The sequence below is a fragment of the Photorhabdus temperata genome, from assembly GCF_025384845.1.
In the GTDB taxonomy this organism is placed as follows: Bacteria; Pseudomonadota; Gammaproteobacteria; order Enterobacterales; family Enterobacteriaceae; genus Photorhabdus; species Photorhabdus temperata.
Map to the genome: position 1 here is coordinate 57,672 of NZ_JAJAFX010000013.1, position 45,531 is coordinate 103,202.

Here is a 45,531-nt window from a genome sequence, read left to right on the forward strand (position 1 = left end):
ACGATTACGATTGGAGCATTGCTGAACCGAGTTCAATGCGCTCGCTGATACAACTTGCCGGACGTATTCAACGCCATCGGCAAAAAGAGCCAAAGATACCCAATCTGCATATTCTGGCGAAAAACTATAAGGCACTTAAAGCGACTAATTTAGAACATCCGGTTTATTGTCGGCCAGGATTTGAGTCGAAAGATTACCTCCTTGCCAGTCATGATTTAGGCGAGTTATTAGAACATGACCAATATGAGCTAATCAGTGCATTACCAAGAATAAAGAAACGCGATAATGCTGGAGAGTGTTCACCTTTTAAAAATTTGGTTGATCTTGAGCATCGACGTTTGTGGGAAGAGCTTCAAGGTGATCCTAATGATGAATATCGTTATTGTGCTGCTTTCTGGTGGCGTGAACAGGCTTCATGGTGTGCGGAATTACAGCGTCATAAGCCGTTTCGTCAGTCTGAGCCCGATGAGTTGCATTATCTATGGCTTGAAGAAGAGGGTGAAAAAGCGAAGTTTATGGCTCTGGACAGCGGCCCGGCAGGAATAAAAGCAAATGGGGCTTTTGATTATATATCGGAATTATCGTTTGCGCCGGGTGTAAGTATCTGGATTGAACTTGATACTGAGACGATTTATCAGCATTTGGCTGATATTTATGAGATAGAGTTAAAGGATGTTAGTTTACGTTTTGGTGAGATCCGTCTTAGGGAAAAAGATGATGGGGAAGCATGGTGTTATCATCCGTTTTTAGGGGTGTTTAGCGAAATTGGCTGAACAATATGCGGTGTTTTTAAAATCTGGTAAATAAGGATAAGTGTATTATGAAAAAAACAGGTAAAAACTTTAATCATCAAAGGTAAAAACCGTGATTAAGGTTTTTTTAAAACGAGTAAAAAATTCGGTGTTATATTGACGTTGGCAGAGAAAATGTTAGTCAGGAACAATGGGTTTTAAATCGATTAACCAAGTGGCAAAGTTAATCTAATAACAAAAATATGAGATTATATTAAAATATTTAATAGGGATAATCGCATAGTGAAAAAATATCGTTTAGCCGTATTAAAAACGATTAAAGCAATGGGCTTTGCTTTTAATTCCATTGGTATATCTTTTACCCTCGCTGGTTTTAAACCTGAGAATCAAATACCGGGAAAAGAGAAAACCTGAGTATCAGTTTAATAAGAATGGAAAAGTTTAAATACGAGTCAGGAAACGGAAAAACGATTAGATTAAAAAACTGCTCAATAGAAACCCTTCGTTTTTGGCGATTGTAAGCACCTTTTTATCGGTGATTAACTCAGATATCCATTAAATAAGAGTAAAGAAATAGATCTCCATTAATACCAGATTTTAAAAAAAAACGACGTGACTGAAAACAGCTTATTTTATGTCATGTTTAATTCATTTATCGGCGATGTTATCCTACATTTGTTTATACTTGTTTGACCATTTAAAATCGGGAATATAAAGGAACTGATGCTTTTATATAAAAGACGGATTTAACTTAAGAAAGAAGTTGTTCAGATAGATAGTAAATTGCGTTTAATCGAAGTTCATTAAACATTAAAAGAGAATTGAAAAGAAATCGGCACGAAGAAAAATATTATCTAAACAAGTTAATATTAAAGTTTTTTCTCGCCGTTATTTTACGAAACAAGCCATAAAAATAATGTAATAAAAAAATAATAAAATGGTTAATTTGGCAGGATTTAGACCCGGAAAAAACGGGGTGATTATCTGAAAAAACATAAAGGAGTCTCTTTATATCATCAGGTTATTTATCGGCTGATTTATGAAGAGAAAATAGAGGGTGATGACTTGTTAAAACCGCTCTCGACTGTCAGTAAAACAGCGTCGTTATACTGACGTTGGCATAGAAAGCATCAGTCAGGAAAAACGAGTTTTAAATCGATTAACCAGGTAGCAAAGTTAACCCAATAGAAAAAATATAAGATTATATTAAAACATTTAATGGGGTTAACTGCATAGTGAAAAAAACAATCGTGAATCGTGAATCGTGTTTATCCGTATTAAGAGCGATTAAAACAATGGGTTTTGATTTTAATCCCATTGGCATATTTTTTGCCCTCTCTGGTTTTAAACCTAAAAATTAAATAATTGGAAAAGAGAAAACATGAGTATCAGTTTAATGAGAATGGGAAATTTTAAATACGAATAAGGATAAATAAAAATATGAGTAGTTTGATCAGACAATCTATTTTCCCGAAGGAACCGGTTTCAATAACGTTTTCAACTGACAATAAACTTTTTCATAAACCAGTTAAATAATCGATTATAAGAAAGTTTTCAAATGAATGAGTTAACGGAATACAACACCTTAAATACGCCAGATTAAACTTGCTTTTATGCTATTTTAATCAGTCTGGTTTACGAAATGTGGTCTGATATTATAATCAATTTATATCGTTACTTTTCAAACCATTTTCGCGATCTTTTAATGCTTAAATACTCATTCAACTCTCTTTTTAAATGGGTTTTTCAGTAACTTGACAATCAAATGTTGGGACTAAACACCTAAAACCCAATTTGGTGATATGCTGTTAAGTACGATACAACGTAGTTATCCAGCAACGGAGAAATATCAAATGACCACTAAAATTGACACTGAAATTCGTAGGGTAACTCCAGCCGGACATAATATATTTTCTGAATTAGGTTTTACTGAACAAGAGGCTCAACAACTTCATGTAACCTCTTTACGAGAAATAGAAAACACACTGCAAATCAAAGAATGGTTAATGAATGAAACAAACTGAAGTCGCAACGGTGTTGCACATTTCTCGACCAAAAGTATCTGATGTTGTGAAAAAAATGGTAAGTAAATTCACCATTAACGTATTGGTTAATATGTTAACCCGTATAAAGGAAACCTGTTCAGATTACGGTGGGTTAAGACCCACACATAAGGTCATTAGAGAAATTCAAAACAAGAGGCGCTTAGAATGGGTGCCTCTTGGCATTTCAAAATTCTATTCATTGGTGCTTTGATATTTAATTACACCTGTTTTTATGTGTTTTATGTGTTTTTGATCTATAAAAAGATTAAAAATCATTGATTTCTGGTGCCTCACATGTATATAAGATAAAGAAAGATCACTTTGATTTTGTTTTATGAGTACATTGATGATGTACCAAAATTTTTTTGCGCTAAATTTAGCAAGCACTAAGATAATCATTTTGATAAGGTAGGTAAAAGCCTATGAATGAAAATGGATTAAGTCGATTTATTGTCGATTATATTGAAAGTCGTAAGCAATTAAAGCTGGAGGCCTTTGATAAAGAGGCGAAAAAGAAACTGGCAAAGCTAAACTCTTCTGAAGATATAGTGCTTGTTCAGCAGGAGTTCGCTAAGCAACGTAAAGAGTTGGAAAAATGCTATACAGTCGGAAATTGGCTAGATGATGCCGCTAGCCGGGCAAGTCAGATCCGCTTGGCAACACATGTTCTGAAATTTACCCATACTGATGCAAGGGGTAGTAGTATTCTGGCAGTACAGTCAAAATCAAATGCAATAGGAGATATTCAATATCTTTCCACTGCTACCTTACATAAACCCGCAATTGATGCCGCAGGAAATGCAGCAGCCTTGGATCTCGCAAAATTACTGTTAACAGAATATCAGGAAGGCGATTCACTGTTGGCGAATATGAGTCGAGGAGATTATTCAGTATTGGCTGAGTTGGCGGAAAACGAACAGCAGCTTGAATTATGGATCAGTGGATTCCAACAAGTTTTATCGGATAAACAACTTTCTTCGCATAGGCTGGCAAAGCAGCTCTATTTCCCTGTTAGTCACGATGAATATCATTTATTAAGCCCGCTCTTTTCTTCATCGTTGGCGCACTCCATGCGTCAACGTATTATTGAGGCCCGCTTTGGTGAATTATCTAAAGAAATTAACAAAGCGAAAAAGGAAGAATACTGGTGCGCTGAAACTAAAATTATTTATCCCAATACCGCAATACAAAGTTTCGGTAGCACTAAGCCACAAATTACTTCTTATCTTAACAATGTGCGAGGTGGGCGTGTTTGGCTTCTGTCTTGTTCTGCACCTAACTGGCTAAGCATTATCAAACCTCCTATGGAGTACCGATCTATTTTTGATCGGCGTAGTGAGTTTGTCTCATTAGCTCGTGAAACTATCGGAAAGATGCGGCAATATTTATTCGTTGTTCAAGATATCGAGAATAATAGAAAAATCAGAAAACTCCGTCAGGAATTTGTCGATCAAATTATTGATATTTTATTTAACTATGTCGCAGGGATACAAAATCTGTTTGAGCTTAAGGGTTGGAGTGCCAATGATGATTGCGAGTTAAAACGTGCTCAACAGCTTTGGCTTGATCCTTATCGTTGCCAACTGGATAAAGAATTCCGATTTGAACGCGAAGGTGGTGACTGGAAAAAGGAGATAGCCGCAGATTTTAGTTACTGGCTGAACCAGAGTTTAAAGCATGAGCGATTAGAAATGGAATTATCTGAGCGTCGTGAGTGGGCCTCTGTGTTTAAAAAACGGTTACGTGAATTTGAAGATGAATTGCCGGAGGTTATGCCATGAGCTATCTGATCGTGTTGCGTCATATTAAAGTGGAAAATGCGAATGCGATTGTAGGTTTAACCTATGGTTTTCCAGCAATCACTCATTTTCTTGGATTTACTCATGTACTTTCACGCAAACTACAACAAAGTCATGACTTAAAATTGGAAAATTGTGGTGTAATCTGCCATAACTACCAACTGCATGCTTATCAGTCTGATCCGATTAGGGATAAAGTATTTGCATTAACCCGCAATCCGTTAACTAGAGCAGAAAAAACGGAGACGATTAATGAAGAAGGCCGTATGCATATGACGGTTTCTTTATTAATTGAATGCCTTGGCGAAATTGAAAATGGTGACGAAGGATCTAGGAATTTAGAAAAACATTTATGGGAGATCTGCCAAACTCAGAGGCTGGCAGGTGGTACAATCACTGAAATTGCTAAAGTAGATGTTATTGCTTTTCCGCAGCGAGAACAGGAAACCCGTAAATTAATGCGTCGCCTGTTGCCGGGGTTTGTTTTGTTGGATCGTTCAGAATTATTAGCCAATCACTACGATGCATTAAAGCAAAGCAACCCACAGGCAGAAATGATTGATGCCTGGCTTGATTTTACTGCCATCAAAATGCGGGCTATTCCTATTCAGGAGGATAAACAACCTGAAGTTGGCGACCCGGCATCTTGGGAATATGTTCCCAAACCCGGTTCTGGATATTTAGTCCCTTTGATGACAGGCTATCAAGCTATATCGCCGTTATATCCCGCAGGGAAAGTAGAAAAAACCCGTGATCCTAATACGCCATTTTGTTTTGTTGAAGCAATCTATGGGGTAGGTGAGTGGAGAAGCCCACACCGTATTAATGATATTCGCCAGTTACTTTGGTGTCATCATTACCAAGAGGGTGTTTACCGATGCTGTAATCAGCAGTCTGTTATCCATCAATCTAAACCCAATAAAGAAGTAAGAATCGACTGATTAATTTAAAAAAGGATATTCATATGTCTAAATCAACCATTAAAACGGCTTCTGTACTGGCGTTTGAACGTAAACTTTCTAATTCTGATGCGATAATGTTTGCTGGAAATTGGGAGCAGAACGGTGGCGAGTGGAAGCCTATTGTTATTCAAGAAAAAGCTGTTCGAGGGACGATTTCCAACCGCCTGAAAAACGCTTTAACCAGCGACCCGGCTAAACTGGATGCGGAAATTCAAAAAGCAAACCTGCAACGCGTTGATGTTGCTGCATTGCCTTTTGATGCCGATACGTTGAAAGTGAGCTTCACATTACGGGTTTTAGGAAATCTTTCAACGCCATCGGTATGTAACGATCAGGATTATCAGGCTGAACTGGCAAACGTGATTAACGGCTATATTGCTGAACACGGTTTTAAAACACTTGCTGCCCGTTATGCAGAAAATCTGGCTAATGGACGGTTTTTGTGGCGTAACCGGGTTGGTGCAGAAGAAATTAAGGTTCGTGTGAAGGGTAAAAGTGGTGAATGGTGGACCTTTAACAGCGAAGATTTTAGTTTACGTGAATTCGGTAAAGTAGAAGGTAACTTGGCTAAACTTGCTGCCGAAATTGAGGAAGGGTTGGCGGGTAGTGGATCAACATTCTTTAACGTTGAAGCGTTTGTTCGTTTGGGCTGTGGTCAGGAAGTTTTCCCTTCTCAAGAGTTAGTTCTCGACAGCAACAGTAAAAAAAGCAAAGTGTTGTATCAAGTCAACGAGATCGCTGCGTTGCACTCACAGAAAGTAGGTAATGCGCTTCGCACTATTGATACTTGGTATCCTGATGCATCTGAGTTGGCTCTTGGTCCCATAGCTGTTGAGCCCTATGGTTCAGTAACCAGCCGGGGTAAAGCTTATCGTCAGCCTAAAGTAAAAATGGATTTCTATACTCTGCTGGATAACTGGGTTGTCAAAGGAAAAGCACCAGAAGTAGAGCAACAACACTACGTTATGGCGATTCTGATTCGTGGTGGTGTTTTTGGTGAAAAAGGTGAATAAGGGGATACGATGGATTATTACCTTGAAATCCGCGTCCTTCCTGATCTTGAGTTCAGCCCGCAAACGCTTATGGATGCGCTGTTTGCTAAGCTGCATCGAGCCTTGGGGCAGGCGGGCAATGGGCGGATTGGTGTCAGCTTTCCGCGTGCGGGAAAAACGTTGGGGAACACGTTGAGGATTCACGGCTCAAGCGAAGCGTTGCAGGATTTACAGGCGCTACCTTGGTTAAAAGGGCTCAGGGATTATACGGAGGTGACCGATAGCCTGCCAGTACCTCAAGACACTCAATATCGTTGTGTTAGCCGGGTACAGGTTAAAAGTAACGTAGAGCGGCTTCGCCGTCGTTCGATCAAAAAGAGGTGGTTAACTGAGGAACAAGCTCGGCAATGCATCCCAATAAGCAAAGAGCAACGTACTGATTTACCGTTTCTGAGCCTTAAGAGTTTGTCATCAGGGCAAAGCTTTCCATTGTTTTTCGAACAGGGACCAATAGAAGACAGACCAACACTAGGAGCTTTTAGTTCTTATGGATTAAGTGCATCAGCTACCATCCCCTGGTTTTGACCCTTTTTTAGCGGTTAATTATAACCTTTTGATTTATTTAAGAGATTAGCCGCTGCTTCTAAAAAGGGTTTTTCCGCTTTTTTTAACTATGCTCTTTAATAATCAGTAGGTTAAAGCTAGTATTTAACAGTGCACTGCCGTACAGGCAGCTTAGAAATTTATGCCGCGTTGCATGTGGAAGGCGTGCAAGTTCACTGCCGTACAGGCAGCTTAGAAATATCCCATCAATCCATGAAGTCAGGTTATTAGTTCACTGCCGCACAGGCAGCTTAGAAATGCTGGGTTAGATCTATACCCACAACTTTTATCGTTTCCGTGATGCTGCTCCCCGAGAACGTAGTTAGTTCGCATTAATTTGGTACATTATTATTCGTCGGGGAAGGATGTTCATTACATCACTACAATTTCCGGTGTTAAATAGTTAAAAGTAAGGCTGACAGATACAAACCGATACCAAAAGAGACATGTGCGACAAGGCTACGTAGTCTTGCTACATGAGGTTTAGGTGTCTTCGAGGCTGCAAATCCGAAACCGAAACAGGGTTGCATAATAAAGAAGGGGGCAACTGTTGAAATCGCGCCCATTATAATCGCGGCCAAAAGGGTCGGTGAGTCTGTCCAGCTTATTCCCATAATGACAATAAACAACCAGGTAAAAATAATCCCAATCAGGTAATGTGCTGTCCAGCCAAGTATCTGTTCGCCAATAATAGGAGGAGATTGTGTGATAGTGTTATGACTTATTCTCCCTTTAGACAGATGTCCAATCCAGCGACCAACCAGACAGTAGTTGAGGGAGGGTATTTTGAAAAAAACCTTCTGGAAAAGAGCCCAAAGGTCCATGAATAATGTTGCGCCAATTCCAATAAAAATAGTACGATATATCAATTCAAATTCGCTATCCATTTGATTTTTATCCTTAAATTTAAATAAGCATAGATAACATGATAAAACCAAAATCGCTTCTGTACCTCTGTCTGGTGAGACTTAACTCGAAGCACTTGTCGAAGTCTGATAATATTAAATTCAATTATTATATTTAATGATGAGGTAATGTAAATATCATGTCAAACCAAAACGCGCAAGGTGAGATTTTTTCGGAGCTTGCGGAGGTGGCCCGCTCATTGGGTAACCCCCACCGGCTAATGTTGCTTGAGCACATTGCTCAAGGAGAACGCCCGGTAGAGCGTTTGGCTGAACTGACAGGATTGAGTATTGCTAACACTTCTCAACATCTACAACATCTAAAGCGTACGAATTTTGTTCAGACGCGAAGAGATGGAAAGAGAGTATTTTACCGTTTGGGTAATGGGCCAGTGGAAAACTTGTTGGCGGCTATCCGACAATTAGTTGAATATAATCATAATGAAATGCGTAAATTTGTCGTTGACGCACTGAGTCAGCGTGAGCGTTTGGAGTCTATTTCTCGTGAAGAATTGCTCATCCGGCTTTCTGAGGGAAGGGTTACGCTGCTTGATGTACGTCCGATGGAAGAGTTTGTTTTAGGCCATCTTCCTGGTGCAATCAATATCCCGATGGATGAACTTGAGCACCGCTTATCAGAATTGCCTAAAGATCAAGATATTGTTGCCTATTGTCGAGGTCCCTACTGCGCACTTTCTGTTGGCGCGGTTTCAGCACTACAGTCGAAAGGATTTACTGCCAGAAGGTTAGAGGACGGATTTCCAGATTGGAAAGCGGCTGGCTTGCAGATAGAAACAAAAGAATAAACGGTGATTGCCCCAGATAAATACTAAATGCAGAGCGAGTAGCCTGTACAACTTGAGTTGAACAGGCTTGTGCTTTCATTATTGTCAATTAATAGAGCGACGATATACGATAATGGCTCCCAGTGCGGTTAGCAGGTAAACAATACCAGCGACAGCAAAAGCCCATGCATAACCGTCTACCACATCTTGCTGTGTTGAAGCTACAGACATAAGGATTGCAAGGCCTAATGTCGGGCCTAGCTCCATTGATGTATTCATCACACCACCTGCTAAACCAGCTTGGTGCAACGGTACGTTACTTGTGGATAAAACGGCACAGCCAGAAAAAACAAGAGAAGCCCCGGCAGGTAATATTAGCAAACCGGGTAATAGGCCAAATGCATAGGAAACGCTGTGATCAAGTGTTGCAAGCATGGCTAAACCAACAGTGCCAAGCAGTAAACCGGCAGTCATTACACGCAATGCACCAAATCTGTTCACCAAAGGACCCGCTGCACGGTTAAGTGTCAACAATGCAAGGGTGTAGGGTATGAACGCAGCAGAGGTCTCGAACGTTGACCAGCCCCTGATTTGTTGTAGATAAAGTGACAGTAAAAAAGTAATTAACCCCATTCCTGCTGCCGCAAGAAGCATGCCGACTAGACCGACCAATCTTTCAGGATTTAAAATAAATCCTGGTGGTAAAAGTGGATGCATTACGTATTTTTCCACGAAGAAGAATACGATGATGGCTAGTCCGCCAACAATCAGTGGTGCCATGACAAGTAATGAACTCCACGGATGTTCAATACTCATAATTAATCCATAGCTCCCTATGGAAATACCTAATGTAGCCAGTATGGCTCCAATGAGATCTAGGCCGGGACGAGTCTCCTGTATTACGAACTTGCTGGCAGGGATAAGTTTATGGACAAGTATTACCCCTAAAAAAGCGACTACAATCGGTACAATGAACATCCATCGCCACGATAGCCATGTTGTGACGATTCCTGATGCCAAAAAGCCTACTGCGCCTCCTAGAACAGATACGCCACCCCAGGTAGCCATTGCTTTGCCAAATGTAGCCGGTTCAGTAAATAATTTTTTAAGCAGTGCCAAAGACGCTGGCGCGGTCATTGCCGCACCTATGCCCTGCAAAAATCGGGTTAATACCAATATTTCATAAGAGGGTGAAAATGCGCCCAGTAAAGACGACAATCCAAAGAGAATCAGACCGAAGGAAAACATTTTTTGGCCGCTATATCTATCGGTAAGTCGTCCGCCAAATAAAAGTAACCCACTGAATGGTAAGCCATATGCGGCGTTAATCAAAACCAAATCAGCTTGATTGAGACTAAATTCGGTTGCAATTTGTGGTAACGGAACACCGACCATAACAATGGTAAAGATCAACGTTGCTTGAATTATTGCCAAAATGGCAAAAGCAATGGATGTTTTTGGTGATGATACTGAATCTTTGCAAGAGATTACGTCATCGCGGTTAACAACTTGGGCAATTGCGACATTAAGGGTTTGTTCAGAAGTATCGTTCATACAATGCCTAATCATTCAATTTAATAATTAAATGATTAGGCATTGAAAGAATGATTATGTCAAGAAATTAAATGCAACTTATCTTTCAGTCTTTTCAGGTTAATGGTTTCTCATGGAAACATTGGCATCAGTAACTTTCCTTAGACTGCTGTCTGCTATTAGGAGAGTAAGTTCGGTACAACAACACGGAAAGTTACAAGTTTAAATGGTTATAATTTAAAATTATCTTGATAATTAACTATTCGTTTTCGAGATTATAAGTGTTACATTTTATTATTGAGTAAGTAAGATAGCTTACCTATACACGATAAGTAATATTTACTGTATGGATTTTTATTTACAAAATATAACCTTTGTCTCCCGAATGAAATAGTTCTTGTAAAGTCATGGCATAATATATGGCTAAGTTATGGATTTGATAAAATATTTTTTAGGTGACGTATGCAGGTTATACTTGAAGTGGCAAAAAGAGTTGGATTAAATACTTTACCAACAAATAAATATGATCTTGAAGGCATTAATTGGATATCTGAAGTACAGCTGTCACGGCAAGCTATAATGATTAATGCCATATTGAATGGTAAACTACCTGTAGATGAGAGGTTAACTGAGAGTTTAGGTTCACTAAATAACGCCGAGTCATTTTCACTTACTGATATTCAGTATGCATATTTAATTGGTCGTAATCCAGGAATTGTGTTGGGTGGTATTGCAACTAATTACTATTTGGAGATGGAGGTTTTTAAACCTGATCTTGAAAGGCTGAATATTGCTCTAAACAATACTATAAAACTCCATCCGATGTTACGAGCAACTTTAGCGGAAGGTGGCAGACAGAAAATTCTATCAGAGTTACCATTTTACTCAATTAACACGACTGATTGCAGTGACTGGGAAATAAAGGAAAAGGAAAAATTCCTTATAGATACTCGTTATAATATGCAGTCAGAATTGAGAGAATTGGACAAGGCTCCGCCTTTCGATATCCGTGCGACATATATTGATAAATGTACTCTAAGGCTACATTTGTCATTTGAGTTGATGTTTTTAGATTTCCATAGTGTACAGATTGTATTGAGAGACTGGTGGAGATATTATCAATCACCGGTAAGCTATAAATTTTTGCCTGAATTTGGTTTTGAGGATTATATAGAGGTTGAAAGACTATTAGATCAAAAACCTCAGGGGTTGAGAGACAGAGGTTTTTGGCATGATAAAATTGAAAATATGCCTCCATTTCCTGAATTACCACTTAACAAATCACCAGAATTAATTTCAACACACAAAATTAAAAAGTTAACTCGCGAAATATCAACAGAGGTAATTAATAAACTGAGAATGATTGTAGGTGAGAAAGGCATTATGCTAGAAACTCTTTTTCTCGGTGCTTATATTGAAATATTAAGACAATGGTCAAAACGTCAGGATTTTACTCTGACACTGACTCAACATTCACGTCGTGCTCATTTTGATAAAGTAGAGAACGTTGTCGGTAATTTCCTCCAGTCTAGCTTATTCTCTGTAACTAGTTCAGTTAGAAGTAATTTCACTGAACGGTTGATTGAATTACAGACAGAGCTATTACTTAATCGCTGTCATTCATGTTTCAATGGTATACGAGTGTTACGTGAAATGACCCGGCGTGCAGGTAATGGGCGTCCTTTTTCAATGCCGATTGTGTTCAGTAATACATTAAATGCAGATCTCCGTGATATCGTTACGGATTATAGTTGGGATGGTACAGCAAAGCACATTTACAACAGTACCCAAACGCCTCAAGTTTGGTTAGAAAATCAAATTGTCCGAGTTAATGATATCATTACAATTAATTGGAATTACGTCGATGAGCTGTTCCCTAATAACATGCTGGATAATATGCTGGATGCATGTATACATCTTATTGAGGAATGTGCCTATAATCCAGAAATCTGGGATATGACTGGAATCGTGGTGAATTTACCCGAAGCCGACCTTGCTGAACGAGAAAGAGCGAATGATACGGCAGTCGAACTTAATCCCTGTTTATTGCATGAGATGATCCTGAATGCTGCACAGCAGTATCCAGATAAAGTAGCAATTGTCCAGGGCGATAGACAGCTCCGTTTTGGTGAGTTAGTCGCAAAAGCACAGCTGATTGCACACCATATCAGAAATAAAACCAACATTGCTCCCGGTGACATTGTTGCCATTTCATTCCCGCAAGGTTCAGAACTGATAGTCGGTATTCTTGGCGCACTGATTGCCGGGGCAGCCTATGTTTCAATTGATCCGGCTCTGCCTCTACAACGCAGGAATCGTTTACTGGAAAGATGCATGTGTAAGGCCGTTGTGACTTCTATCGCAATATTTTCTGATGTCGATGAATTTGGCTCTCTATCACGGATCAATATCGATAATGAAACCTCGGAAGGTTTTGTCAAAGTAGAACAGGTCTTATTGCAAAAGTTGGATGATTTGGCATATGTCATCTTTACTTCAGGTTCTACTGGAGAGCCGAAGGGAGTCATGATTACGCATAGAAACGCATCAAATACTATTTTGGATATTAATCGGCGTTTTAATGTAAATGAAACAGATGTCGTTTTCTCTGTCGCACCGGCGGGATTCGATCTTTCGGTTTATGATTACTTTGGTGTGCTTGGGACGGGAGGTTGCCTAGTTTTCAATGCCAATGAAGTATCTAATGATCCAAAGATCTGGGCTGAAGAAATCGTAAGAAATGAGGTTACGATCTGGAACAGTGTTCCGGCTCCAGTCAAAGCATTGGTGGAGTGTTCCGGTGATTTCTTAGCAGCAACAAAGTTAAGACTTGTTTTAATGAGCGGCGACTGGATACCAGTAGATTTGCCCAATCAAATTAAGACGTTGATTCCAGAGGTCGAAGTCATTAGTTTAGGTGGTGCAACGGAAGGTTCTATCTGGTCAATCTTTTACCCAATAAAAGAAGTGAGTTCCTTATGGAAAAGTATTCCTTATGGTAATCCTCTTGCTAATCAGAAGTTTTATGTAATGAATGATTGGTTTTCACCAAGTCCTAAATGGGTTACTGGTGAGCTCTACATTGCGGGTGAAGGTGTCGCTAAAGGATATTTAGCCGATCCAGAAAAGACAGAGCAACGATTTATTATTCATCCTGCAACTGGAGAGCGGTTGTATAAGACAGGTGATTTGGGGAGATATATAGACAATGGTCTTATTGAGATATTGGGTCGTGAAGATAATCAAGTCAAAATTAACGGCTATCGTATTGAACTTGGTGAAATCGAAGCTAGTCTTCTTACTAATGAAATGGCAAGCCATGTTGTCATTGATGCCCCCATTCATCCTAAAACGGGACAAAAACAACTCGTGGCCTACGTTGTTACAAATAGCAAGTATGAGTTTGTCGATAAAAATCTAATTCAGGAAAAATTAAAAGAAACCATAAAGGAAAAGTTGCCATCTTATATGATGCCAACATTCTTTGTAGTGCTTCCGGCTATGCCACTCACCAGTAATGGTAAGATTGATCGTAACTCCTTTCCTGTCCCTTGGGCGGATTTTGCTAATGATTATGAGAAGAATACTCCTGCAAATGATATTGAAGCAAGGCTATTTATTTTATGGTCGAAACAATTACAGCATGAGGATTTTGATGTTACTAGTGGGTTCTTCGATATTGGTGGAGATTCATTACATGCCGTAGGTTTATTAAGTGCGGTCAGGGAAGAATTTAATGTGAGTGCAAAGGGGGAACAAGACATGATTGAAGGTTTGTTTATGAATGTGAATATTCGTGATTTTGCCAGAATTATTGTAGCTATGTTCCAAACAGAGAAGGGCGCTGGCGCATGAACCTGAATTATTATGACTATATTGTCGTAGGTGGTGGTTCTTCAGGGTGTGTCACAGCCGCACGCTTGTCAGAAGATGGAAAAAGCTCGGTTTTATTGATAGAGGCGGGGCCTGCCTCTGATGTTCATAACCCTTCAAGTCCCCTACGTGATGCTTCCCGCTTGGTTCTGGAGGGATATAACTGGGGTTATGAAGCCAATGTCCATGGGGAAGATCGATATTCTCAAGTGCTTCACTTTAATGAGAAATGTAATATAGAGTCACAGCAGAAAAAGCGCAAACCGTTTGCTTATCGTTTAGGTAAGGTGTTGGGGGGATCGTCAGCTATTAATGGTGCTGTTGCTCTTAGGGCATTACCTAGTGATTTTCAACGATGGGTGGCGATGGGGTGCTCAAGGTGGGCTTGGAATGATGTTTTACCATGGTTCAAACATATTGAGAATGATGTCAATCTGAATGATTCTAATGAACATGGTAAAGAAGGACTTTTGCACTTATGCAGGCCAAAGCAGGAAGATATTTCCCCTATTGATCTTGCTTTTTCCTCAGTATGCCAAATGATGGGGATATCTTATACCGACGATCTCAACTCAGGTGAAAATCCTGCGGTGGGCCTTGTGCCTTCGAATATTTTCCAAGGTGCTGAGAGATTTGATCTTTATCGTGCTTATTTAGCGCCAGTGATTAACCGTAACAATTTGCACGTATTCACTGATGTCACTGTCGATAGAATTAATTTCATAGGTAATAAAGTCGTGAGTATTGACGTTATTAAAGAAGAGGATATTTGTACCTTCAATACGTCAAATGTTGTGCTTTGTGCAGGTGCAATTGGTTCAGTGGCTATTTTGCAAAGATCGGGTATTGGGGATGCGAATTTATTGCATTCGTTGGATATTCCTGTAGTTGCGGATATTCCGGCGATTGGCAGTAATTTGACCGACCATGCTTCAGTTGTCCTCTGGGCTTTGCCTAAGGTAACCAACTGTAAAAAAAATACGCCATGGCGGCAAATTGCTGCACGTGTTTGCAGTGGTTACGATGAACATGTCGATGTACAGATTGGTTTAATGAATAACGTCGCGAGCCGTACTGTTCCTGGATTTCAGAATCGTACCGATTACCCTCTGCTCGTTGGGGCTTCAGTGATGCTAATGAGGCCTAATGCGAAAGGTAAGGTATTTATCAATACACGTGATCCTAGAGTACTTCCATTGATAGATCTTCCTTTAGATAGGGATGAGGCGGATATTGCTCGTCTGGTAGGCGGCGTCCGGAAAATATGGGAAATACTGGAAAATTCTGAAGTTGCACAATATTTAGATGGCATTCAGTTTTGGTCAGAGTCAATGATTTATAACGATTCTGTGATGTGTAATGCAATTAAGAATCTTGTAAGTCCTGGTTGGCACGCATCTGGAACTATTCGCATGGGGGTAGTTTCAGACCCGGAAACCGCAGCGGATGAACAAGGGAGTATCCATGGCTTAGAAGGAGTGACCGTCGCTGATGCTTCTCTGTTTCCAACGATACCTTCTTTGCCCACCAATTTGACCACGGTGATGACTGCCGAGCGTATTTCAAACTTCTTGTTGGAGAAGAGAGAAAATGATTAATAACCCAACGCGTATCGTTTATGCGTTTCCTCATGCAGGAGCTAATTCGATGGTCTATCGGCCATGGGTCAACAAAATTCCGGCTGAATCATCTGTGAGAATAAAGCCGATAGAAATTCCAGGAAGGGGTGTTCTGAGTCGTGAAAATGTCATTGATGATCTTGCTGTTTTGTCGGAAAGGATAGCGGCAGAAATCAATGCTGATTTCCAACAACAACGTAATAAAGGTATTCAAGAATGGGCAACTTTTGGCCACAGTTTTGGTGGAGTGCTGAGTATGGTAGTGACCTCCGTTATGACAAAAAAATATGAGATTGTTCCTGCATTTTCTGTTGTGTCAGGTTCAATTGCTCCTAGTATTCAGGCCAGTGATGACCGGCACCTTTGGACAGATGACAAAATCTTGAGTAAAACCAAGGACGATAATGGGACCTCTGAAGCTATTCTTAATGAAGCAACCCTCGTGCGAAGGATTATTGCTCAACTACGGGCTGATTACGTGATTAGACGCCAATTTTTACAACACAGAAATATGAAAGTAGATCACCCTTTAATCTTAGTTTCGGCTGATAACGATCATCATGCAACGACCGAACAGCTGAATGCCTGGAAGAAACATACGTCAAAAGCTACGGAAATGATCTCTATTGAAGGTGACCACTTTGCGGTATATAAGCATTTTGATGTTATCTATAACGCGTTAATAAGAGGTGTGAGAAATATACAACTCTGTGAGCCAGAACAACCTTGTTGAGGTGTTTAAATGATGTATGGAACCGAGGAACTGTTAACGTTTCGTCAATCTTGCCGGGAATTTTTGCAATTAGAAGCGGTGCCTTATTTAGAGGAATGGGAGAAGCAAGGGATTATCGGGCGATCGTTTTGGCGTAAAGCAGGTGAAGCTGGTTTGCTTGGCATCGGCGTTAGTCCTGAGTTTGACGCACGGGGAAGTCGCGATTATCGATATGCAGTGATTCTCACAGAAGAGCTAATCGATCTAGGTATGACTGCTCCGGTCATCATTTCTCATAATGATGTTATTGCCAGTTATATTGATGCTCATGGTACGGAGGAACAGCGTCAGCGTTGGCTACCGGGATTATGTAGTGGGAAATTAATTGCTGCTATTGCAGTGACAGAACCCAGTGGTGGTTCAAATTCTGCAGAACTTGGGACCACTGCGGTTCGAAGTGGTGACCATTATCTTGTTAATGGTCGAAAGGCCTATATTACCAACGGAATTAATGCTGATTTGGTTCTTGTTGCAGTGAGAACTGCTGAGGCGCAAAGTGGGCAAGGAACAAGTTTGTTAGTCATTGAGCGCGATACTGTAGGTTTTACCCGTGGTCCTCTGCTTAGAAAAATTGGTTGGCACGCGAGTGATACGGCGGATCTCTGTTTTTCTAATTGTGAAGTACCAGCTTCGAATCTGATTGGTCGGGAAAACATGGGTAATTTCTATTTTATGTTAGGGATGCCACGAGAGCGGTTGAGTATCGCCACTGTTGCTGTGGCAAGCTCAGAAATTTTACTGAAAGAAACAATTAATTGGGTTAAGAAACGCAAAGCTTTTGGACAATCAATTGGTTCATTTCAATACAACAAATTTACTCTGGCTGAACTTGATACTGAGGTGAAAATTGCACGACTTTACCTTGAGGATGCGGTGAGTAAATTTAATGATAACGCACTGAGTATTGTTGATGCAGCCCGAGTAAAACTCTGGACGACTGAACTACAAATTAAAGTAGCTGATCGCTGTCTTCAGTTACATGGTGCTGCTGGATACATGAATTCTTCTTTTGTTGGAAAAACGTGGGCTAATAGCCGAGTGCAAACTATTTATGGTGGTAGTAGTGAAGTGCTTAAAGAATTGATTGGTAAATCAATGGGCTTGTAGGCGATTATTTTACCTAATGGGAATATTTAATTAATAATTATTTTGGATAATTAATATGATTGGTTCTTACGGAGAAAAATGGAAAGTTAATCGCGCCGATATTTCTCAATGGAAGAATGTTCTTTATTGGGCGAAAAATGAAAAATGGGATATAGGTGTTAATGATGTAACGCATTTTTTTAATGTCGATCCCAACGGATTCTTTATGGGTTATTTGGGTGACATACCTATATCGGCAGTGTCGATTGTAAATTATTCTGATAATTATGCACACTTAGGGCACTATCTGGTTTCCCCTGAATATCGGGGTTTAGGATTAGGACTAAAGGTATGGAGCACTGCATTTGAACATGCGGCTAATCGGTGCATAGGGTTAGATGGTATGCCTGCACAGGAAAGTAATTATGAAAAATGGGGGTTCAAAACTCATTATCGCACATTAAGATTTTCAGGAAATATTTTAAGGAAGTACCCATGTCCAGAGGAAATAACTGTGGTGGATGAGAATTTATTATCCAACGTTATTCAATATGATACTCAATGCACTGGGATAGTTCGTTCTCGACTCTTTTCGGGGTGGTTTTACCATCATGGGCGAAAGGGGTTTGTGAGCATGGGTTCTCAGGGAGTCAATGGAGTATTAGGTCTTAGGGCGTCTACAGATGGCTACCGATTAGGTCCTTTTTATGCTGATAATGAACGTGTAATGGAAAGTTTGTTCCATGCAGCGATAGCAGAAATTCCTGTAGGAACACGTATAACCGTTGACATTCCTGAAATGGCCACTGATTTTATTGAGTTTGCTACAAGTTGTGGTCTTTGTGAAATATTTTATACGTTTAGAATGTACCGTGGAGTCCCACCCCAACAGAATGATAAGTCTATTAAATCCATTGCATCGCTGGAACTGGGGTAGGTAATTTTTCAATAATATATATTCTGATGAGTTTTAACTGAATGAAATCTGGGGAAAATATAATGACTGAACATGTACCAACATTATTTGAATGGATGGGAGGGCGTGAAGTTATTATGAAATTGATGACGGCCTTCTATATTAAGGTTGAAAAGGATGATCTGTTAGCACCAATGTTTAAACACATGTCTTCAGAGCATCCTGAGCATGTTGCCATGTGGCTGGAAGAGGTTTTAGGAGGTGAGTCTCTTTATACACAGCAGCGAGGAGGATTCAAAGGAATGATATCAAAACATCGAGGGAGAAATATTACTCCTGAACAGCGTCAACGCTGGGTAAAATTAATGATGGAATGTGCTGATGAGGTTAACTTGCCGTCAGATCCAGAGTTTCGATCGGCTTTTGCCAGCTATATAGAATGGGGTGCTCGTAGGGCTGAGAGAAATTCACAAAGAAATGCCCCCTCTTCTAAACGTGAAGTAATTAAGATATGGGGGTGGGGAGAGGCACCTCCTGGAACATTATAATATTTTTATTTTCACATTAAAGATGGTTTCGAGAAACTCAGTGGAACGATTTTTTGTTTGGATACGATTTTCGGAAAATATTATGAGTAATGAAAGCAAAAAGAATATTTTGATTGGAGTGACAGGATCTGTCGATATTATGTTGCTTCCAAGATATTTAATGGCCATTAAAGAAAATATTAATTGTACATTAACGGTTTTAATGACACCGAATGCGGAGCTTTTTTTTCCTGCGGAAACATTAGCGTTGTATGCTGATCGAGTTATTTATGGAGAAAAAACGGCTGGCTGGTCAACAGATAAGCCTTCTCGTATTGTGGCAGACCATGATTTGTTAGCGGTGTTACCTGCAACAGCCAATACACTTTCATCAGTTGCCCAAGGGGCGGCCCCAAATCGCTTGACAACAGTTATTTTAGCGGCAAATTTCCCGGTACTTTTTTTCCCGGTTATGGGGGCGATTATGTGGGAAAAGTCCGCTGTTCGTAGAAATATTCAACAACTACGGAATGATGGATATGAAGTTGTTGAGCCTGTATGGCATGAAAACTATGATGCCTCTTTGCAACGGTTGGTGGGTCATCCCTCTCTTCCAACTATTGAAGGATTTATTGAATTACTGAAAAGTAAGTTGTATTAGGAATACTGATTTAGTATAAATTTGGTATTTAGGAAGATATAAACGAGCCTGTTGCAAATCAAATGTAGTATCAAAAGATATGGAATAATTGCATGGCTAAATGCTGAAAATACGGCTTATCGGATTCAGCTCATTTGATAATACTGGGGCTCAGCTTGTTTTTTTCGCAGAGCCCCGATTATCTCACAATATCTTGAGGGGAATAATAAGCTATTTTCAGGCTTAGAGAATTCGGTATTCGATTAATTATCTTTATTCAGTTTATCGTAGTTATATTCAATTACATTGTTCAGGTATTTTATCTACTTTGAAATTCTACGGACATTTATCCGTATCTTTCAGCACGGTAAATGTTTAGGAGTAAAGCAGGTTAAGGTGAGTATGTAACAAATGTGTACCGTCATACATGCAGTCAGAAAAAAAGAGTTTTGTTTTATCAGCAGAACTCTTTTTCTCTTAATTAATGTTGCATTAATAATACTTATGAGGTTTTTATCTCAAGAGATCGCTGGGATATCAAGGACGATATGCCCATAGGAAAATAATTTGGCTTTTCCTGACAAATGAACGCGATCTTCGCGTAATTCACACATAATGTCCCCACCTCGTTCTGATAACTGGCGAGCATACAACCGCTGTTTATTTAAACGACTACTCCAAAATGGCACCAGTACACAATGTGATGAGCCAGTTACTGGATCTTCTGGCACACCTTTTGCGGGTGCAAAATATCTGGAAACAAAGTCAATTTGTTCTCCTCCTGGGGCTGTTATGGCAACTCCAGGTAAAGGTAAGGCGGCTATTTTGTCAAAATCAGGGTTTGTATTTAGAATTTGTTCTGCGGTTTCGAGTAAACAAATATAGCGGTTGTGAGAGACAAAAAGTTCGGATATTTTTTGACCCAATGCATTTTCAATATTTGTTTGCAAAGTGGGCTCTTTTTTGTAGGTAGCTTTAGGTAAATCAAGCGTGTAAACACTATTCTCATGAGAGACGGTGATAATACCGACACGAGTTTGAAATACAATAGGATTATCAGTAACGGATAGATGTTCAGCCATAACGAAAGCTGTCGCCAGTGTTGCGTGTCCGCATAAATCCACTTCAACTTTAGGCGTAAACCAACGCAAGTGGTTATCAACTAAAAAAGCAGTTTCGGAGAGATTGACTTCCATCGCAATGGATAATAGAGCGTCATCTGGAAGCCAATTATCTAATATAACGACAGCGGCAGGGTTGCCAGAAAATTGACTATCTGTGAATGCATCAACTTGATAGATGGGTAGTGAAGTCATTTATATTCCTTATAAACAGGGTTAGGTACGAAAAGAATGTTGATAGACTTATTTGAAAATTACCTGCTAGTTTATAGCAACTATATGTAATAGAAAGGGAAATTAGCTTTTTGGTTTTGAGATATTTAGCCATGTACAGAAATATTGGATATTGTTGTGTTAACCGGATACGGATCCTATTTTTGACCCTTTTTTTGCGGATAGTTATAATTTATTGATTTATTTGATAAATTTATGAGCCCTTATAAAAAGGGTTTTTCTACTTTTTGTTATTATGCTCTTTGATAATCAATAGATTAAAGCTAATATCTAACAAGTTCACTGCCGTACAGGCAGCTTAGAAAATGAAGCCGGTACAACATCCCGCACTGCTTTGGTGCACTGCCGTACAGGCAGCAGCGCGCCCAATTGAGCGCGCTAGAAAAAGTTAATTTTGCTCGATATGGATTATTTCTTGTGCTTGTAAGCATATTCTTCACTGTTAACCCATTGATGGTCTTTCTCCCAGGTGAATAGCCACTTGCGGGTTGGCCCTGCCATTACATTGAGATAGTAGTTGTTATAACCAGCAATGGTTGCCACGGGGTGATAGCCTTTGGGAACAATGACCACATCTTTGTTATAAACCGCCATTGATTCATCCAGTGAATAGTCATCGGTATAGACTCGTTGCATACAGAATCCCTGTGATGGATTCAGGCGATGGTAATAGGTTTCCTCCAGATAGGTTTCCTGTGGTTCATTGTCCGTATCGTGTTTATGGCTGGGATAGGAGCTGGTGCAGCCTTCGTCGGTAAAGACTTCGACCACTAATAAGCTATCAGCAGGTTTGTTATCCGGTAGGATATTGTGAACATAGCGTTGGTTGCAGCCGCTCCCTCGTTTTTCTGCATCAATATTTTGCGGTGTAATCAGGCGAGTCGGGTAGCTTCCTTTACCCGGAGCCTGACACACCGCCAGTTCGAGAGCCGTATCGGCAATAATGTCAACAGATTCACCAGCGGTGATATAGACGGCATAGGGCTTTTTGCGTTCAAATGGCTCCATGCGATCACCAATATGTTCAAATTTTTGATGTGGCGTGATAACCGTGGCTTTTCCTGCCACCAGCACCAGACAGGTTTCATTTTCTGATGCCGGTAGTGTGATTTTCTCACCTTTAGTTAACTCATAAACATCAAAGTGGACATATTTCCAGTTTGCAGATTCCGGTGTGATATGTTGAGTTCGTTTATTCCGATCCGGTGCATGATATTTTGATAGTAATTTGGTCATATTACCTACCTCAGCATTGCTTTTGCGTGAATCAAGTCTTAAAACAACCCGGCATCTCTGGCAAATTTGCGTAAATTGTTATAACCCATCGTTGCGTAGGTGAGTGGATGAGCAACGGCAGGATCTTGTTCTGCTTCAACCACCAGCCAGCCTTGATAGTGGTGTTTTTTCAGTACCTGAAAAATTGACGGATAATCAATACAACCGTCTCCCGGTACGGTAAATATGCCACTCAGTACAGCATCTAGAAAACTGGTTTTGCGGTTTTTCACATCTTTGAGTACATCAAGGCGAATATCTTTACAGTGAACATGGTTGATGCGTTCCGCCCAGCGTTCTGCGACTACCAATGGATCAGCGCCAGCAAATGTCAGATGGCCGGTATCCAGCAACAATCCAACTTCATCTCCGGTATTTTCCATCAGATAATCAATATCTTCCGCAGTTTCAATGACGGTTCCCATATGATGGTGATAAGCAATCTGAACCCCTTGTTCTTGAGTGTAACGAGCAAATTCAGTCAGTTTCTCACCATATTCTTGCCAGCGATCAGCAGGAAATTGAGGACGAAGATGAACCGGTTTGCTTTGATCGCCGTGAATACAATTTGTCACTTCAGCAAATACCATCACATTAGCCCCCAGTTCGCGTAACAGCGTCAGGTGAGAGTGTACTGCTTTAATCTCTTCTGCTACCGAACGGGTAAGCAATTCGCCGGAGTACCAACCGGATACCAGTTTTAGATCGTGTGCGGCAAGAATTGGGCCTAATATGCTGGCCTGACGAGGGAATTTATTGCCCAGTTCAAAACCGGTAAAGCCTGCCTGACGGCCTTCAGTTAAGCAGGTTTCCAGAGGTGTTTCTGCGCCGAGGGTGGGTAAGTCGTCATTGGTCCAGGTCAGAGGGTTGATACCAAGTTGCACAGTCATGATGAATCTCCTGTAAGATGAAATAATTTTGTTATGTTCCTATCCGCGCTGACGCCACAAACTAATCAGGTTGTGATAGTTAGTTTTTATCTGTTGAATCAGTTCGTTATCATCAATTTCATTTTTTAGCCACTGTAGAGATGGCTGGCCGAACAGGGTTCTTCCGACAGTAAAACCTTTGACGATAGATTTTCCAGCCGCGGCATTGAAACCCGCTTTTAGTTCTTCCTGTGGAGCGTCAAGACCAAGAATAACTACGCCGCGGCAATATAGATCCCGTTGCTGGATTAAATGGTTAATCTTGTCCCAGCTATCGGCGTTGAGAGGAGGAAGTTTCCACCAATCCGGTTTAATACCGAGGTTATAAAAGCGTTTGAGTGCACGAATATAGTATTCATCTGAATGTTCCATTTCCGCAGGGAAAATTACTTCCAGCAAAAGTTCATGGCCGGATTTACAGCATGCGGCATAGATTTTCTGAATTTTTTTCTCTTGTGCCAGGCGAAGCGGATGAGCATCTTCTGGGTGAAAAAACACCAGACATTTGACGATGTGTTCCAGCGGCCAGTCGATAAGTTGGGAGCCGATGCAGCCATGTTCCAGACAGAGCGGGCGGGAACCAGGTAGTTCTATTGGCCGGCCTATCCACCAACCCTGACCAGTCATTTCATTCAAAACATCCTGACCAAAAGTGCTGTCACATAACAGACCCGCTTTTCCTTGTAATCCTGCTTCTGCGGCAACTTCCCGGCTGGCGCGCAGTAAAAGTTGTTTTAATAATGGAATGCGCTTGATACTGGCATCTGCTTGACGGGCCATTTCGATAAATTGGGTACGGTGGTCAAATGCCATCACACATAATTCATCCCACTGATTTTTACGGGCGCCAATACGGTGAAGGTGATTCAGTGTTTCATCCAAATCAGGGCGTAGCACCTGATTGGCTCGTGACAGATAGTTATCAAGCTCTTTTTTATCTGGCATGGCCGGAGCACATCCATGACGGGAAACGACTAATGCACCACAGGCATTCGCATAGGTACAGGTTTTTTCCCAGCCTTCGTCATTAAGATAGCCCCGCAACAGGCCAGACATAAAAGCATCCCCCGCACCCAGCACATTGAGAACATCAATCTGAACTCCCTGTACGGTAATGCCATCATCCAGATGATCAGGGATTTCAGCGGTAAAAACAGAACATCCCAGTGCTCCACGTTTGCAGACCAGTTCAGCCGAAGTCTGCTTACGGATATTGCGTAGTGCTTCAATGGTATCGGTGGAGCCACCTGCAATATGGAACTCTTCTTCCGTTCCAACAATCAGGTCAAACAGCGATAACACTTCCTGTAACTGAGTTGTTACCTGTGCTGATTCGATATAACGGGTTTCACCATCTCCCAGAGAAGTCAGCCCCCAAAGTACAGGGCGATAATCAATGTCGATAACCGTTTTCACACCATGACGGCGGGCGTAGTTAAGGGCAGTCAAAACTGCATCGCGGGTATTCGGATGAGAAAGGTGCGTCCCGGTAATTGCCAGGCAACGGGCTGATGCAATGTATTCTTCGCTGAAATCATCACGGGTAATTGCCATATCGGCGCAGTTGTCACGATAGAAGATCAGCGGAAAGGTTGTTTTATTTTTGATCCCCAGCAGCACCAGCGCAGTAAGACGCTCTTTGTCAGTGATTAGATGGCTGGTATCGCAGCCAACACGTTGTAACTCTTCCCGGAGGAAACGCCCCATATGTTCATCACCGATTCTGGCCAGCATGGAAGATTTAAGTCCCTGACGGGCAGTACTATAGGCAACGTTACCGGAAGAGCCACCAAGATATTTTGCAAAACTTCCCATGTCTTCCAGTCGAGCCCCAATTTGTTGACCATACAGGTCAACAGCTATTCTTCCCATACAGATAACATCAAACTTTTTTGGCTGATCCATTGAACAACTCCTTATTGAGTACAACATCAAGTGTTGCTATGGTGTGCTTCGATAGTGGAACGTTAATAAGAGAAATTAATTAATTTCAGTGATATCCACCCAACGTTGTTCTTTATAAGAATGGGCAATAGCATCCAGAATGCGCGAGACTTTCCAGCCTTCGGTGAAATTGGGCCACATCGCTTGATTGTTAGCGATGCCGTTAATCAGGTCCCTGATTTCCACTGTTTTTTGATCATTGAAGCCGATGCCATGACCTGCGCCGTTGCAGAATGACGCGTAATCGGGGTGTTCCGGGCCGACAAGAATAGTTTTAAAACCTTGGCGGTTTGCAGGTTCATCGTGGCGGTAAAGTTTTAATTCAGCCATTCTTTCCTGCGTGAAACTCAAAGCACCTTTTGTTCCGGTGATGACGTAGTTCAATCCCATTTTTCGGCCACAGGCAACACGGGAAGTTTCAATAATACCCATTGCCCCGCTGTTGAAGCGCACCATTGTATGCGCTTGATCTTCGTTTTCTACCGTTACCATGATGTCGGAACCTGTTTCTTCCGGGCGTTTTTTAACGACGATTTCCATATCCCCGCAAACAGTTTGAATATCACCGACCAGATATTGCGCCATATTGATGATATGAGCAGCAAGATCACTTAATGCACCTAATCCAGCTTTATCTTTGAAACAGTGCCAGTGAATAGGTGTGAGTGGGTCAGCCATATAATCTTCGTTATGCGTGCCGTAAAAATGAACGACTTCACCGATTTCACCATTTGAAATGATCTCTTTAGCCAGTTGTGCCGTGGGGTTTTTCATATAGTTAAAACCTACCAGGGTTTTCACGCCGGCTTTTTTGGCTGCTTCGGCCATTAATTTTGCATCAGTTGAATTGAGTGCCAGCGGTTTTTCGCAATAAACATGTTTGCCGTGTTTGATCGCTTCGAGCGCCATCTCTTTATGAAGGAAATTGGGGGAGCAGATATCGACAACATCAATATCAGGATCTGCCACCAATTCGTGCCAATTATCGGTAAAGCGCCGGAAACCGAATGCTTCAGATCGTTTTGCTGCAAGTTCAGTAGTCACTTCCGCCACCATTTCACGAACGAGTCTGCCAGCCAGAGGGAAAACAGTCGGCGCTTGTGCATAAGCAATTGCATGTGCCCGCCCGATGTAACCAGTACCGATTAATCCGATACGAATCTCTTTCATCATTGTTTCTCCGAATTAAAGCTGACAAACCGTTTGTTGTGCGCAGTAGGTTCTTGAGTGTTTGTTAACCCTGGTTGTTGTCGCACAATCGTTATATGAAATATTTATTTCAAATTCAATGTAATTGGGAATATTAATTTCAATTTGTGATCTGATCAGGATTTTTTAAGTAACATAGCGTTATATATAGTTAATTTTTTAATAAGTTGCACATTATCCAAGGATAAAGGATAAAAATAAGGGGATGGATGAAATGTTTATTTCATCTTTACTTTGGTGTATATGGAAAGTCTGTTTGTGGCTTTAATTAAGTCATCTCTTCCCTTTATTGCAGGGAAGAGATTTTTCTATTGTTTCTTAAACAGAGTACTACCCATTTTATAGAATACATAAAGCAGTATTAATGCAGCCACCAGATAATAAATAATCATTATTATTGTGGGAACATGATGTGCGAGAAATACGTACATAGAGATCGATCCCAGAACAATTAACCATGCAATAGGTTTCACCATAGACCACGGTGTAATATCTACCTGCTCGGTATAAACATCTTCAAATGGTTTGGCTGGGAAGAAGTAGCCAATAGCCAGCATAAAAATAACATTGAGGGCAAATAAAATACCGACCAAATGAAAGAAATGCAGGTCAATTTTTAAAATGAAGTTACAAATAATATAAGCGGACATACCGAATAACAGGCCGAGTTTAGCGGCAATAGGAGGCACACGTTTAGTCATCAAACCGACCAATACCACACTGAGAATTGGAGCGTTAAAAATTCCCTGTAATTGTTGTATAAGATAGAACAGGCCATCCGGCGCATTAGCAACTAATGGAGCAACAATCATGGTTGTTAAAGCTAATCCAAGTCCCAGATATTTACTGACAGCGATTGTTTGAGCCTCGGTTGCTTTTTGGTTGATTCGTTGCCTGTAGATATTAACGATAAAAAGTGTGACAGATGAATTAAGTCCGCCACTGAACGTGGAGAATACGGCACCGACAACGACAGCCGCAAAAAAGCCAACTAATATTTCAGGCAGAACCAGATGTACCAATTGTGGATAGGCATTATCCGGGTTGTCTATTTGTCCTTTGAAAATATGGAATGCAATAATGCCTGGCAGAATAATAATGGATGGAATAATGAGTTTAAAGAAGGCACATAACATGACGCCTTTTTGCCCTTCAGCCAGATTTTTTGCACCAAGGGCTTTCTGAACGATTGATTGATTGGTACACCAGAAAAACATATTGGAAATAATTAAGCCAGTAAATAATGTGGAGAAAGGAACCAGCGAATCTTCACTGCCAATAGAGTTAAATTTATCAGGGTTAGCCTGGTAAACCTCAACTAATCCTTGCCAGGCATTGCCACTGCCGACATAGAGCAGGGCAAAAATTGTTACCATTAATCCGCCAACGATTAAGCCGACTCCGTTAATAGTATCCGCGACTGCAATCGCTTTAATACCACCAAAAATAGCGTAAATAGCACCTAATCCACCGACGCCCCAAACCATAATCCATAATGCTGTGGTTTTATCGACACTGAATACATTTGAAACCTGGAATAGACTTTCCAATGCGATCGCACCGGTATACAGTACAATTGGCAGCAGTGAAATGACATACATAGCTAGGAATAGTATTGAGGTAATAAGCAGGGTATTTTTGTCAAACCGGCGTTCAAGATATTCCGGAATGGTTGAAATGCCGAGTTTCAGATATTTAGGTAGGAAATAAAGAGCAAATAAAACAATAGTAATAGCGGCTATGACTTCCCAGGCCATGACGATAAATCCGGTTCGGAAGGCTAGACCATTCAAACCGACTAAATGTTCTGTAGAAAGGTTCATCAGCAACATAGAACTACCGATATAAATACCGGTGAGAGAACGACCACCAAGAAAATAACCCTCAGTAGATTCTGTCAGACGGGAATTATGTGTTTTGTAATAAGCAAAACCAGCGACTAATAAGGTAAATCCGATAAATGAGAGAAAAGCGAGCATACTATCCTCCACGCCTGATTTACGGTTTTCAGGCAGCAATGTGCTAACGGGAAAGGGTGTTTTCCCGTTTTTATGGTGAAAATAAATTGTGAGTCAGTTATTCAGGTGTGGGCCTGTTTTATAATTTGATTTCTTTACCGGAATGCAGGGATTCAAGTGCTTTATCTGCCAGATAGAGTGCCTGTTCGCCGTCAAAACCGCTGCATTCTGGTGTGGCACGGTCAGCCATGACATTGACGAAATGATCCCATTCAGCAATATAGGCTTCCCGGTAACGTTGCAGGAAGAAGTGCTCAGGTCTGGCTGCTAAACAGCCGGTGTTTTCCCAGAGTTCAACACTGTTTTCTTTGATGTTGCCGGCACTAAGTAATCCTTTTTCACCATGTAGTTCAATCCGCTGGTCATAGCCATAACCGGAGCGGCGGCTGTTAGTAATGGCTGCCATTGCCCCTGATGGGAATTTCATAATGATAAAGGCGGTGTCGATATCACCGGCTTGCCCAATTGCCGGATCAACCAGATTACTGCCTTGGGCATATATTGAGCATGGCTCTTCACCGATAATAAAACGTGCCATATCGAAGTCATGTATTGTCATATCCCGGAACATTCCACCAGAGACTTTGACGTATTCAGCAGAGGGAGGAGAGGGATCACGGGAAGTAATCAATAGAGATTCAGCTTTTCCTATCGTGCCGGTGTCAAACAGTGTTTTTAACCGGCGGAATTGCGGATCGTAGCGACGGTTAAAGCCAATAAATAAGGGGACTTGATACTGTTTAACAGTTTCAAGGCAGTGATGAACACGTTCAATATCAAGGTGAACCGGTTTTTCACAGAAGATTTTTTTGTGATGCTTTGCTGCGAGTTCGATGAGATCTGCATGGGTGTCCGTCGCTGAAGCAATAAGAACACCATGAACTTCCGGATCAGATATTGCCTGTTCAATGGCTTGTACTTTTGTCTGGTATTTCCGTGCTAAAGATTCAGCACTCTCTGGGTTCGGATCGACAACGGAATAAAGGCAGGTTTCTTTATGATTCGCGATATTCGCCGCATGTACCTGACCAATACGTCCGGCGCCAAATAATGCAATGTTAAACATAGATGCTCCTTGATACCTGGGTACTGCTGTTGGGATATTCAGGAATATATCAAATAAAACATTTATTTCAATTTAACTATATTTGGAAATTATATTTTTGTGTGCCGGATAGCATTTTGTAATCATAATATTAAATTTGTGTTAAACAGATCACGTAAAGTAAGATTTATACTGGCCGGAATAAACTATTTTTCCTTTAAAAACAAATGAAAATATCGATTTGATTAAGTCATTGCTACGCTTAACAATAAAGATTGAATAAAAAGATAAAGCAATTCACTTTCGAAATAAAAATTTCAAAAATAGTATCGGAAGTCATTAGAAAAAGTGGCCTGCCAAAAGGCAGGCCATCAACTTTTTTTTAATACTGACGTATTTTGGTTACAACCATCTCCTTTATTTTCTTTGATGCAGATTCTATAGCTGGATTCTCGGCTACCTGTGCCGTTCCTATTCGCCACCATGATTCATAGCCATGTGTCATGGTTTTAGGCAGCACTTTAATATCTATCAACACGGGTATGGTCTGTTTTCTGGCTTCCTGTAATGCGTAAAACAGTTGCTGTTCATCGTGAACGCTGTAACTTTTGCAGCCGTAGCTTTCTGCATTTTTGGCAAAATCGACTTTAATCAGTTTTCCATCCATGTAACCACTTTCTGGGTTCCGGTAACGGTTTTCTGTGCCAAAACTGCCCATCCCTTGGCTCATTTGCAGGTTGTTGATACAGCCGAATCCCGCGTTATCAAACAGCAATACGGTGATCTTGATATTTTCCTGTACTGCGGTTTGCAGCTCCGAATGAAGCATCATATAAGAGCCATCACCCGCTATGGCATAAACGGGTTGGTCAGGGCAGGCGAGTTTAGCGCCAATAGCCGCGGCTATCTCATAGCCCATACAAGAATAGCCATACTCAAGATGGTAGGTATCCGGTTGTTTAGGTTGCCATACCCGCTGTAAGTCGCCGGGTAGGGAACCCGCTGCACCAACAATAATCGCTTCGGGTTCAAGGTGTTTATCCAGTAATCCCAATACCCTGGTTTGTGTCAGGCGGGTTTGTAATGTTTGGCTGTACTCTTCCAATTTATCATCAAGATGACCGGGGATTTCTGGAGTAAAACCTTCCTGATACTGCACTTCTAACAGACGATTTAACTCTTTTCGCCACACTGCTCGCGCCTGAGGAATTTCATCTTGATAACTACTATGATAACCCGATTGAATAAGCTGCTCTGCAATAGCATTTAATCCTGCCCGGGCATCTGCCACGACAGGAAGCGCATCCAGTTTACAGGCGTCGAATTCCGCTACGTTGATAGTGAGAAATTCAACATCTGGATTCTGAAACAGGGATTTGGATGCAGTTGTGAAATCAGTAAACCGGGTGCCGACACCAATAATCAAATCGGCTTCTTTGGCTATCAGGTTTGCTGCAAGACCGCCTGTTGTTCCTAAACCACCACAATTAAGTGGATGGTCGGCAACCACTGCACTTTTACCTGCCTGTGTTTCAGCAAAAGGGATATTGAAGTTTTCTGCTAACTGACGGAAAGCGTCATGTGCTTCTGAATAGCGCACGCCGCCACCGCAGATTAACAAGGGTTTTTTCTTGCGGCTGATTAATGTCACCGCATCGTTGATCATGGCGACAGATGCCGGGCGGCGTTCAATACGATGAAGCCGTTTTTGGAAGAAATAATCCGGAAAATCCCAAATTTCGCCTTGAACATCCTGCGGCAGACAAATTGTGACAGCGCCTGTATCAGCGGGGTCGGTCAGAACCCGCATAGCATTAATCATCGCGCTCATAAGTTGTTCTGGCCTGGAGATACGATCCCAGTAACGGGAAACAGGGCGGAAGCAGTCATTTGTGCTGATGGTATAGTCATGGAATTGTTCAACTTGTTGTAAGACCGGATCAGGCTGGCGGCAGGCGAATAGATCACCAGGTAATAGCAACAGAGGGATCCGGTTAGCTGTGGCGGTTGCTGCGGCCGTTACCATATTGGCGGAGCCAGGGCCGACAGATGAGGTCACGGCGAAAATCTGTTTGCGTTTTTTCTGTTTAGCAAAACCGGTTGCGATATGAGCCATGCCTTGTTCATTGCATCCCTGGTAAATTGTTAAGTGACCGGGATCTTGCTCCAGTGCTTGCCCTAATCCGACAACATTACCATGACCGAAAATGGTAAAAACGCCTCTGATGAAGGGGTATTGTTCACCATCTACTTCCACATATTGTTGATTCAGAAATTTCACCAATGCCTGAGCGGTTGTCATTGTTGATTTGTTCATTTCACAGAGCTCCCTTTATTCCATTGTTGGCATGATAAAACTGCTGGAATGATGTTCTAACCTGATACTTTCCGGCCAACGGCTGGTGACTGTTTTCATGCGGGTGTAGAAACGAACACCGTCATTGCCATGAACGTTAAGTGGACCAAAAATCGAACGTTTCCAGCCGCCAAAGCTGTGGAATGCCATAGGCACCGGAATTGGGACATTAATGCCGACCATACCGGCCTGTACATCTTCGCTGAATTGGCGGGCGGTTTCTCCATCGCAGGTGAATATGGCGGTACCGTTACCATACTGATGGTGATTAATTAACGTGAGTGCGGTGGCATAATCAGGTACACGAACAATGGCTAGGACCGGGCCGAAAATCTCTTCCTGATATATTTTCATCTCTGGCGTGACGTTATCAAACAGCGTCGGGCCGATAAAATAGCCATTTTCATAACCGGGAACGTTGAGTTGACGGCCATCGATCAATAGGCTGGCCCCTTGTTTTTCGCCACTGGCAATATAGTCACAGATTTTGGTTTTGTGTTGGGCCGAGATAACCGGACCCATATCATTTTCTTTGCCTTCATTAATAGCGGGTCCGACAGACATTTTGCTGATCTGCTGATGTAGTTTTGCAATCAGAGCATCGGCGGTTTCATCCCCAACCGCCAGTACAACAGACAGTGCCATGCAACGTTCACCTGCTGCTCCGAAAGCGGCGCCCATAATTGCGTGACAAGCCATATCAAGGTCAGCATCCGGCATGAGAATACAGTGGTTTTTTGCCCCTCCCAGTGCCTGACAGCGTTTCCCATGTGCAGAGGCGGTCGTATAGATGTATTCGGCAATGGGGGTAGAACCAACAAAGCTAACGGCCTGGACTCTCGGATCAGTCAGCAGGACATCGACGGCCTCTTTATCCCCGTTGACAACATTAAATACACCATCGGGTAAACCGGCTTGTTTAAGCAGCAGTGCTAATTCAACAGCAACAGAAGGATCTTTTTCTGAAGGCTTCAATACGAAAGTGTTCCCTGTAGCCAGCGCGATGGGGAACATCCACATGGGAACCATTGCCGGGAAGTTGAAAGGGGTAATACCCGCACAAACACCTAAAGGCTGCATCAATGAGTGGCTATCAATGCCTGTTCCGGTATTAGCGGAATGTTCACCCTTTTGCAAATGAGGAATGCCGCAGGCAAATTCAACAACTTCTAGGCCACGGGTTAATTCACCGATGGCATCTGAGTAGATTTTTCCATGTTCTTCTGAAATCAATCGCGCTAATTTGTCTATATTGGCTTCCAGCAATGTTTTGAACTGGAACATCACACGGGCGCGTTTAAGCGGTGAAATTTTAGACCATCCGCGGTAAGCCTGATGAGCAATTTCAATTGCCTGTTCAACCTCATTAGCTGTGCTTAGTGCTACCTGACGTATCTGTTTTCCCGTTGCTGGATTGAAAACAGGAGAAAAACGGGTGCTGTGACTAGGAATGAGTTGCCCGCTAACATAATTCTTTACTTGTTCCATTCTGAGCCTCTCTTACAGATTTTAATGTTTGTACTGAATCAGAAACCTTGGTAATAGATATATGAAATATTTATTTCATTTTCAATCGCATTTAGAACAATAAGCGATTAGTGTGATCGGAGTAATGTTTATGAATAACAGGTAATTAGGTGACTAATTAGTTGTTAATCAATATTATGACAATAATAAATCGTTGTAATTAATAGATTATTTATTTCATTTTCAGCTATAAGAATGAAATATGATTCATCTTATAGGGTAAAACTATTACAATCACCGGCAATAAATTTTATGGGGGATTTATGTCTGTAGCATTGAATTTGAGTGAATTTCAAGAACAAGTTCGTTCACGCTATAGTGAATTGAGTAAACGCTTGCAACAAGTAGCCCGATATGTGCTGGATAATACTAATAGTGTGGCTTTTGATACTGTTGCTGTGATAGCCAGAGAAGCTGATGTTCCTCCATCAACACTAATTCGTTTTGCTAATGCGTTTAATTTCAGTGGTTTTAATGAAATGAAACAGCTATTTCGTGTGCATATGGTAGAAGAAACTGCCAGTTATGCCGACAGAGCCCGATTGTTCAGGGAATTGGATGGTGGGCAGGAGCCGCTGGAAGATCCACAACATATTTTGCAGGAATTTGCCCGTTCAAATGTGCAGGCTATGCAACAGCTGGCTACCCGAACAGCCCCTGAAGATTTAAAAAACGCGGTAGATTTATTGGCTCAGGCTAAGAATATCTACATTATTGGGCTGCGCCGTTCTTTTAGTGTGGCGGTTTATCTTTCTTATGCATTGAGTCATCTGGAATGCCGTCCATTATTAGTGGATGGTTTGGGGGGGATGTTCAGGGAGCAGATTAACTTAATTGGGCAAGAAGATGTTGTCGTTTCAATCAGCTTTACCCCTTATGCGGAAGAAACGCTGATGATCAGTGAGAGGGCGGCGGAGGCAGGGGCAAAACAGATAGTGATTACTGATAGTCAGATTAGCCCTCTTGCCAGTTTTAGTGATGTCTGTTTTGTGGTTAAAGAAGCACAGGTGGATGCATTTCGTTCCCTGTCTGCAACGTTGTGTTTAGTGCAATCTTTGGCAGTTGCTCTGGCTTATCGGCAAGGAAACACTATTTAATTTTGAAATGATAATTTTGTATTCCTGATGAACATGCTAATGACTATTAACCCGCAGATACCGGCGGGTTAATTTCTACCAGGTTAGTGGAAAAATCCCAGTTTAAATAAAATGTAAACCTGATATTGATAACTGACTTTTTATACGTAAATGTTGTTGATTCTTATTGACAATAATCATTTAATAATTGTTTGGAGTTATGGTTTTAAAGAGGGATCATACGATGATTAAAGGAACGCATTATATTTTTGTCATTTTATCTGCAATTTCTTTCCAGGCATTTGCTTTAAATTTCCATTATAAAAGTGATATTCCGGCAGACAATAAGCCATCGGCAGAATATATGAAGCAGAGGGAAAATCTTGAGTCCAACCATTTGAATGTGGATAAACTGGCTGCGGATAATGAACTTGTGAAAAAAAGGGAACAGGAAAAACGAGGGCAGGAAAAACAAGATGAAGAAGCTAAAAGATATGCTGAACGCTGGCAGAATAATGAACTTATGAAAAAATGGGAACAGGAAAGACGGGCTGAAGAAATAGAAAGACGGGCTGAATACTGGCAGGATCAGGCTGAAGAGACAAAAAGATATGCCGAGAGCTGGCAAAATAATGAACGATTTAATTATGGGGTCAATAGAGGATTTAATCATGAATTCCATGACCCAGTTCTGCGGGATATGGAGCGAGCTGAACGGCTCAAACGAATAGAACAGAACGGTGGAATAACCAGACGTAACTTTTTTGATAAGAAATGATCACTATTCAAAGCTATTTGAATAGTGAATTGAATGAGTTACCGGAAAAAGCAGCTTGTCGATAATTGTTGACAGCCTTTCGAAAGAATTTCCTCTACGGTCATGTGAATATAATGATTTCATACTGAGTGGAGAAAGACATGGAACAGATCGAGTGGGCTGATTTTGAAAAAGTCGACATGCGGGTTGGAGCAATTAATTGGCCGTCAGGTTCTTTGCGTGTGTAATTTTCCACCAAAGCGGATCGCGGGTGTCAAATCAGAGGTATTATTAACCGGCAGTGTCGATGAAAATGGTGCGGTGGTGGATATGGCCGATATTTGCGCGGTATCTGCCAGCACTTTGCACCGCAAACTTTTTATTGCAACCGGCATGAGCCCAATGGCTTATTTGAAAACATGCCGGATGAAACTTGCTTATAATTTATTGGTTAACAGTTATAAGCCTTTGACTGATATTGCTTTTCTTTCTGGCTATGCTTCCCAGTCAGCTTTTACCTTTGCATTTAGTCAGCATTATTGAGTTTTCACTTCTAATTTATCGGCATTATTAAGCAGGCGGCGAATGGGCACAATTAACACTACCAGCACGGCTGCACAAATCACCAGGGCCAGAGAGACGCGGGAGAACAGATCAGGCAGGCTGTCCAGTTGATCCGCACGAACATGTCCACCAATCAGGCCAGCAGCCAGATTACCCAGTGCATTTGCGCAGAACCACAAGCCCATTACCTGACCACGCATTCGGGATGGCGCCAGCAGCGTCACAGTGGCAAGGCCAATCGGGCTAAGGCACAGCTCACCGAGTGTTAGAAACAGAGAACTTGATACCAGCCAGAAAGGAGAAACGGTTTCACCGGTTGCCAGCACATTTTGCGCAGCCAGAATCATCACGCCAAAACCACCGGCAGCTAACAGAATACCAATAATGAATTTACTGATACTACTCGGGTTGATATTGTTTTTTGCCAATCTGGGCCAGAACCAACTGAATACCGGGGCCAGCAGGATAATAAACAGCGCGTTAATTGATTGGAACCATACTGTCGGGATCTCAAACCCCATCACTATACGGTTAGTATAATCATTGGCGAACAGGTTGAATGACGTTGGCATTTGCTCGAATGCAGACCAGAAGAATGCAGCAGATACCAGCAGGATAAAACAGACCAGCAGGCGCGAGCGGTCACTATTGCTTAAGCCGGCAAACAGGAACAAATAGGCAAAGTAAAGTGTTACACAGGATGAGATCACATAGACCATTGCGCTGGCTACGGCTACCGGATTGAATGGAATTACACCAAGGATTAGCAGAGCAATAATAGCAATGATAGCAATAACAGTGGTAAAGACCCATTTGCCGACGTTTTCACGCTTCACTGTAGGGTGGTCCCAGCTTGAATCCAGACCACCTTCTTTATCATATTGGCGCATCAAAGGGATCGCGTAGAAACGGAATATCAATAGGGCAACCAGCATTCCCAATCCTCCGATACCAAAACCCCAATGCCAGCCATAATCACGAACCAGCAAGCCTGTAGTCAGAGGAGCAATGAAGGAACCGATATTAATTCCCATATAAAATAGGGAAAAACCACCATCACGACGTGGATCATCTTTTTTATACAGAGTTCCGACCATAACGGTGACACAGGTTTTAAACAATCCTGTACCTAATACGATCAGTAATAAGCCAATAAAGAACAAATAATGACTTAAAAAAGCGGAGAGAGCGATAGACAGATGCCCTAATGCAATAATGATCGAACCATACCAGACTGCTTGACGTTGACCCAACCAGTTATCCGCCAGCCAGCCGCCAGGTAGGGCAGTCAGATAAACACTCCCGGCGAAAATACCGACGATAGCAGCGGCTTGTTCACGGGGAATGCCCATGCCTCCATCATAGATGGAGGCTGCCATAAACAAGATCAGTAGTGGGCGAATACCGTAATAAGAGAAACGCTCCCACATTTCGGTGAAAAACAGGGAACTTAATGGATAAGGATGTCCGAAAAAGGTTCGGTTTTTTGTGTTGTTAATGGAGGATTGCATCTAAGTTTTCCTATAATACTGCACTCCAGGAGTGTCGTGTGTGCAACAAATCAAGCTGTTAAAAAGCTCTTTCAGCTTTGGTTTAGAGTAAACCAAAAAGCCACGTTTTTTTATTAAATGACGTCCTGTCTTATTAATATATTTCTAACATACTTTTCGGCTAATTTTATTAACAAACTGAATATTTCCTACTTTATATTCCATTTTTCATAGTAAAGTTCGACAGAAATCTCATTTCTTATCACTGGTTGATTAAAGTGGTGATGAGGACTATTGACTTATTTATGTTTTTCATGTTTTTTAAATAAAAAGATTTTAGAGTAATAAATTAAGTAATAGCTATCAGATATAAATAATATTTTCAGCAGCCAGATATTGAGAGTGATAATGAAAGCTAAAAAAGTACAGTTATTTGATTGTTAGCTTCGTGTTTATTTAGTCACTTTATTTTATATTTTTTATATAAACCTCGGTAATAAATTAAATTAAAAGGTACAATATCAATATTGGCATAAAATAATGGATTATTAGGCTGTATGTGAAAGTCATTATGGCCGTTTCTTAGATGAAGAAACAGCCGTTAATGATATTTAATGGACTTTGTCAGACTGCCCGTACAGAGAAGGCTGACCATTAGGCCGGGTTTTAAAGCGACGATGTAGCCACATATATTGATCAGGAGCCTGTAAGATCTCCTGTTCCACGACTTTGTTCATAAAAGCTGCTGCTTTCACTTCATCATCTTTAGGGAACCCATCTACCGCGGGTTGAATAATTAACTCATAACCTTTTCCGCCAGGCAGACGGCGGGGGGTAAATGGGATCATTGCCGGATCAGCGAGACGCGCAAGTATAGAGGTGCCTGTGGTTGTTGCGGCATGTTCTACTGCAAATAGTGGCGCGAATACGCTATTTCGTGGTCCGTAATCATGATCGGGCGCGTACCAGACGATTTCACCATTTTTCAGGCAGCGGATCATGCCTTTGACATCTTTCCTATCCAGCATATATTTGTTGGAGCGCAGTCGTCCCCATGTTTGTAACCAATCCATAACCGGATTATCATTTGGGCGATAAACACCAATTCCCGGATTGAGTAAACCGAGAATTCGGGCACCCAGTTCCAGTGTCAGGAAATGAATACCAATAACAATAATTCCTTGTTCGCGAGCCTGGATTTTCTGGATATTTTCCCGCCCGGTAACTTTAAACCAGCGTTCTACCCGCCAGTCCGGCCAAAACCAGGCTATACCTGTTTCAAATATCCCCATTCCGACGGATTCGAAGTTTTTTATTAGCAGCTCACTGCGTTTCTCTTGAGACATATCCGGAAAACATAGCTCAAGATTTCTTTCGGCAATTCTGGTGCGTTTTTTCAGAAAGCGCATGGAGAATCTGCCCAGACGGGTGCCTATCCAATAAATAATGGGGTAGGGGAGCAGGACCAGCAAGTAAAGCAGGCTGATACCAAACCAGGTAAGCCAATAACGGGGATGAAGCAATGAGCGTTGAAAAGAAGGTGCGTGTATCATGGATTCTCAGGTTATTTATGGTTCCAAATAAGATGGACAAAACGATTCGCCTATTGTGACACTTTTTGACGGGATATCGAAGTTTTCAGGCATGAAATGTTTAGGATATCAATTGTGAGTCATGTTCTGGCCGGTTCTACTAACCTGCTTGCTGCTTTCTTTCGTTAGTATGTGGTGTCTTCGTCTGTTTTCCAGAAGCTATTTACAATTCACATGGATAATATTACTGTTTGTATAAACAGTATTTTTTGTGGAGGGAAAAACTATGCATGTAGAAGTGACTATCGATAAATCTAAGAAGCTGCCAAAAGGTGCTAATGGGAGGGGAAGACCTCCCATTTTATTATTGATTTCCTGTTACCGCGTTACAAATTACTACTCGTTGAAAATCATTTTCGTTATCATACCCGCTTGATGGCGGAGGCCATCACTTATACATCTAATCTTATGACTTGAAATTCAGGAAAGTACACCATGCCAGTGTTACATAACCGCATTTCTAATAAAGAGTTGAAAGCACGTATGCTGGCGGAGACTCAGCCTCGTACTACCATCTCTTTTTATAAATATTTTAATATCTTAGATCCTCTGGCTTTCCGTAACAGCCTGTATCAACAATTTACTGGGTTTTCAGTATTTGGCCGGGTTTATATTGCCAAAGAAGGGATCAATGCACAGATAAGTTTACCAACTCATCATCTGGAAGCATTCAAAGCTTTATTGTATGGCGTTGATCCTGCGTTGGATAATCTGAGGTTGAATATTGCACTTGATGATGATGGAAAATCTTTCTGGGTTTTGCGTATGAAAGTGCGTGATCGTGTAGTGGCTGACGGTATTGAAGATGAAACTTTTGATTCATCAAAAACCGGTGAATATCTTAAAGCAGAGCAGGTCAACCAGATGTTGGATGATCCTGAGACGCTATTTGTCGATATGCGTAATCACTATGAATATGAAGTCGGGCATTTTGAAAATGCAATTGAAATTCCTTCTGATACCTTCCGCGAACAATTGCCAATGGCAGTGGAAATGTTGCAGGATAATAAGGATAAAAACATTGTAATGTATTGCACCGGTGGTATTCGGTGTGAAAAGGCCAGTGCTTATATGTTGCACAATGGTTTTAAAAACGTATATCACGTAGAAGGCGGTGTTATCGAATATGCCCGTAAAGCCAAAGAGCAGGGATTACCAGTGCGTTTTATGGGTAAAAACTTTGTATTTGATGAGCGGATGGGAGAACGTATTTCAGATGATGTCATTGCTCATTGCCATCAATGTGGTGCGTCTTGTGATAGCCATACTAATTGTAAGAATGATGGTTGCCACCTATTGTTTATTCAGTGCCCGGAATGTGCCGCTAAATTTGAAGGTTGTTGCAGTGAAGCATGTGGGGAAGAAGTCAGGCTACCAGAAACGGAACAGCGTGTTCGTCGGGCTGGTCGAGAAAATGGAGCAAAAATATTTAATAAATCCCGGTATCGTCTACAGGATGGATTGAATATTACCTCATTACAGTTGACGAAATAGTGTTATTGATAGCTGGCACAGAGATTGTTGTGCCAGTTTATTTATTTTAAGACAATAGCTTTTTCAGTAGAGATATTTAAATACATTGTAAATAAAACAGAGTTCAATTCTATTATGTACTTTTATTTTTTCAGTAATATGCCTTTTATGAGAATATACTGTACTATTACTGATGTTTAGTTTTTGAGATATCTGGTAATTTGGAATTTCTTTCATCCAGTAATCAATGATTTTATGCTCTTGCGGACTGAAAATAGAACAGCACTCATCAATTGTCATTCGATGTTTCTGAATTTCCTGTAATGTTATTTTACTCAATTTATTAAGTAAATAGGGAAGGCTTTTCTTTGCTAAAATAAAAGTATTGTTTTTCAGTGCAATATGATTTTCACAGTAAGGGTAGGCGCTATTAAGGTATATGTAGATACGTGTGTTATCTATAAGAGTAATAAATTTCTGTAAATTAGAACAATAACTAGAATGGTGACAATAATGAGTCAAATTAGCTAGAACAATATCAGGAGAAAAATGAGCTACAATATCTATAGCTTCGTTAATTGAAGATGAGTCAACAATTTCAATATGTTCAACATTGTCATTTTTCTTTAAAAATTCACTGATACCTGAACGGGTGTAATAGCACTCTTCAACGACTAAGATTTTCATTATTGTACGTCCCTGTTCTTGTTTGGCCGAACTCACAATAAACGCCTTATCTATTGATAGTCAACTCGGCAATTGCGATAGTTAAGCCAGTTTAATACGAAATTATTATCTAATTATATGGTATTACAGACAAAATCGTTGGGGTGAATCAATGTGCCTCCAGGCCGGACACCCAGTTATTTGGGTGTCCGGGCTTGAGATTATTAATGCTTAGTATGGTTTAGATCGCTGTATTCTGAGGATTCGATCTTTTCAATTCCTGCCTGGAGGATGTATATCAATTGCTTTGCAATGTCAGTTGTCAACCATAAGGTTCGATCTACCATGACATGTTCTGGTGTTTGATCTTGGGAGGACAAATAGTGAAGGCGTAGCATCACAGCATCATACGTATCAACGGTACTGACATCCCAACCTACAACAGGATGCGTTTGAATAACTTCATCTTTACTGCCCATAAAACCTCCTAATCAGATCACTGCATTATTTATTAATATCATTGACTAAGAGCAAACTACCTCATTCCTGAATGAGTCATTATCAGTATATGCTTTTTAATGAAAGTAAGAAGGTTTTTTGTTAGGAATTATTGACTCATTCGCTGGTGGGTTGATAGGCCATGTAAATTAATGGGGACGATGACTATCCCCATGTGTATGTCAGTCTGCTATTTTTACTTCCCAGCGGGCATCTTCGCCAGCCAGAAATGGAATAAGTTTTTCATTGTTGCAATCAATGTGTTCAATGACCGTGGAAGATTTGCGAGTCAATTCGACAAAGCCTTCATTGACGGGCAATCCGTAAAATCCAGGGCCATTAAGTGAACAGAAGGCTTCAAAATGTTGTAATGCATTCATCTCTTCAAACACTGTTGCGTAAGCAGGTAACGCGGATGGTGCGTTAAATACGCCGGCACAACCACAGGGTGACTCTTTTTTGTGCAGCGCGTGAGGTGCAGAGTCTGTACCTAAGAAAAAGCGATTACAGCCACTGGCGACGGCTGCCCGTAAAGCATCCTGGTGAATATTGCGTTTTAGAATAGGCAGACAGTACAGGTGTGGGCGTATCCCACCAACCAGCATATGGTTACGGTTAAACATGAGATGCTGTGGAGTCAATGTTGCTCCCAGATTATTACCGCCTTCCAGTACATATTGTGCAGCTTCTTTGGTTGTTATGTGTTCAAACACAACTTTCAGTGCCGGGAACTGATTACGTAATGGTTCCATTACCTGTTCAATAAAGCGGGCTTCTCGATCAAAAATATCAATATGAGAAGCAGTGACTTCACCGTGTACAAGCAGAGGTATCCCCAGTTTTTCCATTATTCCTAATAATGGATAAATATTCTTTATATCAGAGACACCGTGACTTGAATTGGTTGTGGCATTGGCAGGGTAGAGCTTACAAGCGGTAAAAATGCCTTCTTTATAACCCATTTCTATCTGAGAACTATCAGTAGAATCAGTAAGATAACAAGTCATAAGAGGCTGGAAATTATCGCCTTCGGGGATGGCTGCCAGTATTCTGTCTCGATAGGCTTTGGCACTAGCCACTTCTGTAATCGGCGGAAGCAGATTAGGCATGACGATAGCCCGCCCGAAATAGTGACTGGTATAAGGAACGACAGTTTTTAGCATTTCACCATCACGGAAATGAATGTGCCAGTCATCAGGGCGGCGGATTTTTATTGTATATGATTTAGTGGTCATGAAACCGGCTCCAGTATATAGGATAGGAAGGAAATATGCTGAGTTCAGCATATTCAAGCCGGGAATGGATAATAAAGCTAAAACAGTTAAATAGCTATTAATGAATGTAATATTTAGTAAAAAATTTAGCTAAATCAACAAGCTTAGGGTAATCAGAGGCGGATTTTCTTATCAAGAAGGAAAAAATGAAATATGAGGGTAAAACAAGAAATGAAGTTGGCTCCTCCAACTGGACTCGAACCAGTGACATACGGATTAACAGTCCGCCGTTCTACCGACTGAACTATGGAGGAACTCCTTCACAACGGGGCGCATATTAGCGGTACACTTTTGCTTTGTCAAAGTAGAAAACAACAAATCGTGATTGTTTGCTGGTAAACTGAACTTATTGGTTTGTTTTTGTTCTAAACAATGGTTATTTGATGGAATTATATGCTATGAGAGTGGGTTGGATAGCGTTATTGTGTTGGTGTGACGATATTAGGTAATTAGCGAAATCAGAAAAGCAAAAAACCCGCATCAAGCGGGTTTTTCTTAATTTGGCTCCTCCAACTGGACTTGAACCAGTGACATACGGATTAACAGTCCGCCGTTCTACCGACTGAACTATGGAGGAATTGCTTCACAACGGGGAGCATATTAGCGGTACACTTTTGCTTTGTCAAAGCAGAAAACAACAAATAAGGTTTGTTTGCTGGCAAACTGAACTTATTGCTCTGTATTTATGCTGAATGAAGCTTGTTTGCTGGAACTGTATACTATGGAAGTCGGTTGATTAGGATTATAAATGTTACGTTGTAAGTGGAGAGTGGAATCAGAAATGCAAAAATCCCGCATTAAGCGGGCTTTTCTAATTTGGCTCCTCCAACTGGACTCGAACCAGTGACATACGGATTAACAGTCCGCCGTTCTACCGACTGAACTATGGAGGAATTGTTCCTGAGAACGAGACGAATAATAGCTGGGTATTTAGGGCTTGTCAAAGGGGAAAAATAAAAATTGAGTTTGATTGATTAACTGGTGTTCAAAATGATGTTTTTTGCTATTTTCTAGTCAATTAAATTTTCCAGTTCAGGAAATACAAGAATTAACTAATATCTACCTACGATAATTTAATAGTGGAAATATTATCTGTTTTTTTATTTATAAAATAATTTATTATGAGTATTAAAAATATAAGAAAATATATATTCAGTAACTTTGTTTCAATGTTATTTATAGAATTTTTATATTTAATAATATTTTTCCTATTTTATTTATTTTAACAGATCATTTATTGTATTTTGATATTTATTAGTGAATTTACTTGTCTATACTTCTTAATTGAAAAAGTAATTTTCTCTCTGGCTTCCAATTTGTAAAATAGGGTATTAATCGAGGCTGAAACAAATGTAAAAGAACTCGATATTGATAACGAAATTTTATTCACCGCTAACATGCTAAGATATTTTCAATTTAATAATATATTTGCATTAATATAAAAAGTGCAGTAAAAAATTAAAAGCTATTTCAGAAAAAACATTACAAAATTAAACAAATAAAAATTGAGTGTTATAAAATTAAGTTATTATTAAGGAGGTGAAGGTAATTCTAAATATAAAGTCAGTAGATAATATTTCTCCCGAAAAGAGTGGCTGATTTTCTGGTAATTTCTATAAAATAAATGAGGAAAAGTCATGAAGTTTTCAATTAATACTGATGTAACTAACTGGGTTTCACATAAAGATTGGTTTAACGTTCCATTGAGATTGTTTGTAGTTCCAAAGGATGATGATGGTTCGACATCATTAGATAATTATAAAAGTAAAATTGTAGTGAATGGCTTGAATGAGGGCGAATATGAAATTATAAATAACAATAACGTATTCGATTCTATCAGTAGAGCATCTGAAATATTGGTAAAAATCAAAACAGATCAAAAGGTTAATACCACAGTCAAATTTGTTGCTGAAGTAACAGATGCGAATGGCAGTGTAGTTGCAGAAGCTGTTCTCGATCGATTCAAGCTAAAATCAGCAGGATTGGCAGCACCTATATATCCGGCAAATTATGATAATGTTATTGACAGTGGTGATATAAGAGCAGGCGTTAAAGTACTTTTTGCTGATTCGAATATTTTAAATAAGCATGAACTGAAATTTATTTTTGATGGTAATGTTGAAGTTGTTCCAAGTGTACAAGATAGTAATGATATCCGTAGCTTATCTGTAAAGAATTCTCTTCTTACTGCCGGTAAACACGATAGTGTTTATTATACTATTAGCGAAAGCGGCAGTGCTAAATTCTCTACTGTTCAACGTGTACTTGTAGAGCTTGATGAAGGCCCTGGAACAATTCAGGTTCGTCGTGATCTGGAAGTGCCTTATATTGATGAATATGATGAGAGCAGGGGCCGGCCAATTGGTGAGAGTATTATTGATTATGATATCAATATTATGGTCAGTGATGTTAAACTTAAAGATAAGGTATTGAAAGAAGGTATAGTTCACATTAAAGGGGATTCTGCTGATAATCAGGATGCAGGAGAGATATTATTAAAGATAGAGTCTTTAAGTGGTGATGAAAATAATATTTTCCGTTTAGCTGTAATTAATCCTGAAGGAAATGCTGATGGTCAGCCGGGTGGTATTGATTTCTTCAATTATATAGGTAATGGTCGGGTAAGAATTCATTACGAATTATCATTTGTTGGTGAAGTAAACATACTGCATAA

General features: G+C 40.7%; 35 protein-coding genes, 3 tRNA genes and 2 pseudogenes (1 of these 40 cut by a window edge). 21 read left to right on the forward strand and 19 right to left on the reverse strand.

From position 1 onward, the window contains the following. From cas3f to cas6f, 7 genes and pseudogenes are all read left to right on the forward strand, one after another. On the forward strand, positions 1-773 hold the final stretch of the coding sequence (gene cas3f / locus LGZ99_RS07120) for a type I-F CRISPR-associated helicase Cas3f (RefSeq protein ID WP_262978983.1). The gene continues 1,996 nt to the left of window position 1, outside the view; only the last 773 of its 2,769 coding nucleotides appear in the window; the start codon falls outside the window, past its left edge; the stop codon is at positions 771-773. Between the two features lie 261 nt (positions 774-1,034). Then, positions 1,035-1,166, forward strand: a complete 132-nt coding sequence (locus tag LGZ99_RS07125) for a hypothetical protein (RefSeq protein WP_262978984.1) — start codon at positions 1,035-1,037, stop codon at positions 1,164-1,166. 1,439 nt (positions 1,167-2,605) lie between these two features. After that, positions 2,606-2,913: pseudogene (locus LGZ99_RS07130) on the forward strand (helix-turn-helix domain-containing protein). 306 nt (positions 2,914-3,219) lie between these two features. After that, positions 3,220-4,578, forward strand: coding sequence for a type I-F CRISPR-associated protein Csy1 (gene csy1 / locus LGZ99_RS07135; RefSeq protein ID WP_262978985.1), 1,359 nt, complete (start codon positions 3,220-3,222; stop codon positions 4,576-4,578). Then, complete coding sequence (gene csy2 / locus LGZ99_RS07140; RefSeq protein WP_262978986.1) at positions 4,575-5,537, forward strand: type I-F CRISPR-associated protein Csy2; 963 nt, start codon at positions 4,575-4,577, stop codon at positions 5,535-5,537. Before csy1 ends, csy2 begins: the two co-directional genes overlap by 4 nt. A 23-nt stretch (positions 5,538-5,560) precedes the next feature. After that, positions 5,561-6,571: a type I-F CRISPR-associated protein Csy3 gene (csy3, locus tag LGZ99_RS07145; RefSeq protein ID WP_021325940.1), complete on the forward strand. Its 1,011-nt coding sequence runs from the start codon at positions 5,561-5,563 to the stop codon at positions 6,569-6,571. Positions 6,572-6,580: 9 nt separating this feature from the next. Next, positions 6,581-7,135 (forward strand): type I-F CRISPR-associated endoribonuclease Cas6/Csy4, encoded by a 555-nt coding sequence (gene cas6f, locus LGZ99_RS07150; RefSeq protein WP_262978987.1) that lies wholly within the window; start codon positions 6,581-6,583, stop codon positions 7,133-7,135. Between the two features lie 413 nt (positions 7,136-7,548). On the opposite strand, the gene LGZ99_RS07155 is transcribed toward cas6f, so the two are convergent. Next, positions 7,549-8,040 carry a DUF2938 domain-containing protein gene (locus LGZ99_RS07155; protein WP_021325942.1) on the reverse strand — a complete coding sequence of 164 codons (492 nt, stop codon included), beginning with the start codon at positions 8,038-8,040 and terminating at the stop codon, positions 7,549-7,551. Between the two features lie 158 nt (positions 8,041-8,198). Between LGZ99_RS07155 and LGZ99_RS07160 the strand changes: the two genes are divergently transcribed. After that, a complete protein-coding gene (locus LGZ99_RS07160) occupies positions 8,199-8,864 on the forward strand; it encodes an ArsR/SmtB family transcription factor (RefSeq protein ID WP_021325943.1) in 666 nt (221 codons plus the stop codon). Positions 8,865-8,948: 84 nt separating this feature from the next. Here LGZ99_RS07160 and LGZ99_RS07165 read toward each other — a convergent pair whose 3' ends face one another. Beyond that, complete coding sequence (locus LGZ99_RS07165; RefSeq protein ID WP_262978988.1) at positions 8,949-10,397, reverse strand: MFS transporter; 1,449 nt, start codon at positions 10,395-10,397, stop codon at positions 8,949-8,951. 441 nt (positions 10,398-10,838) lie between these two features. Here LGZ99_RS07165 and LGZ99_RS07170 point away from each other — a divergent pair, with 441 nt between their 5' ends. From LGZ99_RS07170 to LGZ99_RS07200, 7 genes are all read left to right on the forward strand, one after another. Then, entirely contained in the window at positions 10,839-14,231 is a 3,393-nt protein-coding gene (locus LGZ99_RS07170; RefSeq protein WP_262978989.1) for a non-ribosomal peptide synthetase, read from the forward strand. Then, positions 14,228-15,847, forward strand: a complete 1,620-nt coding sequence (locus LGZ99_RS07175; RefSeq protein ID WP_262978990.1) for a GMC family oxidoreductase — start codon at positions 14,228-14,230, stop codon at positions 15,845-15,847. The genes LGZ99_RS07170 and LGZ99_RS07175 overlap by 4 nt, the downstream gene beginning before the upstream one ends. Beyond that, positions 15,840-16,601 (forward strand): thioesterase II family protein, encoded by a 762-nt coding sequence (locus LGZ99_RS07180; RefSeq protein ID WP_021325947.1) that lies wholly within the window; start codon positions 15,840-15,842, stop codon positions 16,599-16,601. Before LGZ99_RS07175 ends, LGZ99_RS07180 begins: the two co-directional genes overlap by 8 nt. A gap of 9 nt (positions 16,602-16,610) precedes the next feature. Beyond that, positions 16,611-17,747, forward strand: a complete 1,137-nt coding sequence (locus LGZ99_RS07185; RefSeq protein ID WP_021325948.1) for an acyl-CoA dehydrogenase family protein — start codon at positions 16,611-16,613, stop codon at positions 17,745-17,747. Positions 17,748-17,802: 55 nt separating this feature from the next. Further along, on the forward strand, positions 17,803-18,663 hold the full coding sequence (locus tag LGZ99_RS07190) for a GNAT family N-acetyltransferase (RefSeq protein WP_262978991.1): 861 nt from the start codon (positions 17,803-17,805) through the stop codon (positions 18,661-18,663). 62 nt (positions 18,664-18,725) lie between these two features. Beyond that, positions 18,726-19,190, forward strand: coding sequence for a group II truncated hemoglobin (locus LGZ99_RS07195; RefSeq protein ID WP_023045114.1), 465 nt, complete (start codon positions 18,726-18,728; stop codon positions 19,188-19,190). Between the two features lie 82 nt (positions 19,191-19,272). Continuing rightward, positions 19,273-19,830 (forward strand): flavoprotein, encoded by a 558-nt coding sequence (locus LGZ99_RS07200; RefSeq protein WP_021325950.1) that lies wholly within the window; start codon positions 19,273-19,275, stop codon positions 19,828-19,830. Positions 19,831-20,327: 497 nt separating this feature from the next. On the opposite strand, the gene LGZ99_RS07205 is transcribed toward LGZ99_RS07200, so the two are convergent. The 9 genes from LGZ99_RS07205 to LGZ99_RS07245 all read right to left on the reverse strand — a co-directional run bounded on the left by LGZ99_RS07205 (position 20,328) and on the right by LGZ99_RS07245 (position 33,428). Continuing rightward, entirely contained in the window at positions 20,328-21,125 is a 798-nt protein-coding gene (locus LGZ99_RS07205) for a PhzF family phenazine biosynthesis protein (RefSeq protein WP_036840443.1), read from the reverse strand. A gap of 447 nt (positions 21,126-21,572) precedes the next feature. Continuing rightward, positions 21,573-22,400, reverse strand: a complete 828-nt coding sequence (gene iolB / locus LGZ99_RS07210) for a 5-deoxy-glucuronate isomerase (protein ID WP_036840444.1) — start codon at positions 22,398-22,400, stop codon at positions 21,573-21,575. 38 nt (positions 22,401-22,438) lie between these two features. Next, a complete protein-coding gene (gene iolE / locus LGZ99_RS07215; RefSeq protein WP_036840446.1) occupies positions 22,439-23,329 on the reverse strand; it encodes a myo-inosose-2 dehydratase in 891 nt (296 codons plus the stop codon). A gap of 39 nt (positions 23,330-23,368) precedes the next feature. Continuing rightward, on the reverse strand, positions 23,369-25,273 hold the full coding sequence (locus tag LGZ99_RS07220; RefSeq protein WP_036840447.1) for a bifunctional 5-dehydro-2-deoxygluconokinase/5-dehydro-2-deoxyphosphogluconate aldolase: 1,905 nt from the start codon (positions 25,271-25,273) through the stop codon (positions 23,369-23,371). A 75-nt stretch (positions 25,274-25,348) separates the two neighbouring features. Further along, a complete protein-coding gene (locus LGZ99_RS07225) occupies positions 25,349-26,482 on the reverse strand; it encodes a Gfo/Idh/MocA family protein (protein WP_036840468.1) in 1,134 nt (377 codons plus the stop codon). A 347-nt stretch (positions 26,483-26,829) separates the two neighbouring features. Then, the gene (locus tag LGZ99_RS07230; protein ID WP_036840448.1) at positions 26,830-28,500 is read right to left on the reverse strand and encodes a solute:sodium symporter family transporter; all 1,671 of its coding nucleotides are present in this window, start codon (positions 28,498-28,500) and stop codon (positions 26,830-26,832) included. Positions 28,501-28,618: 118 nt separating this feature from the next. Then, positions 28,619-29,605: an inositol 2-dehydrogenase gene (iolG, locus tag LGZ99_RS07235; RefSeq protein ID WP_036840450.1), complete on the reverse strand. Its 987-nt coding sequence runs from the start codon at positions 29,603-29,605 to the stop codon at positions 28,619-28,621. A gap of 361 nt (positions 29,606-29,966) precedes the next feature. Next, positions 29,967-31,901 carry a 3D-(3,5/4)-trihydroxycyclohexane-1,2-dione acylhydrolase (decyclizing) gene (gene iolD / locus LGZ99_RS07240; RefSeq protein WP_036840451.1) on the reverse strand — a complete coding sequence of 645 codons (1,935 nt, stop codon included), beginning with the start codon at positions 31,899-31,901 and terminating at the stop codon, positions 29,967-29,969. A gap of 15 nt (positions 31,902-31,916) precedes the next feature. After that, positions 31,917-33,428 (reverse strand): CoA-acylating methylmalonate-semialdehyde dehydrogenase, encoded by a 1,512-nt coding sequence (locus LGZ99_RS07245; protein ID WP_023045123.1) that lies wholly within the window; start codon positions 33,426-33,428, stop codon positions 31,917-31,919. 302 nt (positions 33,429-33,730) lie between these two features. Between LGZ99_RS07245 and LGZ99_RS07250 the strand changes: the two genes are divergently transcribed. The 4 genes and pseudogenes from LGZ99_RS07250 to LGZ99_RS07265 all read left to right on the forward strand — a co-directional run bounded on the left by LGZ99_RS07250 (position 33,731) and on the right by LGZ99_RS07265 (position 35,843). Further along, positions 33,731-34,564 carry a MurR/RpiR family transcriptional regulator gene (locus LGZ99_RS07250; RefSeq protein WP_262978992.1) on the forward strand — a complete coding sequence of 278 codons (834 nt, stop codon included), beginning with the start codon at positions 33,731-33,733 and terminating at the stop codon, positions 34,562-34,564. A 223-nt stretch (positions 34,565-34,787) separates the two neighbouring features. Further along, complete coding sequence (locus LGZ99_RS07255; RefSeq protein ID WP_021325958.1) at positions 34,788-35,321, forward strand: hypothetical protein; 534 nt, start codon at positions 34,788-34,790, stop codon at positions 35,319-35,321. Between the two features lie 189 nt (positions 35,322-35,510). Then, positions 35,511-35,627, forward strand: a pseudogene (locus LGZ99_RS07260) (tRNA-binding protein); the annotation flags it as partial. Between the two features lie 3 nt (positions 35,628-35,630). Continuing rightward, the gene (locus LGZ99_RS07265; RefSeq protein WP_327078673.1) at positions 35,631-35,843 is read left to right on the forward strand and encodes a helix-turn-helix transcriptional regulator; all 213 of its coding nucleotides are present in this window, start codon (positions 35,631-35,633) and stop codon (positions 35,841-35,843) included. Here the strand turns inward: LGZ99_RS07265 and LGZ99_RS07270 are convergent. Together LGZ99_RS07270 and LGZ99_RS07275 are read right to left on the reverse strand one after the other, a co-directional pair. After that, positions 35,837-37,375: a peptide MFS transporter gene (locus LGZ99_RS07270; protein ID WP_023045126.1), complete on the reverse strand. Its 1,539-nt coding sequence runs from the start codon at positions 37,373-37,375 to the stop codon at positions 35,837-35,839. The genes LGZ99_RS07265 and LGZ99_RS07270 overlap by 7 nt on opposite strands. 590 nt (positions 37,376-37,965) lie before the next feature. Beyond that, positions 37,966-38,907 carry a Kdo(2)-lipid IV(A) acyltransferase gene (locus LGZ99_RS07275; protein WP_021326110.1) on the reverse strand — a complete coding sequence of 314 codons (942 nt, stop codon included), beginning with the start codon at positions 38,905-38,907 and terminating at the stop codon, positions 37,966-37,968. 474 nt (positions 38,908-39,381) lie between these two features. Between LGZ99_RS07275 and trhO the strand changes: the two genes are divergently transcribed. Then, a complete protein-coding gene (gene trhO / locus LGZ99_RS07280; RefSeq protein ID WP_036840458.1) occupies positions 39,382-40,440 on the forward strand; it encodes an oxygen-dependent tRNA uridine(34) hydroxylase TrhO in 1,059 nt (352 codons plus the stop codon). A 63-nt stretch (positions 40,441-40,503) separates the two neighbouring features. On the opposite strand, the gene LGZ99_RS07285 is transcribed toward trhO, so the two are convergent. The 6 genes from LGZ99_RS07285 to LGZ99_RS07310 all read right to left on the reverse strand — a co-directional run bounded on the left by LGZ99_RS07285 (position 40,504) and on the right by LGZ99_RS07310 (position 43,750). Then, positions 40,504-41,106, reverse strand: a complete 603-nt coding sequence (locus LGZ99_RS07285) for a LuxR C-terminal-related transcriptional regulator (RefSeq protein ID WP_262978995.1) — start codon at positions 41,104-41,106, stop codon at positions 40,504-40,506. Between the two features lie 203 nt (positions 41,107-41,309). Next, the gene (gene bssS / locus LGZ99_RS07290; protein WP_011146095.1) at positions 41,310-41,564 is read right to left on the reverse strand and encodes a biofilm formation regulator BssS; all 255 of its coding nucleotides are present in this window, start codon (positions 41,562-41,564) and stop codon (positions 41,310-41,312) included. Positions 41,565-41,765: 201 nt separating this feature from the next. Further along, positions 41,766-42,818, reverse strand: a complete 1,053-nt coding sequence (gene pyrC / locus LGZ99_RS07295; protein ID WP_262978993.1) for a dihydroorotase — start codon at positions 42,816-42,818, stop codon at positions 41,766-41,768. A 217-nt stretch (positions 42,819-43,035) separates the two neighbouring features. Next, positions 43,036-43,111 (reverse strand) — tRNA-Asn (locus LGZ99_RS07300). Between the two features lie 247 nt (positions 43,112-43,358). Next, positions 43,359-43,434, reverse strand: a tRNA-Asn gene (locus LGZ99_RS07305). Positions 43,435-43,674: 240 nt separating this feature from the next. Then, positions 43,675-43,750 (reverse strand) — tRNA-Asn (locus tag LGZ99_RS07310). A gap of 744 nt (positions 43,751-44,494) precedes the next feature. Here LGZ99_RS07310 and LGZ99_RS07315 point away from each other — a divergent pair. Then, a partial coding sequence (locus LGZ99_RS07315) for a hypothetical protein (RefSeq protein ID WP_262978994.1) occupies positions 44,495-45,531 on the forward strand: 1,037 nt, incomplete at its 3' end.

What these genes read in the sequence shown, in the direction of transcription:
- csy1 (WP_262978985.1), top strand. Translation starts at nt 3,220, where the DNA reads ATGAATGAAAATGGATTAAGTCGATTTATTGTCGATTATATTGAAAGT.
- csy2 (WP_262978986.1), top strand. Translation starts at nt 4,575, where the DNA reads ATGAGCTATCTGATCGTGTTGCGTCATATTAAAGTGGAAAATGCGAAT.
- csy3 (WP_021325940.1), top strand. Translation starts at nt 5,561, where the DNA reads ATGTCTAAATCAACCATTAAAACGGCTTCTGTACTGGCGTTTGAACGT.
- cas6f (WP_262978987.1), top strand. Translation starts at nt 6,581, where the DNA reads ATGGATTATTACCTTGAAATCCGCGTCCTTCCTGATCTTGAGTTCAGC.
- LGZ99_RS07155 (WP_021325942.1), bottom strand. Translation starts at nt 8,040, where the DNA reads ATGGATAGCGAATTTGAATTGATATATCGTACTATTTTTATTGGAATT.
- LGZ99_RS07160 (WP_021325943.1), top strand. Translation starts at nt 8,199, where the DNA reads ATGTCAAACCAAAACGCGCAAGGTGAGATTTTTTCGGAGCTTGCGGAG.
- LGZ99_RS07165 (WP_262978988.1), bottom strand. Translation starts at nt 10,397, where the DNA reads ATGAACGATACTTCTGAACAAACCCTTAATGTCGCAATTGCCCAAGTT.
- LGZ99_RS07170 (WP_262978989.1), top strand. Translation starts at nt 10,839, where the DNA reads ATGCAGGTTATACTTGAAGTGGCAAAAAGAGTTGGATTAAATACTTTA.
- LGZ99_RS07175 (WP_262978990.1), top strand. Translation starts at nt 14,228, where the DNA reads ATGAACCTGAATTATTATGACTATATTGTCGTAGGTGGTGGTTCTTCA.
- LGZ99_RS07180 (WP_021325947.1), top strand. Translation starts at nt 15,840, where the DNA reads ATGATTAATAACCCAACGCGTATCGTTTATGCGTTTCCTCATGCAGGA.
- LGZ99_RS07185 (WP_021325948.1), top strand. Translation starts at nt 16,611, where the DNA reads ATGATGTATGGAACCGAGGAACTGTTAACGTTTCGTCAATCTTGCCGG.
- LGZ99_RS07190 (WP_262978991.1), top strand. Translation starts at nt 17,803, where the DNA reads ATGATTGGTTCTTACGGAGAAAAATGGAAAGTTAATCGCGCCGATATT.
- LGZ99_RS07195 (WP_023045114.1), top strand. Translation starts at nt 18,726, where the DNA reads ATGACTGAACATGTACCAACATTATTTGAATGGATGGGAGGGCGTGAA.
- LGZ99_RS07200 (WP_021325950.1), top strand. Translation starts at nt 19,273, where the DNA reads ATGAGTAATGAAAGCAAAAAGAATATTTTGATTGGAGTGACAGGATCT.
- LGZ99_RS07205 (WP_036840443.1), bottom strand. Translation starts at nt 21,125, where the DNA reads ATGACTTCACTACCCATCTATCAAGTTGATGCATTCACAGATAGTCAA.
- iolB (WP_036840444.1), bottom strand. Translation starts at nt 22,400, where the DNA reads ATGACCAAATTACTATCAAAATATCATGCACCGGATCGGAATAAACGA.
- iolE (WP_036840446.1), bottom strand. Translation starts at nt 23,329, where the DNA reads ATGACTGTGCAACTTGGTATCAACCCTCTGACCTGGACCAATGACGAC.
- LGZ99_RS07220 (WP_036840447.1), bottom strand. Translation starts at nt 25,273, where the DNA reads ATGGATCAGCCAAAAAAGTTTGATGTTATCTGTATGGGAAGAATAGCT.
- LGZ99_RS07225 (WP_036840468.1), bottom strand. Translation starts at nt 26,482, where the DNA reads ATGAAAGAGATTCGTATCGGATTAATCGGTACTGGTTACATCGGGCGG.
- LGZ99_RS07230 (WP_036840448.1), bottom strand. Translation starts at nt 28,500, where the DNA reads ATGCTCGCTTTTCTCTCATTTATCGGATTTACCTTATTAGTCGCTGGT.
- iolG (WP_036840450.1), bottom strand. Translation starts at nt 29,605, where the DNA reads ATGTTTAACATTGCATTATTTGGCGCCGGACGTATTGGTCAGGTACAT.
- iolD (WP_036840451.1), bottom strand. Translation starts at nt 31,901, where the DNA reads ATGAACAAATCAACAATGACAACCGCTCAGGCATTGGTGAAATTTCTG.
- LGZ99_RS07245 (WP_023045123.1), bottom strand. Translation starts at nt 33,428, where the DNA reads ATGGAACAAGTAAAGAATTATGTTAGCGGGCAACTCATTCCTAGTCAC.
- LGZ99_RS07250 (WP_262978992.1), top strand. Translation starts at nt 33,731, where the DNA reads ATGTCTGTAGCATTGAATTTGAGTGAATTTCAAGAACAAGTTCGTTCA.
- LGZ99_RS07255 (WP_021325958.1), top strand. Translation starts at nt 34,788, where the DNA reads ATGATTAAAGGAACGCATTATATTTTTGTCATTTTATCTGCAATTTCT.
- LGZ99_RS07265 (WP_327078673.1), top strand. Translation starts at nt 35,631, where the DNA reads ATGGCCGATATTTGCGCGGTATCTGCCAGCACTTTGCACCGCAAACTT.
- LGZ99_RS07270 (WP_023045126.1), bottom strand. Translation starts at nt 37,375, where the DNA reads ATGCAATCCTCCATTAACAACACAAAAAACCGAACCTTTTTCGGACAT.
- LGZ99_RS07275 (WP_021326110.1), bottom strand. Translation starts at nt 38,907, where the DNA reads ATGATACACGCACCTTCTTTTCAACGCTCATTGCTTCATCCCCGTTAT.
- trhO (WP_036840458.1), top strand. Translation starts at nt 39,382, where the DNA reads ATGCCAGTGTTACATAACCGCATTTCTAATAAAGAGTTGAAAGCACGT.
- LGZ99_RS07285 (WP_262978995.1), bottom strand. Translation starts at nt 41,106, where the DNA reads ATGAAAATCTTAGTCGTTGAAGAGTGCTATTACACCCGTTCAGGTATC.
- bssS (WP_011146095.1), bottom strand. Translation starts at nt 41,564, where the DNA reads ATGGGCAGTAAAGATGAAGTTATTCAAACGCATCCTGTTGTAGGTTGG.
- pyrC (WP_262978993.1), bottom strand. Translation starts at nt 42,818, where the DNA reads ATGACCACTAAATCATATACAATAAAAATCCGCCGCCCTGATGACTGG.